Origin of the sequence: Pseudomonas sp. KK18, assembly GCF_037094675.1 — a bacterium.
GTDB lineage: Bacteria > Pseudomonadota > Gammaproteobacteria > Pseudomonadales > Pseudomonadaceae > Aquipseudomonas.
Map to the genome: position 1 here is coordinate 1,711,551 of NZ_CP146605.1, position 56,243 is coordinate 1,767,793.

The 56,243-nt window shown below is 60.1% G+C and carries 54 protein-coding genes and 1 pseudogene (1 of these 55 only partly in view); 32 read left to right on the forward strand and 23 right to left on the reverse strand.

What is annotated here, in order from left to right; all coding sequences use genetic code 11:
* The 3 genes in view from V6607_RS07680 to V6607_RS07690 are tightly spaced (at most 30 nt apart) and all read left to right on the forward strand, a layout consistent with a single transcriptional unit that may run on beyond the window.
* Positions 1-410, forward strand: partial view of an MFS transporter gene (locus V6607_RS07680; RefSeq protein ID WP_338743592.1) — the 3' portion only. It extends 139 nt beyond the left edge of the window; the window shows 410 of its 549 coding nt (coding positions 140-549); its start codon lies beyond the left edge, outside the window; the stop codon is at positions 408-410.
* A gap of 30 nt (positions 411-440) precedes the next feature.
* Positions 441-1,217 (forward strand): class II glutamine amidotransferase, encoded by a 777-nt coding sequence (locus V6607_RS07685; RefSeq protein ID WP_003210683.1) that lies wholly within the window; start codon positions 441-443, stop codon positions 1,215-1,217.
* A gap of 11 nt (positions 1,218-1,228) precedes the next feature.
* The gene (locus V6607_RS07690; protein WP_003210684.1) at positions 1,229-1,771 is read left to right on the forward strand and encodes a DUF2937 family protein; all 543 of its coding nucleotides are present in this window, start codon (positions 1,229-1,231) and stop codon (positions 1,769-1,771) included.
* Positions 1,772-1,881: 110 nt separating this feature from the next.
* On the opposite strand, the gene V6607_RS07695 is transcribed toward V6607_RS07690, so the two are convergent.
* Positions 1,882-2,820, reverse strand: a complete 939-nt coding sequence (locus tag V6607_RS07695) for a LysR family transcriptional regulator (protein WP_008437943.1) — start codon at positions 2,818-2,820, stop codon at positions 1,882-1,884.
* Positions 2,821-2,996: 176 nt separating this feature from the next.
* On the opposite strand from V6607_RS07695, the gene V6607_RS07700 reads away from it, so the two are divergent.
* The 3 genes from V6607_RS07700 to V6607_RS07710 are packed head-to-tail and all read left to right on the forward strand — an operon-like array spanning position 2,997 to position 5,361.
* The gene (locus V6607_RS07700; RefSeq protein WP_008437944.1) at positions 2,997-3,740 is read left to right on the forward strand and encodes a 5-oxoprolinase subunit PxpA; all 744 of its coding nucleotides are present in this window, start codon (positions 2,997-2,999) and stop codon (positions 3,738-3,740) included.
* On the forward strand, positions 3,737-4,441 hold the full coding sequence (gene pxpB, locus V6607_RS07705) for a 5-oxoprolinase subunit PxpB (protein ID WP_134325911.1): 705 nt from the start codon (positions 3,737-3,739) through the stop codon (positions 4,439-4,441). The genes V6607_RS07700 and pxpB overlap by 4 nt, the downstream gene beginning before the upstream one ends.
* A complete protein-coding gene (locus V6607_RS07710; protein WP_003210688.1) occupies positions 4,438-5,361 on the forward strand; it encodes a biotin-dependent carboxyltransferase family protein in 924 nt (307 codons plus the stop codon). Before pxpB ends, V6607_RS07710 begins: the two co-directional genes overlap by 4 nt.
* A 136-nt stretch (positions 5,362-5,497) precedes the next feature.
* Here the strand turns inward: V6607_RS07710 and V6607_RS07715 are convergent, their stop codons facing one another.
* The 3 genes from V6607_RS07715 to V6607_RS07725 form a co-directional block, all read right to left on the reverse strand.
* A complete protein-coding gene (locus V6607_RS07715; protein WP_003210689.1) occupies positions 5,498-6,676 on the reverse strand; it encodes a VWA domain-containing protein in 1,179 nt (392 codons plus the stop codon).
* Between the two features lie 11 nt (positions 6,677-6,687).
* The gene (locus V6607_RS07720; RefSeq protein ID WP_003210690.1) at positions 6,688-7,533 is read right to left on the reverse strand and encodes a MoxR family ATPase; all 846 of its coding nucleotides are present in this window, start codon (positions 7,531-7,533) and stop codon (positions 6,688-6,690) included.
* A 142-nt stretch (positions 7,534-7,675) separates the two neighbouring features.
* Positions 7,676-8,752, reverse strand: coding sequence for a DUF748 domain-containing protein (locus V6607_RS07725; RefSeq protein WP_134325912.1), 1,077 nt, complete (start codon positions 8,750-8,752; stop codon positions 7,676-7,678).
* Positions 8,753-8,875: 123 nt separating this feature from the next.
* Between V6607_RS07725 and cysK the strand changes: the two genes are divergently transcribed.
* From cysK to V6607_RS07740, 3 genes are all read left to right on the forward strand, one after another.
* Positions 8,876-9,850, forward strand: a complete 975-nt coding sequence (gene cysK, locus V6607_RS07730) for a cysteine synthase A (RefSeq protein ID WP_102368330.1) — start codon at positions 8,876-8,878, stop codon at positions 9,848-9,850.
* A 186-nt stretch (positions 9,851-10,036) separates the two neighbouring features.
* Positions 10,037-10,975 (forward strand): aspartyl/asparaginyl beta-hydroxylase domain-containing protein, encoded by a 939-nt coding sequence (locus V6607_RS07735; protein ID WP_003210693.1) that lies wholly within the window; start codon positions 10,037-10,039, stop codon positions 10,973-10,975.
* A 416-nt stretch (positions 10,976-11,391) separates the two neighbouring features.
* Complete coding sequence (locus tag V6607_RS07740) at positions 11,392-12,252, forward strand: DMT family transporter (RefSeq protein WP_134325913.1); 861 nt, start codon at positions 11,392-11,394, stop codon at positions 12,250-12,252.
* Between the two features lie 31 nt (positions 12,253-12,283).
* On the opposite strand, the gene V6607_RS07745 is transcribed toward V6607_RS07740, so the two are convergent.
* Positions 12,284-13,180, reverse strand: a complete 897-nt coding sequence (locus V6607_RS07745; RefSeq protein ID WP_134325914.1) for a DMT family transporter — start codon at positions 13,178-13,180, stop codon at positions 12,284-12,286.
* 72 nt (positions 13,181-13,252) lie between these two features.
* Positions 13,253-14,878 carry a methyl-accepting chemotaxis protein gene (locus V6607_RS07750; RefSeq protein ID WP_023659094.1) on the reverse strand — a complete coding sequence of 542 codons (1,626 nt, stop codon included), beginning with the start codon at positions 14,876-14,878 and terminating at the stop codon, positions 13,253-13,255.
* 411 nt (positions 14,879-15,289) lie between these two features.
* On the opposite strand from V6607_RS07750, the gene aceK reads away from it, so the two are divergent.
* The 6 genes from aceK (at position 15,290) to V6607_RS07780 (ending at position 25,011) form a co-directional block, all read left to right on the forward strand.
* The gene (aceK, locus tag V6607_RS07755) at positions 15,290-17,011 is read left to right on the forward strand and encodes a bifunctional isocitrate dehydrogenase kinase/phosphatase (RefSeq protein WP_102368332.1); all 1,722 of its coding nucleotides are present in this window, start codon (positions 15,290-15,292) and stop codon (positions 17,009-17,011) included.
* A 70-nt stretch (positions 17,012-17,081) separates the two neighbouring features.
* Complete coding sequence (gene hrpA / locus V6607_RS07760) at positions 17,082-20,993, forward strand: ATP-dependent RNA helicase HrpA (protein WP_134325915.1); 3,912 nt, start codon at positions 17,082-17,084, stop codon at positions 20,991-20,993.
* Between the two features lie 355 nt (positions 20,994-21,348).
* Positions 21,349-22,470: a beta-ketoacyl-ACP synthase III gene (locus tag V6607_RS07765; RefSeq protein ID WP_003210699.1), complete on the forward strand. Its 1,122-nt coding sequence runs from the start codon at positions 21,349-21,351 to the stop codon at positions 22,468-22,470.
* A gap of 25 nt (positions 22,471-22,495) precedes the next feature.
* Positions 22,496-23,110 carry an RNA polymerase sigma factor gene (locus tag V6607_RS07770; RefSeq protein WP_008437987.1) on the forward strand — a complete coding sequence of 205 codons (615 nt, stop codon included), beginning with the start codon at positions 22,496-22,498 and terminating at the stop codon, positions 23,108-23,110.
* Positions 23,104-23,337: a zf-HC2 domain-containing protein gene (locus V6607_RS07775; protein ID WP_003210701.1), complete on the forward strand. Its 234-nt coding sequence runs from the start codon at positions 23,104-23,106 to the stop codon at positions 23,335-23,337. The genes V6607_RS07770 and V6607_RS07775 overlap by 7 nt, the downstream gene beginning before the upstream one ends.
* Before the next feature lie 339 nt (positions 23,338-23,676).
* Positions 23,677-25,011: an OprO/OprP family phosphate-selective porin gene (locus tag V6607_RS07780; protein ID WP_003210703.1), complete on the forward strand. Its 1,335-nt coding sequence runs from the start codon at positions 23,677-23,679 to the stop codon at positions 25,009-25,011.
* A 34-nt stretch (positions 25,012-25,045) separates the two neighbouring features.
* Here the strand turns inward: V6607_RS07780 and V6607_RS07785 are convergent, their stop codons facing one another.
* The gene (locus tag V6607_RS07785) at positions 25,046-25,201 is read right to left on the reverse strand and encodes a hypothetical protein (protein ID WP_157222855.1); all 156 of its coding nucleotides are present in this window, start codon (positions 25,199-25,201) and stop codon (positions 25,046-25,048) included.
* A gap of 39 nt (positions 25,202-25,240) precedes the next feature.
* On the opposite strand from V6607_RS07785, the gene V6607_RS07790 reads away from it, so the two are divergent.
* From V6607_RS07790 to V6607_RS07800, 3 genes and pseudogenes are all read left to right on the forward strand, one after another.
* Entirely contained in the window at positions 25,241-26,365 is a 1,125-nt protein-coding gene (locus V6607_RS07790) for a GNAT family N-acetyltransferase (RefSeq protein ID WP_102605385.1), read from the forward strand.
* Positions 26,366-26,444: 79 nt separating this feature from the next.
* Positions 26,445-26,724: pseudogene (locus V6607_RS07795) on the forward strand (BrnT family toxin).
* Positions 26,702-26,950 carry a BrnA antitoxin family protein gene (locus V6607_RS07800; RefSeq protein ID WP_003210705.1) on the forward strand — a complete coding sequence of 83 codons (249 nt, stop codon included), beginning with the start codon at positions 26,702-26,704 and terminating at the stop codon, positions 26,948-26,950. Before V6607_RS07795 ends, V6607_RS07800 begins: the two are co-directional and overlap by 23 nt.
* Before the next feature lie 54 nt (positions 26,951-27,004).
* Here V6607_RS07800 and aqpZ read toward each other — a convergent pair whose 3' ends face one another.
* From aqpZ to V6607_RS07825, 5 genes are all read right to left on the reverse strand, one after another.
* Positions 27,005-27,703 carry an aquaporin Z gene (aqpZ, locus tag V6607_RS07805; RefSeq protein WP_008437990.1) on the reverse strand — a complete coding sequence of 233 codons (699 nt, stop codon included), beginning with the start codon at positions 27,701-27,703 and terminating at the stop codon, positions 27,005-27,007.
* 179 nt (positions 27,704-27,882) lie between these two features.
* Positions 27,883-29,715: an ABC transporter ATP-binding protein gene (locus V6607_RS07810; RefSeq protein ID WP_134325917.1), complete on the reverse strand. Its 1,833-nt coding sequence runs from the start codon at positions 29,713-29,715 to the stop codon at positions 27,883-27,885.
* Positions 29,716-29,798: 83 nt separating this feature from the next.
* A complete protein-coding gene (locus tag V6607_RS07815) occupies positions 29,799-30,362 on the reverse strand; it encodes a peptidylprolyl isomerase A (protein WP_003210708.1) in 564 nt (187 codons plus the stop codon).
* Between the two features lie 3 nt (positions 30,363-30,365).
* Positions 30,366-31,169 (reverse strand): alpha/beta hydrolase, encoded by an 804-nt coding sequence (locus tag V6607_RS07820; protein WP_087692557.1) that lies wholly within the window; start codon positions 31,167-31,169, stop codon positions 30,366-30,368.
* A gap of 13 nt (positions 31,170-31,182) precedes the next feature.
* A complete protein-coding gene (locus V6607_RS07825; protein WP_003210710.1) occupies positions 31,183-32,106 on the reverse strand; it encodes a LysR family transcriptional regulator in 924 nt (307 codons plus the stop codon).
* Between the two features lie 49 nt (positions 32,107-32,155).
* On the opposite strand from V6607_RS07825, the gene V6607_RS07830 reads away from it, so the two are divergent.
* The 3 genes from V6607_RS07830 to V6607_RS07840 all read left to right on the forward strand — a co-directional run bounded on the left by V6607_RS07830 (position 32,156) and on the right by V6607_RS07840 (position 34,306).
* Entirely contained in the window at positions 32,156-32,470 is a 315-nt protein-coding gene (locus V6607_RS07830) for a hypothetical protein (RefSeq protein WP_003210711.1), read from the forward strand.
* 151 nt (positions 32,471-32,621) lie between these two features.
* Positions 32,622-33,221, forward strand: a complete 600-nt coding sequence (locus V6607_RS07835) for an FMN-dependent NADH-azoreductase (RefSeq protein ID WP_003210712.1) — start codon at positions 32,622-32,624, stop codon at positions 33,219-33,221.
* 203 nt (positions 33,222-33,424) lie between these two features.
* Positions 33,425-34,306 carry a carboxylate/amino acid/amine transporter gene (locus V6607_RS07840; RefSeq protein WP_102368336.1) on the forward strand — a complete coding sequence of 294 codons (882 nt, stop codon included), beginning with the start codon at positions 33,425-33,427 and terminating at the stop codon, positions 34,304-34,306.
* Here V6607_RS07840 and V6607_RS07845 read toward each other — a convergent pair.
* Entirely contained in the window at positions 34,251-35,156 is a 906-nt protein-coding gene (locus V6607_RS07845; protein WP_032899700.1) for a LysR family transcriptional regulator, read from the reverse strand. The genes V6607_RS07840 and V6607_RS07845 overlap by 56 nt on opposite strands.
* Before the next feature lie 153 nt (positions 35,157-35,309).
* Here V6607_RS07845 and V6607_RS07850 point away from each other — a divergent pair, with 153 nt between their 5' ends.
* Positions 35,310-35,954 (forward strand): hydrolase, encoded by a 645-nt coding sequence (locus tag V6607_RS07850; RefSeq protein ID WP_003210715.1) that lies wholly within the window; start codon positions 35,310-35,312, stop codon positions 35,952-35,954.
* Between the two features lie 50 nt (positions 35,955-36,004).
* Here the strand turns inward: V6607_RS07850 and V6607_RS07855 are convergent, their stop codons facing one another.
* The gene (locus V6607_RS07855; protein ID WP_003210716.1) at positions 36,005-37,303 is read right to left on the reverse strand and encodes a mechanosensitive ion channel family protein; all 1,299 of its coding nucleotides are present in this window, start codon (positions 37,301-37,303) and stop codon (positions 36,005-36,007) included.
* 193 nt (positions 37,304-37,496) lie between these two features.
* Between V6607_RS07855 and V6607_RS07860 the strand changes: the two genes are divergently transcribed.
* Positions 37,497-38,843, forward strand: coding sequence for a DEAD/DEAH box helicase (locus tag V6607_RS07860; RefSeq protein ID WP_063034035.1), 1,347 nt, complete (start codon positions 37,497-37,499; stop codon positions 38,841-38,843).
* A gap of 46 nt (positions 38,844-38,889) precedes the next feature.
* Here the strand turns inward: V6607_RS07860 and V6607_RS07865 are convergent, their stop codons facing one another.
* Complete coding sequence (locus V6607_RS07865; protein ID WP_102605391.1) at positions 38,890-39,165, reverse strand: hypothetical protein; 276 nt, start codon at positions 39,163-39,165, stop codon at positions 38,890-38,892.
* A 153-nt stretch (positions 39,166-39,318) separates the two neighbouring features.
* On the opposite strand from V6607_RS07865, the gene V6607_RS07870 reads away from it, so the two are divergent.
* A complete protein-coding gene (locus tag V6607_RS07870) occupies positions 39,319-39,708 on the forward strand; it encodes a hypothetical protein (RefSeq protein ID WP_008438132.1) in 390 nt (129 codons plus the stop codon).
* Positions 39,709-39,711: 3 nt separating this feature from the next.
* Here V6607_RS07870 and V6607_RS07875 read toward each other — a convergent pair whose 3' ends face one another.
* From V6607_RS07875 to V6607_RS07885, 3 genes are all read right to left on the reverse strand, one after another.
* Positions 39,712-40,578, reverse strand: coding sequence for a DUF6279 family lipoprotein (locus V6607_RS07875; protein ID WP_003210720.1), 867 nt, complete (start codon positions 40,576-40,578; stop codon positions 39,712-39,714).
* Positions 40,579-40,644: 66 nt separating this feature from the next.
* On the reverse strand, positions 40,645-41,370 hold the full coding sequence (locus V6607_RS07880; RefSeq protein ID WP_003210721.1) for a TorF family putative porin: 726 nt from the start codon (positions 41,368-41,370) through the stop codon (positions 40,645-40,647).
* Positions 41,371-41,578: 208 nt separating this feature from the next.
* Positions 41,579-41,758, reverse strand: a complete 180-nt coding sequence (locus V6607_RS07885) for a hypothetical protein (protein ID WP_003210722.1) — start codon at positions 41,756-41,758, stop codon at positions 41,579-41,581.
* Positions 41,759-42,081: 323 nt separating this feature from the next.
* Between V6607_RS07885 and V6607_RS07890 the strand changes: the two genes are divergently transcribed.
* The 3 genes from V6607_RS07890 to V6607_RS07900 all read left to right on the forward strand — a co-directional run bounded on the left by V6607_RS07890 (position 42,082) and on the right by V6607_RS07900 (position 45,033).
* Entirely contained in the window at positions 42,082-42,918 is an 837-nt protein-coding gene (locus V6607_RS07890; protein ID WP_076014775.1) for a S1-like domain-containing RNA-binding protein, read from the forward strand.
* Positions 42,919-42,971: 53 nt separating this feature from the next.
* The gene (locus tag V6607_RS07895) at positions 42,972-43,379 is read left to right on the forward strand and encodes a DUF2177 family protein (RefSeq protein ID WP_008438163.1); all 408 of its coding nucleotides are present in this window, start codon (positions 42,972-42,974) and stop codon (positions 43,377-43,379) included.
* 211 nt (positions 43,380-43,590) lie between these two features.
* Positions 43,591-45,033 (forward strand): NCS1 family nucleobase:cation symporter-1, encoded by a 1,443-nt coding sequence (locus tag V6607_RS07900; protein WP_087694816.1) that lies wholly within the window; start codon positions 43,591-43,593, stop codon positions 45,031-45,033.
* Here the strand turns inward: V6607_RS07900 and V6607_RS07905 are convergent.
* The gene (locus V6607_RS07905; RefSeq protein ID WP_134325918.1) at positions 44,945-46,153 is read right to left on the reverse strand and encodes an MFS transporter; all 1,209 of its coding nucleotides are present in this window, start codon (positions 46,151-46,153) and stop codon (positions 44,945-44,947) included. The genes V6607_RS07900 and V6607_RS07905 overlap by 89 nt on opposite strands.
* 104 nt (positions 46,154-46,257) lie before the next feature.
* On the opposite strand from V6607_RS07905, the gene V6607_RS07910 reads away from it, so the two are divergent.
* The 3 genes from V6607_RS07910 to V6607_RS07920 all read left to right on the forward strand — a co-directional run bounded on the left by V6607_RS07910 (position 46,258) and on the right by V6607_RS07920 (position 49,952).
* The gene (locus V6607_RS07910) at positions 46,258-47,151 is read left to right on the forward strand and encodes a LysR family transcriptional regulator (protein ID WP_134325919.1); all 894 of its coding nucleotides are present in this window, start codon (positions 46,258-46,260) and stop codon (positions 47,149-47,151) included.
* 137 nt (positions 47,152-47,288) lie between these two features.
* Entirely contained in the window at positions 47,289-47,411 is a 123-nt protein-coding gene (locus V6607_RS07915; RefSeq protein ID WP_003210728.1) for a PA1414 family protein, read from the forward strand.
* A 441-nt stretch (positions 47,412-47,852) separates the two neighbouring features.
* Positions 47,853-49,952: an FAD-dependent oxidoreductase gene (locus V6607_RS07920; protein ID WP_134325920.1), complete on the forward strand. Its 2,100-nt coding sequence runs from the start codon at positions 47,853-47,855 to the stop codon at positions 49,950-49,952.
* 60 nt (positions 49,953-50,012) lie between these two features.
* Here V6607_RS07920 and V6607_RS07925 read toward each other — a convergent pair whose 3' ends face one another.
* The 4 genes from V6607_RS07925 to speB all read right to left on the reverse strand — a co-directional run bounded on the left by V6607_RS07925 (position 50,013) and on the right by speB (position 54,409).
* Complete coding sequence (locus V6607_RS07925; protein WP_003210730.1) at positions 50,013-51,395, reverse strand: sodium:solute symporter; 1,383 nt, start codon at positions 51,393-51,395, stop codon at positions 50,013-50,015.
* A gap of 111 nt (positions 51,396-51,506) precedes the next feature.
* Complete coding sequence (locus tag V6607_RS07930; RefSeq protein ID WP_003210731.1) at positions 51,507-53,012, reverse strand: cytosine permease; 1,506 nt, start codon at positions 53,010-53,012, stop codon at positions 51,507-51,509.
* 21 nt (positions 53,013-53,033) lie between these two features.
* Positions 53,034-53,459, reverse strand: coding sequence for a nuclear transport factor 2 family protein (locus V6607_RS07935; RefSeq protein WP_134325921.1), 426 nt, complete (start codon positions 53,457-53,459; stop codon positions 53,034-53,036).
* Entirely contained in the window at positions 53,459-54,409 is a 951-nt protein-coding gene (gene speB, locus V6607_RS07940; protein WP_003210733.1) for an agmatinase, read from the reverse strand. Before speB ends, V6607_RS07935 begins: the two co-directional genes overlap by 1 nt.
* A gap of 244 nt (positions 54,410-54,653) precedes the next feature.
* Here speB and V6607_RS07945 point away from each other — a divergent pair, with 244 nt between their 5' ends.
* Together V6607_RS07945 and V6607_RS07950 are read left to right on the forward strand one after the other, a co-directional pair.
* Entirely contained in the window at positions 54,654-55,547 is an 894-nt protein-coding gene (locus V6607_RS07945; protein ID WP_003210734.1) for a LysR family transcriptional regulator, read from the forward strand.
* 6 nt (positions 55,548-55,553) lie between these two features.
* Positions 55,554-56,150 (forward strand): DTW domain-containing protein, encoded by a 597-nt coding sequence (locus tag V6607_RS07950; RefSeq protein ID WP_134325922.1) that lies wholly within the window; start codon positions 55,554-55,556, stop codon positions 56,148-56,150.
* Positions 56,151-56,243 lie beyond the last annotated feature (93 nt).

Below are 56,243 nucleotides of genomic sequence, written 5' to 3' on the forward strand. Positions count from 1 at the left end.
TGTTGGTGTGGTTTGCCATGACCCGCTGGATGTGGCGCTGGCTGCGCGAGCCACTGCGGTTGCTGGTGGCGGTGCTGCTGTTCAGCCCGACCATCGTCGATCCGGTGAAGACCCAGTTCGCCCCGGCCGTGGCCATCACCGCCCTGGACCTGGTGCTCAAGGTCGGCAACAACGCCTGGCGGGCGATTTCCGATCTGTTCATGTATTGCATGATCGCGTTCGGCGTGTACCTGGTGTTCGTGCTGATCCGCTGGCCCATCGAGCGTGCCGCCAGGGTTCGTCGTGAGCAGAAGGCCGCCGCTGCGGCAGCCGCTGCTGCCGAGCGGGAGGATGACGACGAACCCTTCGCCGATGAGCGTTACGGTCGCCCGGCACCTGTCAGCGGTATGCGGGTCGAACCGCGCCTTTAACGTTGTACGCCCTGTATCGAGAAGCCTGGCATGTGTGAATTATTGGGCATGAGTGCCAACGTACCGACCGATATCGTCTTCAGCTTCACCGGGCTGATGCAGCGCGGCGGACGTACCGGGCCCCACCGCGACGGTTGGGGCATCGCCTTCTACGAGGGCCGTGGCCTGCGGTTGTTCCAGGACCCGGCGGCCAGCAGCGAATCGGAAGTCGCGCTGCTGGTGCAGCGTTATCCCATCAAGAGTGAAGTGGTGATTGGCCATATCCGCCAGGCCAATGTGGGCAAGGTGTGCCTGTCCAATACCCATCCGTTCGTCCGTGAACTGTGGGGCCGCAACTGGTGCTTTGCCCATAACGGTCAACTGGCGGACTTCAACCCCCGCGCCACGTTCTACCGCCCGGTGGGCGATACCGACAGCGAAGCGGCGTTCTGCGATTTGCTCAACCGAGTCCGTGAAGCGTTCCCGGAACCGGTGGACATCGAACAGGTGCTGCCGGACCTGATCGCCGCCTGCAGCGAATACCGCAGCAAGGGCGTGTTCAACTGCCTGCTCAGCGACGGTGACTGGCTGTTCTGCTATTGCTCGACCAAACTGGCACAGATCACCCGGCGTGCGCCATTTGGCCCTGCACGGTTGAAAGATGTCGACGTGATCGTCGATTTTCAGGCCGAAACCACCCCCAATGACGTGGTGACGGTAATTGCCACCGAACCCCTGACCGAAAACGAGACCTGGACCCGCTACGAACCGGGCCAGTGGAGCCTGTGGCGGCGCGGCGAATGTGTCAGCCAAGGTAAAACGGAATAAGGACGTCGAATATGTTGCTCAGCTATTTGCGACTGGTGTTGTTTGCCGTGGGTCTGTTGGTCGGTGTGCAGGTGCCGGGGTTTATCAGCGACTACGCCAAGCGCGTCGAAGCCCACTTGATCGAAGCCCAGACCGGCTTGCGCGGCTTCGATGCCACGGCGCAACAGTTCTTCAACGGTGACTTGCAGGCGCTGGTGGCCCATTACCGTGCCAGTGACGACCCGGTGTTTCGCAGCGATGCCAACAGCCTGGGCACCTTGCTCGACCGCCAGGTAGCGCTGGATAAGCAGTTCCAGGCGATGCAGGGCCCGTGGTACATCCGCGCGCTGCAAGTGGCGGTGGCCGCCGACCCGGCGATTCGCCAGGAAACCTGGAACGGCTACAGCTACATGCTGTTGCTGACCCCGGAAGCCATGGGCTGGGGCCTGGGCGGGGCGATGTTGTTGTCGTTCGGCATCGAGTGCCTGTTCCGCCTGATCGACTGGGTGGTGTTGGGCGGCAAGCGCCTGCGCCAGAGCCGACCGATTGAAGAGCGGGACCTCAAGGGGCTTTAAAGGCTGACGCGGTCAAATTGTGGGAGCGGGCTTGCTCGCGAATGCGGTGCGTCAGTGACATAGGGGTTGGCTGGCACACCGCATTCGCGCGTAAGCCCGCTCCCACAGTTTTAAATCGGTTCCTTCAGTGGCATGGGTTTGCTCAACACCATCAAGTCCTCGCCCACCTTCTGTGCGTACTGCTGCACCACGCTCTGGCACAGCGCCACAATCTCCTCCACCAACTCCACGCCCACTCGCCACGACACCACCACCTGCAGGTTCGGCGGCCGTTGTTCCATGGGCAGCATGGTCAATTCACCTCGTGCCAGCTCTTCACTGACCAATACGGGCGGGAACGCACCAATCCCGAACCCGTCCCGCAGCAGGCGGGTGATCGCTGACACCGAGTTCACACAGTTCATCCGTGGGGCGGATACGCCGTTAGCCTGCATCAGGCTGAGCACGTCCTGGTGCGGACAGGAGTTTTTCGAGTAGGTGATGATGCGCTCCTGGGCCAGTTCGGCGAGGGACGCGTAGTCGCGGTTGTAGATCGAGTGGCTGGCGACGATCCAGCCCATGGGGTGGCTGGCCAGTTCCAGGCTGCGCAAGGTTTCCTGGCGCAGCAGGTCGGTTTGCAGGATCAGGTCGAGAAAGCCTTTTTGCAACTGATCGCTGAGGTTCAGCGCGGTATCGGCGACCAACTCGATTTCTACCCGCGGAAAGTTGTCCGTCAGTTCTGCCACCAGCGCGCTCAGCCAGGTGTGGATCACCGTGTCCATCACTCCGATGCGGATACGCCCGACCTTGCTGCTGGTGGTTTCCAGGGACTGCTTGAGCCCTTGCATGGTCGCCATCATCTGCTCGGCATAATCGAGCACCTTCAAGCCTTCCGGCGTCAGGCTCACACCTCGGGAATCGCGCAGGAACAGCTTCACCCCCAACTCGCTTTCCAGCACGGCGATGCGGCTGGAGATCGAGGCCTGGGTGGTGAACAGCTTCTCTGCCGTGAGGCGAAAGCTCTTGAGCTTGGCCACCCAGACGAAGGTTTCGAGGAACTTCAAATTCATGGGATCAACTTTTCTTATGCATGGATTGTTTTTTATTAGTTGGACGCAGCGTGCCGCAACCGCCAAAAATCGAGCTGTCTCACGATAAGCGTCGTTGGGGCTCGGGACAACATCGTTGCGAGATCTTGGTAAAAGATCCCACACTACAAAAAAATAAAGCCTACAGGAGCCCTACCGTGAGCCGCCTGCTATTGAACTGCGACATCGGCGAAAGCTTTGGCAACTGGACCTTGGGTCTGGACGCCGAAGTCATGCCGTTCATTGATTGCGCCAACGTAGCCTGCGGTTTCCACGCCGGTGACCCGAGCATCATGCGCAAGACCGTCAGCCTGGCCTTCGAGCATGGCGTTCAGGTGGGCGCGCACCCGGCGTACCAGGACCTGCAGGGTTTCGGCCGCCGCTCCATGGCCTACACCCCGCAGGAAATCCAGGACCTGTTGCACTACCAGGTCGGCGCCCTCGACGGTATTTGCCGGGCCCAGGGCGGGCGGGTCAGCTACGTCAAACCCCATGGCGCGATGTACAACGACATGATGGCCAAGCCTGCGCAATTGCGTGCGGTGATCCAGGCCGTGGCGGCCTACGACGCCAGCCTGCCATTGATGCTGATGGCCACCCGCGACAACAGCGCCGCCCAGGCCCTGGGTGAGGAATATGGCGTGACCCTGTGGTTCGAAGCCTTTGCCGACCGTGCCTACGACAGCGCCGGCCATCTGGTCTCCCGCCAGTTGCCGGGCGCGGTGCATCATGACCCGGAAAAGATCATCCAGCAGGCCTTGATCATCGCCCGGGGAGAACAGTTGGTCGCCAGTGATGGCAGTCCGTTGCACCTGCAAGCCAATACCTTGTGCGTGCATGGCGATAACGCCAGCTCAGTGGCTGCCGTGCAGCGCATCCGCGAGGCGTTGACCCCAGCATGAAGCCACGGATTGAAGTGGTGGCCATCGACTGCCTGATGGTGCGCCTGTTTGAGGTGATCGCCGAAGACAACATGCCCTGGATGCTCGCCGCCACCCGCCGTTTGCGCGAAGGTTTTGGCCCGGCGCTGGTGGACCTGGTGCCGTCCTACACGACCCTGATGGTGCACTACGACCTGCTGGCGCTGGACCCTGGCCAGGCACGGGCGTTGATCGACCAGGCGCTCAAGGAATTGCAGCCCGAACCCAAGGGCAGCGGGCGATGCCATGTGTTGCCGGTCTGGTATGACCTGAGTGTCGGCCCGGAGTTGGCGTTGCTGGCGCAGCGCAGTGGCCTGGCAGTGGAGGAGGTGATTCGCCGTCACAGCCAGCATGAGTACCAGGTATTCGCCTTGGGCTTCGCCCCGGGGTTTGCTTTTATGGGGCTGGTGGATGAACAGCTCGCGACACCGCGGCTCAATACCCCGCGCAAGCGGGTGGCGGCGGGCAGCGTGGGCATCGCCGAGCGGCAGACGGCGGCTTATCCGGTGGTCTCGCCAGGCGGCTGGAACCTGATTGGCCGCACGCCGGCCAAGCTGTTTGACCGTGAACGCGAGGGCTACAGCCTGATGCAGCCTGGGGATACCGTGCGCTACGAAGCGATCAGCCATCGCGAATTCATCAACTTGGGCGGCGATGACACGCCGTTGGAGGCCCAGGCATGAGCCGCTTGTTGATCGAGGCCAGCACCCCGCTCTGCTTGTTGCAGGACGCTGGACGTTTTGGCGTAAGGCATTTGGGCGTGACCCAGGGCGGCGCGCTGGATTGGGTGTCGATGTCGTGGGCCAATTGGTTGCTGGGCAATGCCCTGGATGCGCCGGTGGTGGAAATCACCTTGGGTGGCTTCACCGTGCAGGCCGAGGCCTATTGCCTGCTGGCGCTGGCCGGGGCGGACTTGGGCGCGTATGTCGACGAGCGCGCGATCAGCCCGGGGCGCAGCTTTATTCTGCAAAAGGGCCAGCGCTTGCGTTTTACCCAGCCTTTCAGCGGTGCGCGGGCTTACCTGGCAGCGCCGGGCGGGTTTGATGCGCCGCAGGTGCTGGGCAGCTGCGCCACGGTGGGCCGTGAAGAACTGGGCGGGCTGGATGGCTTTGGCCGGTCACTGGCCGAAGGTGCGCAATTGACCTATTCGGGCGTGGGCGGTGCGATGCAGGTGTTGTCCGCCGGGCAATTGCCGAAGCTGGATTCCAAGGCGCCACTTGAGGTGATCCTCGGGGCGCAGATCGGTCAGTTTGGCGGGCAGAGTCTGTTTGATGTGTTCAACAGCGAGTGGACCCTCGACAGCCGTGCCGACCGCATGGGCATGCGCTTGCTGGGTACGCCGCTGGAATATCAGGGGCCGTCGCTGATCTCGGAAGGCATCCCGCTGGGGGCGATCCAGGTGCCGCCGGACGGGCAGCCGATTGTGTTGCTCAATGACCGGCAGACCATTGGCGGCTACCCACGATTGGGCGCGTTGACGCCATTGGCGTTGGCGCGGCTGGCGCAGTGCTTGCCGGGGGAGAAGGTGAGGTTGGCGCCGGTGGTGCAGGAAACGGCGCATCGCCAGCAAGTGGAGTATTTGCAGTACCTTGCCAGAAACTAAAGATCGCCGCAGGACAAAATGTGGGAGCGGGCTTGCTCGCGAAGGCGGTGTATCAGCCAATATATTCGGTGACTGACACTGCGCTTTCGCGAGCAAGCCCGCTCCCACATTTGATGGTGGTTGTCTGGGGAGCAGGTTACTTCGACAAAAAGCGCATCCCTTCCTCAAGCCCACGCAACGTCAACGGAAACATCTGGTCTTCGATCAAATCCCGCACAATCCCGGTGGACGCCGTATAGCCCCAGGTATCTTTCGGGTACGGATTAATCCAGATCAGCTTCTTGTACTTCTCCATGAACCGCTGCATCCACACATACCCGGGCTCTTCATTCCAGTGCTCGACGCTGCCGCCGGCCTGGGTGATTTCATACGGCGCCATGGCCGCATCGCCGATAAAGATCACTTTGTAGTCGGCACCGTACTTGTGCAGCAAATCCTGGGTCGAGGTGCGTTCCGAGCCCCGGCGCATGTTGTTCTTCCACACCGATTCATAAATGAAATTGTGGAAGTAGAAATACTCCAGGTGCTTGAACTCGGTCTTGCACGCCGAGAACAACTCTTCGCAAGTCTTCACATGGGCATCCATCGAGCCGCCGATGTCGAACAGCAGCAACAGCTTGATGGTGTTACGCCGCTCCGGGCGCATCTGGATATTCAGCAGCCCGGCATCGCGGGCCGTATGGTCGATGGTGCCGTCAATGTCGAGCTCTTCCGCCGCACCCTGGCGTGCGAACTTGCGCAGGCGGCGCAGGGCGATCTTGATGTTGCGGGTGCCCAGTTCCACCGAATCATCGAGGTTCTTGTACTCGCGCTGGTCCCAGACCTTGACCGCCTTGCCCTGGCGCTTGCCGGCATCCCCCACGCGTATGCCTTCGGGGTTGAAGCCGCCGGAGCCGAACGGGCTGGTACCGCCGGTGCCGATCCACTTGTTGCCGCCGGCGTGGCGTTCTTTCTGTTCTTCCAGACGTTTCTTGAATTCTTCGATGAGCTTGTCCAGCCCGCCGAGGGACTGGATCTGTGCGCGCTCTTCGTCGGTCAGCGAGCGTTCGAATTCCTTGCGCAGCCAGTCTTCGGGGATCAGCGCCTGCAGGTGATCGTCGAGTTTTTCCAGGCCATTGAAGTAGGCGCCGAAGGCCCGGTCGAACTTGTCGAAATGCCGTTCGTCCTTCACCAGGATCGCCCGGGCCAGGTAGTAGAACTCGTCCATGTCGGCGAAGGTCACGCGCTGTTTCAGCGCGTTGATCAGGTCCAGCAGCTCACGCACCGACACCGGCACCTTGGCTGCACGCATTTCATTGAACAGGTTGAGCAGCATGGCAATCGCCCTTATCGGTTACCGCGACGGCTCATGAACGCCAGGCGTTCCAGCAACTGCACGTCCTGCTCGTTCTTCACCAGGGCACCGGCCAGGGGCGGGATGGCCTTGGTGGGGTCGCGCTCGCGCAGTACCGCTTCGCCGATGTTGTCGGCCATCAGCAGTTTCAGCCAGTCCACCAGTTCGGAGGTGGACGGTTTTTTCTTCAGGCCCGGTACTTTTCGCACGTCAAAGAATACGTCGAGGGCTTCGCTGACCAGGTCTTTCTTGATGTCCGGGTAGTGCACGTCGACGATCTTTTGCAGGGTGGTGCGGTCCGGGAAGGCGATGTAGTGGAAGAAGCAGCGGCGCAGGAACGCGTCCGGCAGCTCTTTTTCGTTGTTGGAGGTAATGATGATGATCGGGCGCTTCTTGGCCTTGATGGTCTCGTCGATTTCGTAGACGTAGAACTCCATCTTGTCGAGTTCTTGCAGCAGGTCGTTGGGGAACTCGATGTCGGCCTTGTCGATTTCGTCGATCAGCAGGATGACCCGCTCCTCGGACTCGAAGGCTTCCCAGAGCTTGCCCTTTTTCAGGTAGTTGCGTACGTCGTGTACCTTGTCCACGCCCAGTTGCGAGTCTCGCAGGCGGCTCACCGCGTCGTACTCGTACAGGCCCTGGTGCGCCTTGGTGGTGGACTTGATGTGCCAGGTGATCAGCTTGGCGCCAAAGGATTCGGCCAGTTGCTCGGCGAGCATGGTCTTGCCGGTGCCCGGTTCGCCCTTGACCAGCAGTGGCCGCTCCAAGGTGATGGCGGCGTTGACGGCCAGTTTCAGGTCATCGGTGGCAACGTAGGCCTGGGTGCCTTCGAACTTCATCTATCAATCCTCGAACGTGACGCCGAACGGTGCAGGACCGAAGCGGGCGAGTAATCAGCTTGGCCCGACTATACCGCGCAGCCCCGGCGACTGTGAACGCAGACGGGCTATTCAGTCTCTGAATGGGCAGTCACGTTGAAGATCAATCTGTCGAGGGCTTGGGTTGTTCATAGCGGGCGTTGAAGGCCTGGACAAAACCATTGCGCAAAATCTGCAAAAACGCCTGGAACGCGCTGATATCTTGCTGGTGCACGTTGCCGCTGAGCTCCACGCGGGTGGCGAACTGGTTTTTCTGCTGGTTCTTCAGCACGGTTTCGCTGACGCCAACCACCGCCTCCCAGATCGACCGAAAGATGCCCTTGTCCTTGTTCTCGACATCCTGCTGCCAGTTGAACACTTCGACATTGCGCAGCAAAGGCTTGATGTAGCCGGTCAACTGGCCTTTTTCGGCCTGGGCTTCCACCACCAGGTCGCCGGTGCCGGCATTGAAGTCGAACTTGCCGTAGGCCGAGGCGAAGTCATTCATGCGCTTGAGTTCGATATCCCGGGCCCGGAAGCGGAATTCGAAGTTTTCGAAATTGCTCAAGGGGTCGAACGTGGCGGTGGCTTCCAGCGGTGCCTGGCCCAGGAACAGCGCCTTGCCGTCGAAGCGCGCGTCGCGCTGGCCTTTGACATCCACCACGTTGGTCAGGTTGTAGAAGCTGGCGTTGACCTGGGTCGCGTACATATTGACCGGCGGTTTCGAACTGAAGTTATGGAACGCGATCTTGCCGTCGTTGATGCGCACCTCATTGAGGGTGATCGGCAACAGTTTGCTCAGTTGGGCCCGCCAGTCGGTGCCCTGACCGGTCTGGGACGCCTGTTTGTTGGTGCCGCCGTCGACGAAGTTCAGCTCCGGCTTGATGAACTGTGCCTCGGCCACCACTGCGTGGTCGTACCACAGCGAATGCCAGCTCACTGACAGGTCGATCACCGGCGCCTTGACGAACGGTACCGGCACCTTGCCGTCGACCTTGACGATCTGCAGGCCGTTGATCCGATAGGCGCCGCGCCACAGTGCGAGGTCGACATCGGTGACCTGGCCGCGGTAATCGCCCATGTCGGCGAGTTTGTCATTCAGGTAATTGCGCACCAGATAGGGCAGGGCGATATCCAGGACGACCAGCAGTACCACGACCCCGACGAGGGTCCAGAGCGGCCAACTGTAGCGACGTTTCATAGGAAAATTCTCCATCCGTGTAGGCGATTGACTGCTGGCGCCGCCGGACGTTCGCTTGACTGGACGCCTTGCAACACGAGGCATACCCTTGGGGCCTTCCTGAAATTGCCTTAAGGACCCGTCATGAGCCGCATTTTTGCAGACAACGCGCACTCCATCGGTAACACGCCCCTGGTTCAGATCAACCGTATCGCGCCGCGTGGCGTGACTATCCTGGCCAAGATCGAAGGGCGTAACCCTGGGTATTCGGTGAAGTGCCGGATTGGCGCAAACATGATCTGGGACGCCGAAGGCAGCGGCAAACTCAAGCCGGGCATGACCATTGTCGAGCCGACTTCCGGTAACACCGGGATCGGCCTGGCATTTGTTGCCGCCGCCCGTGGTTACAAGCTGTTGCTGACCATGCCCGCCTCCATGAGCATCGAGCGCCGCAAGGTGCTCAAGGCCCTCGGCGCCGAACTGGTGTTGACCGAGCCGGCCAAGGGCATGAAGGGCGCGATTGAAAAAGCCGGCGAAATCCTTGCCAGCGACCCGGCCAGGTACTTTATGCCGGCCCAGTTCGAAAACCCGGCCAACCCGGCGATCCACGAGAAAACCACCGGTCCGGAAATCTGGAATGACACTGATGGCGCGGTCGACGTGCTGGTAGCGGGCGTGGGCACTGGCGGCACCATCACCGGGGTGTCGCGCTATATCAAGAACATCCAGGGCAAGCCGATCCTGTCGGTGGCGGTGGAGCCGATCAGTTCGCCGGTGATTACCCAGGCACTGGCCGGTGAAGAGATCAAGCCCAGCCCCCACAAGATCCAGGGTATCGGCGCCGGTTTTGTGCCGAAGAACCTCGACCTGTCGATGGTCGACCGGGTCGAACTGGTCAGCGACGAAGAATCCAAGGCCATGGCGTTGCGCCTGATGCAGGAGGAGGGGATTCTGTGTGGTATCTCCTGCGGCGCGGCGATGGCCGTGGCGGTGCGACTGGCAGAGAAGCCGGAAATGCAGGGCAAGACCATCGTCGTGGTGCTGCCGGACTCCGGTGAACGCTACCTGTCGAGCATGCTGTTCGCCGATTTGTTCACCGATCAGGAAAACCAGGCTTGATTCAAATCAGCGCGATGGCGTGGCCCTTATGCATAATTGGCCCGTTATCGCGCACCGCTAGATGCTGATTGTTGGAGTGCGCGGGTTTTTCCCGAGGCCCGGAGTGTTTATCATGGCCGGCTGCTACGTCTGGTTTCCCCTTAACGGGAGGCTAATGGCCAGACGCCTATTTCCAGGAGTTGCTGCATGACCTTTTCTTTGGCCGCCAAACTGTCGGTGTTGCTGCTGTTTATCGGCAGCACGCTGTATGTACATTTGCGTGGCAAGGCCCGTTTGCCGATGTTGCGTCAGTTCGTCAACCATTCAGCGCTGTTCGCCCCGTACAACGCCTTGATGTACATCTTCTCCGCCGTGCCGTCCAAGCCGTACCTGGACCGCAGCAAGTTCCCGGAGCTGGACGTGCTCAAGGACAACTGGGAAGTGATTCGCGAAGAGGCCATGCACCTGTTCGACGAGGGCTACATCCGCGCCGCGGAGAAGAACAACGACGCCGGTTTCGGCTCGTTCTTCAAGAAGGGCTGGAAGCGTTTCTACCTCAAGTGGTACGACAAACCGTTGCCGTCGGCTGAACTGCTGTGCCCGAAAACCGTGGCCCTGGTCAGCAGCATTCCCAACGTCAAGGGCGCGATGTTCGCCCTGTTGCCAGGTGGCAGCCACCTCAACCCGCACCGTGACCCGTTTGCCGGTTCCCTGCGTTATCACCTGGGGCTGTCCACGCCGAACTCCGACGACTGCCGTATTTTCGTCGACGGCCAGGTGTACGCCTGGCGCGACGGTGAAGATGTAATGTTCGACGAGACCTACGTGCACTGGGTGAAGAACGAAACCGAGCACACCCGGGTGATCCTGTTCTGCGACATCGAACGCCCGCTGAGCAACCGCCTGATGACCCGCATCAACCGTTGGGTCAGCGCGCAACTGGGGCGCGCCACCGCACCGCAGAACCTGGATGACGAACGCGTTGGCGGGATCAACCAGGCGTATGCCTGGAGCAAGCGCTTCAGCGACAGCTTCAGTGGCGTGGTCAAGCAGTGGAAGCGCAAGCATCCGAAGGCTTATCGCATCCTGCGGCCAGTGCTGGCGGTGGTGGTGCTGACGGCGCTGGGGTATTGGTTGTTTGGTTAAGGCGTTTGCAGGCTCGAAAAAACCGCTCCGATGAGCGGTTTTTTTATACGCTGGATTTGTGCGGGCGAAGTTATTGCAAAGCATGTCCCCAGCTGGTTATAGTCGGCCGCAGGTGTTTCCAGACACCTTGTTCATCCCTTCATAAAAGATCAGCACATGTCAGCTTCCCTGCGCATAGCGGTAGTCGATTCAGCGGTCAACGCTGCGGTCGTGCCGTGCGGGAGCCAGCAGCCTGCGCAGATCAGTCACTACCCCCCACCTGTCAGTAGCACGCCGGTGTACGCAGTCGTATCACCGCCGGGTGTTGGCATTTCGGGCTGATCAGCTGATGGCTGTTCCCCTGTGCCCGCCTGAAAAAACCTACTGAATTTCAGCTGTTGCTGAGTTGGCTTTTTGCCTGATCACAGGTGGTATCCATGTCTGTTCTTTCGAAACAATCCGTGGCCGCGGCGGCCTCGACGAGCCTGTTTGTCTTGCTGTGGAGCAGCGGGGCGATTTTCTCCAAATGGGGCCTGGCCCACGCTTCACCCTTTGCGTTTCTGCTGATCCGTTTCGCCATCGCCCTGGCGGGGTTGGTGATACTGGTACCGATCCTCAAGCTGAAGTTGCCGCGTCCCGGCAAGCCGATGCTTTACGCGGCGGCTACCGGGCTGGTGCTGTTGGGGGCCTACCAGATTTTCTATCTGCTGGCCCTGGACCTCAAAGTCACGCCCGGCATGATGGCAACCATCATGGGCGTGCAGCCGATCCTGACCGTGGTGTTGATGGAGCGCCGGCGCTCCTGGAGCCGGATGTTCGGCCTCGGGCTGGGATTGGCGGGGTTGATCATGGTGGTGTACCAGGGCATCGGGATGTCCGGCATGTCCCTGGCAGGCATGCTTTTTGGCCTGTTGGCCCTGGCCAGCATGACCTTTGGTTCGATCATGCAGAAGCGCATCACCGATAACCCGTTGGGCACGCTGCCTGTGCAATACCTGGCTGGCTTGCTGTTGTGCTCGGTGTTTGTGCCGTTCCAGCCGTTCCACTTTGAACACAACACCGGCTTTTTCGTGCCGGTGCTGTGGATGGGGCTGGTGGTGTCGTTGCTGGCGACGCTGTTGCTGTACCGGCTGATTGCCCAGGGCAACCTGGTGAATGTCACCAGCTTGTTCTATCTGGTGCCCGCGGTGACGGCGGTGATGGATTACCTGATCTTCGGCAACAAGCTGGCAATGTTGAGCTTGCTGGGGATGGGCTTGATCATCGTCGGATTGGCTTTTGTGTTCCGTAAGGGCTGATAAAACCAACGCTGTAGGAGCCAAAAAGCTCCTACAGCTTGCGGGCCAATTTCCCCGGCCGAAGCACCAGCCACAACGCCCCCGCAATCAATAACCCGCCATACAGATGCGCCATGGACAACGGCTCATCCAGCAGCAACGCGCCCCACAACACCCCGAATGGCGGAATCATGAAGGTCACGGTCATCGACTTCACCGGGCCGATGGACGTCAGCAAGCGGAAGTACAGGATGTAGGCAAACGCCGTGCATACCAGCCCCAACCCCAGCAGCGACAACCATACAGGCCAGCCACCCCAGCTGACGGGTGGATGGCTGATGGCACTCCAGGCAAACAGCGGCAGCAGGAACAGCGTGGCCCCGAGCATGCTGCCCAAGGCTGCGAGACGACTGTCCAGCCCGCCCCGTTGATCGAGCCAACGCCGTGCCAAAAAGCCGGCAAAGCCATAGCAGGTGGTCGCCAACAGGCACGCCAGCGCACCCATCAGCAGTTCCATGTCGAAGGCCACCGGCCCGGCGCGGGTCAGGATGCCAACGCCTAACAGGCCCAGGCATACCCCGGCAATTTTCGACGGCGTGAGGCGCTCACTGAAGAACAACCCGCCAATCAGCACGCCCATCAGTGGCGTCGTGGCATTGAAGATCGCCGAGTAACCGGCCGGCAGCACTTGGGCCGCCACTGAATACATGGTCGCGGGAATGCCCGAGTTGATCACCCCGAGCAACAGGACCGTCTTGAACTTGCCCTGGAAATCCCAACTCACCCGCATCATGGCGAGGATCACCAGCAGGCCGGTGGCGGCAATCGACACCCGGAAAAACGCGGTAGGAAGGGTGCCGATTTCCGGCGCGATAATTCGCATGAACAAAAAACTCGCGCCCCAGATAGCGGCCAGCACCAACAGGTGCAGGGTGTCGACAGGTCTCACGGAGGAACTCCAGTTTGATAAGGGCGGAAGTGTTGCCCACCGACCTGTCTGACACAATCGCTAATACATGTTTTACAGCACGAAACGCGTCACCAAGCCATTGAGGTCCACCGCCAGCCGCGACAGTTCCTGGCTGGCCGCCGAGGTCTGGGTGGCACCGGCGGCGGTTTGCGTCGACAGGTCCCGGATGTTCACCAGGCTGCGGTCCACCTCACGGGCCACCAACGCTTGCTGTTCGGCGGCGCTGGCGATCACCAGGTTGCGCTGGCTGATCTGTGAGATTGCCGCCGTGATTTTCTCCAGTGCACTGCCGGCGCTGTTGGCCCGCTGCAAGGTCTGGCCAGCGTGTTCGGCGCTGCTGTTCAGGGCGCCGACGGTGTCCTGGGTGCCTTGCTGGATACCGTTGATCATCTGCTCGATTTCTTCGGTGGAGTCCTGGGTGCGTTGTGCCAGGGAGCGCACTTCGTCAGCCACCACGGCAAAACCACGACCGGCCTCGCCCGCGCGGGCCGCCTCAATCGCCGCGTTGAGTGCCAGCAGGTTGGTCTGCCCGGCAATCCCGCGAATCACTTCAAGCACCTTGCTGATGTCCTGGGCCTGCGCCGCCAGGCCCTCGGCCTTGGTCGAGGCACCGAGGACTTCGTCCACCAGGTTCTGGATCGAGCTGATGGTTTCGCTGATCTGGTAGTGACCGTGCTTGCTGTCTTCGTCGGAGGCCTTGGAGGCTTCGGCGCTGGAAACCGCATTGCCCGCCACTTCATCGACTGCCGCGCTCATCTGCGTCACGGCGGTGGCAGCCTGTTCGATCTCGTCGTTCTGCGCTTGCAGGCCGCGGGTGCTCTGCTCCATTACCGAACTCATCTCCTCCGCCGCCGAGGCCAACTGCTGCGACGATTCGCTGATGCCACGAATGGTTTCCTGCAGGTTGGCCTGCATGGTGGCCAGCGCGGTGAGCAGTTGCGCCGGCTCATCCTTGCCCTCCACGACGATCGGCCGGCTCAGATCGCCGGAGGCGATGGTGCGGGCCACTGTCAGTGCCTGGCCAATGGGCGCGGTGATGCTGCGGGTCAGCAGCCAGGCGAGCAACAAGGTGGCCAGCAGGGCGGTGATGATGATCAGGCCTACGATCCATTGGGCGCTGTAGTACATCTGCGCCGCTGACTCTGCGGCTTCCTGGACGCCTTTCTGGTTGAAGGTGATCAGGTCTTCCAGGCTCTTGTTGAGCACCAGGCCCTGGGGCGCGAGGCGGCTGTTGAGCAGGTCCATGGCCTGCTGCTGTTGATCCTGGTCCACCAGCTGAATCATCTGGCCCATGATGCTCATGTACGTCGATACGGTACTTTTCAGCTGGTTGAGCATCTCGGCGTCCTGCTCGTTGACCACCAGTGTTTCGTATTGCTTGAAGCTTTCCTGCAGGTCTGCCTGTTCCTTGCTGATCAGGCTCTTGCTGTTGTCGCGCACCCTGGATTCGTCGGTGGTCAACAGGCGCAGTGCTTCCAGGCGGATGCTGGCGATAAAGGCCGCGCTGTCGTGGACCGTCTCGATGCTCGGCATCCAGGAATCCTCAATCACGGTGGCGCTTTCCCGCAGCTTGGCCATTTGCCCCAAGCCAAACAGACCCACCACTACCAGCAAGCCGGCCAGTACCGCAAAACTCAGACTGGCGCGCAGGCCGATCCCCATATTCCTCAATGACATCTCAATGCTCCTTTGGCGGTTAGAACCTGTTCCCGGATCGGTCTTCTGACCTTGTTAGGTGGGAGAGGGCGCGCTATATAGCAAAGTGCCACTAGCTAGGGTAGTCAGGGTTTCCCTTACGTTGGATCCAATGGTCGAGAAGCCACCAGTAACGGAGCAGTAGAGCAAAGACTCTTATTTACCCCGGCTCGCACAGGCAGGCCACGTCACACAAGGCCTATAGATGAAACGTTTAATGCGGGGAGCGTGACGCGCGGGTTTTTTGTTGACCAGTTAGTCGAATTAAATAAAGAGTAAATAAATGTACGAAATGAACAATCTTGTACAAGTCTGAATGAAAAATGATCCTTCTCCTGTTCCCGCACACTGGCTAAGCTCAGCTCACTCCAAATGCCCGCAGAGGTTTCCCGAATGCCGCAGCCAACGCCCGCCCTCGACATTGCGCAGATGATCCTCGACGGCTTCGACGACTACCGCGAGCACTTCCGCCAGATCACCGACGGCGCCCGGGAGCGCTTTGAAAAGGCGCAGTGGCAGCAAGGGCAGGCGGCATCGGCTGCGCGCATCAATCTTTACGAAGAGAAGGTCAGCGAAGTCACGGCGCGGCTGCGGGCGGCTTTCGATGAAGCCGTGTTGCTCGACATTGCCGACTGGCCGCTGGTGAAAAGTGCCTACATCAGCCTGATCGACCTGCGGTTTGACGATGAGCTGTCCGAGACCTGGTACAACTCGACGTTTTGCGGGCTGTTCAGCCATGACCTGATCAGCGACGGCTGCATGTTCATTCACACCACCCGGCCGAGCCTACGCCGCGCCCGGGCGGCGCAGACCCGAACCTACAAGCCGGGCGGCAAGCTGGCAGGCATGCTGGAACAGATTTTCGCCGACTACAGTTTCAGCGAACCCTACGCCGACTTGCCCGCCGACCTGCGCCGCCTGGAGGCGCAATTGCGCGAAAACCTGCCGGACTGGGTGTGCAAGGACCCGGACCTCAACGTCGAACTATTCTCCTCGGTGCTGTACCGCAACAAAGGCGCGTACCTCGTCGGGCGCATCTACACCCGCGACGAACAGTGGCCGCTGGTGATCCCGCTGCTGCATCGGGAAGGGCGCGGCATCCAGATCGACGCGCTGATCACCGACGAGGCCGATGTGTCGATCATCTTCTCGTTCACCCGCTCCTATTTCATGGTGGACGTGCCGGTGCCGGCGGAGTTTATCGGCTTCCTCAAGCGCATCCTGCCGGGCAAGCACATCGCCGAGTTGTACACCTCCATCGGCTTCTACAAACACGGCAAATCCGAATTCTACCGGGCGCTGATCAACCACCTTGCCACCACCGATGACCAGTTCATCATGGCGCCGGGCGTGCGCGGCATGGTCATGAGCGTGTTTACCCTGCCGGGCTTCAATACCGTGTTCAAGATCATCAAGGACCGGTTTTCACCGTCGAAAAACGTCAACCGCGCCACCGTGATCGAGAAGTACCGGTTGGTGAAAAGTGTCGACCGGGTAGGGCGCATGGCCGACACCCAGGAGTTCGCCGACTTCCGTTTTCCGTTGAGCAAATTCGAGCCTGAATGCCTGGCCGAACTGCTTGAAGTCGCCGCCGGTACCGTCGAAGTCGAAGGCGATACGGTACTGATCCGCCACTGCTGGACCGAGCGGCGCATGACCCCGCTGAACCTCTACCTGGAAAACGCCAACGAAGCCCAGGTGCGCGAAGCCCTGGAAGACTACGGCCTGGCGATCAAGCAACTGGCGGCGGCGAATATTTTCCCGGGCGACATGCTGCTGAAGAATTTTGGCGTCACCCGCCACGGTCGCGTGGTGTTCTACGACTATGACGAAATCTGTTTCCTGACCGAGGCCAACTTCCGCCACATCCCGGCGCCGCGTACCCCGGAAGATGAAATGGCCTCCGAGCCCTGGTATTCCATCGGTCCGCTGGACGTGTTCCCCGAGGAGTTTCCGCCATTCCTGTTTGCTGATTCCGGCCAGCGCCGCCTGTTCGACGAACTGCACGGCGAGTTGTACAACGCCGACTACTGGAAAGGCCTGCAAGAGGCGATTCGCGCCGGCAAGGTAATCGATGTGTTTCCTTACCGGCGCAAGGGCCTGGACAATGAATGAGGGGAGCGCGCGGCGGCGCTTTTCTGCGACAATCCGCCCCCTGCCTACATAGACGACCTTTGCGTACCTGATGACTGACCAAGCGCCCGCTATCGACCAACTGCTGAAAAACCTCGATCACGCCATGCTCGCCGACCGCCACCGCTTGCGGCGGCAGCTGCTTGAGCTGCGCAAGAAACCCGATGAGGAAAAACTTGCGCAGTGGGTGACGCGGATGCAGGCCTCCTGCGCCCAGGTGACGGCGCGGCGCGCCAGCCTGCCGGTGATTCGCTATGACGACAGCCTGCCGATCGCCGCCAAGCGTGACGAGATCAAGGAAGCGTTGCTCAAGCATCAGGTGCTGATCATTGCCGGTGAGACCGGTTCGGGTAAAACCACCCAGTTGCCGAAAATCTGCCTGGAAATCGGCCGCGGTCAATATGGCCTGATCGGCCACACCCAGCCGCGGCGGATTGCGGCGCGCAGCGTGGCGAGCCGGGTCGCGGAAGAGTTGGCGACGCCGCTGGGTTCCCTGGTGGGTTATCAGGTGCGGTTTGAAGACCAGAGTGATTCCAACACCCTGATCAAGCTGATGACCGACGGCATCCTGCTGGCCGAAACCCAGAACGACCGCTATCTCGAACGCTACGACACGATCATCGTCGACGAAGCCCACGAACGCAGCCTGAACATCGACTTCCTGCTGGGTTATCTGAAAACCCTGCTGCCGCGTCGCCCGGATCTCAAGGTCATCATCACCTCGGCCACCATCGACCTGGAGCGCTTTTCCAAGCACTTCGACGATGCGCCGATTGTCGAGGTGTCGGGCCGCACTTTCCCGGTGGAAACCTGGTACCGCCCGCTGACCCTGGAGCAGGACGAGGAGGGCAACCGCGTCGAGGACGACCTGACCGTCGACCAGGCGATTCTCGCCACTCTCGATGAGATCGCCGCCTTCGAGCGCAGCGAGCGCAAGAGCCCCGGCGATGTGCTGGTGTTCCTGCCCGGCGAGCGCGAGATTCGCGACGCCGCCGACATGCTGCGCAAGGCCCAGCTCAAGCACACTGAAATCCTGCCGCTGTATGCGCGCCTGTCGCCGGCGGAGCAGCAGCGGATCTTCCAGTCGCACCCAGGCCGGCGTGTGGTGCTGGCGACCAACGTCGCGGAAACCTCGCTGACCGTGCCAGGCATTCGTTATGTGATCGACAGCGGCACCGCGCGCATCAGCCGCTACAGCTACCGGGCCAAGGTGCAGCGACTGCCGATCGAGGCGATTTCCCAGGCCAGTGCCAACCAGCGTAAAGGCCGGTGCGGGCGGGTCGAACCCGGTATCTGCGTGCGCTTGTACAGCGAAGAGGATTTTATTGGGCGCCCGGAATTTACCGACCCCGAGATTCTTCGCACAAACCTCGCGGCCGTAATCCTGCAGATGCTGCACCTGCGCCTGGGCGAGATCACCGATTTCCCGTTTATCGAGCCGCCGGACGGCAAGGCCATCAGCGACGGTTTCAACCTGCTGCAAGAGTTGTCCGCCGTTGACCGCAACAGCCAGCTGACACCGATGGGCCGCCAGTTGGCGCGTCTGCCGGTGGACCCACGCATGGGCCGCATGTTGCTGGAGGCAGCCAAGCTTGGCAGCCTGCAGGAAGTGCTGATCGTCGCCAGCGCCATGTCGATCCAGGACCCGCGCGAGCGTCCGCCGGAGCGCCAGCAAGCCGCCGACCAGGCTCACGCACAATGGAAGGACGCGGATTCGGACTTCGCCGGGTTGGTGAACCTGTGGCGGGGTTTTGAAGAGCAGCGCCAGGAATTGACCGCCAGCCCGCTGCGCAATTGGTGCCGCAAGAATTTCCTGAACTACCTGCGCCTGCGGGAATGGCGTGACTCCCACCGCCAGTTGAGCCTGATCTGTCGCGACATGCAGTTGACCGTCAACAAAGAACCGGCGGACTTCCCCAAACTGCACAAGGCGGTGCTGTCCGGCCTGCTCAGCCAGATTGGCCAGAAGACCGAAGAGGGCGATTACCTCGGCGCGCGTCAGCGGCGTTTCTGGATTCACCCGTCGTCGGGTATTGGCAAGAAGCGTCCGCAATGGCTGATGACCGCCGAGCTGGTGGAAACCACCAAGCTGTACGCGCGGATGGTGGCCAAGATCGACGCCGACTGGGTCGAGCCGTTGGCCGGGCACCTGATCAAGAAAAACCACTTCGAACCCCATTGGGAAAAGAAGCGCGGCCAGGTGGTGGCGTTTGAGCAGATCACCCTGTTCGGGTTGATCATCGTCGGGCGCCGGCCGGTGCATTACGGGCCGATTGATCCGGTGACGTCTCGCGAGCTGTTTATCCGCGAAGGCCTGGTGCGCGGCGAGATCCAGTCCCGGGCCCGCTGCCTGACGGCCAACCAGCAATTGCTGGAGCAGCTTGACGAACTGGAAGCCAAGGCCCGCCGGCGCGATATCCTGGCGGACGAGGAAACGCTGTACGCCTTCTACGATGCGCGCCTGCCCGCCGAGATCCACCAGACTGCGACCTTCGACAGTTGGTACAAGGTCAACAGCCAGAAAGACCCGCAGCTGTTGATCATGCGCGAAGAAGACGTGCTGGCCCGCGAGGCCAGTGAAGTCACCGCCGCCCATTACCCCGACACCTTGCACCTGGGCGACCTGGCCCTGGCCTTGAGTTATCACTTCGAACCCAACCATCCACGGGACGGTGTGACCCTGCGCGTACCGGCGCCGTTGTTGCCGGCCTTGCCACCCGAGCGCCTGGAATGGCTGGTGCCGGGTGTGATCGAGGCCAAGTGCATTGCCCTGGTGCGCAACTTGCCCAAGGCCCTGCGCAAGAACTTCGTGCCGGTGCCGGATTTCGTCAAGGCGGCGTTGCAACGTATCGAGTTCGGCCAAGGCTCGTTGCCTCAGGCCTTGGGGCGTGAGCTGCTGCGCATGACCGGGGCACGGGTCAGCGATGAAGCCTGGGCCGAGGCTGCGCAGCAGGTGGAGAGCCACCTGAAGATGAACCTGGAAGTGGTCGACGGCCAGGGCAAGTTCCTCGGTGAAGGCCGCGACCTGGCCGAGTTGACCGCGCGTTTCGCCGAGGCCAGCCAAGCTGCGTTGGCGGTGCCGCAGACTGCGAAGAGCCAGCAGCCGGTGGAGGCCAAGGTGTTTGCGGCGGTGGCCGAGAAAACCCAGCAAAACATCGCCGGGCTTTCGATGACGGTGTATCCGGCCTTGGTCGAAGAAAACGGCACGGTCAAGGAAGGGCGTTTCTCTACCGCTGCCGAGGCTGAGTTCCAGCACCGTCGAGCCTTGCAGCGCCTGCTGCTGCAACAACTGGCCGAGCCGGCAAAGTTCCTGCGGGGCAAATTGCCGGGCCTGACCGAGTTGGGGTTGATGTACCGCGAGCTGGGGCGTATCGAAGCCCTGGTGGAAGACATTCTGTTGGCCAGCCTCGACAGTTGCGTGCTGGAAGGCGAAGCCAGCCTGCCGCGGGACGGCGCCGGCCTGGCCGCCCTGGCCGAGCGCAAGCGTGGCAGTTGGACCGAGCACGCCGAGCGCCAGGCGCGCCTGACCCTCGAAATTTTGAAACTGTGGCATGGCCTGCAAAAACGCTTCAAGGGCAAGATTGACCTGGCCCAGGCGGTGGCGCTGAATGATATCAAGCAGCAACTGAGCAATCTGGTGTACCCCGGCTTCGTACGGGAAACTCCGGCGCAATGGTTCAAGGAACTGCCGCGCTTCCTCAAGGCCATCGAGCTGCGCCTGGAGAAATTGCCAAGCCAGGTGCAGAAGGACCGGGTCTGGAGTACCGAGTTGGGCGGTTTGTGGAGCCAGTATCAGAACCGCCTGAACAAACACGCCCAGGAAGGCAAGCGCGACCCTCAGCTGGAGCTGTATCGCTGGTGGCTGGAGGAATACCGGGTATCGCTGTTTGCCCAGCAGTTGGGCACCAAGGTACCGATTTCCGACAAGCGCCTGAGCAAGCAATGGAGCCTGGTCGAAGCGTGACCGACGTGCGGCAAGCAACTGTGGCGAGCGAGCTTGCTCGCGCTGGGCTGCGAAGCAGCCCCATAAGGTCTCTCTGAAACACCCGGGTCACTTTATTGGGGCCGCTTCGCGACCCAGCGCGAGCAAGCTCGCTCGCCACAGGGAAGGTGTTTGCGCGGGATAGGCGCCAAGTGTCCGATGTTGTGGCAAACTTCGCGGTTATAAATGCCGGGATCGTCGAGTTGGGCTGGTGCAGCCGTGGCGCGATGGAATAAAGCGTTTCCAGTTTGAAGGCCGCTGGGCGGCATAAAACTACTTACGGTTTGGTACGACGGTACCAATACCCTTCTGCCTGAACAGATTTAGAGGAACGACCGTGCATAACGTCGTCATCAGCGGCACAGGCCTGTACACCCCGGCCAACAGCATCTCCAACGAAGAGCTGGTGCAGTCTTTCAATGCTTACGTGCAACAGTTCAACCTGGATAACGCCGCCGCCATTGAACGCGGTGACGTGGAGGCCCTGACCGAATCCAGCGCCGCCTTTATCGAGAAGGCCTCGGGCATCAAGAGCCGCTTTGTCATGGACAAGGCCGGCATTCTCGACCCGCAGCGCATGGCGCCACGCCTGCCCGAGCGCTCCAACGACGAATGGTCGATCCTCTGCCAGATGGCCGTCAGTGCTGCCGAGCAAGCCTTGCAGCGCGCCGGCAAGACCGCCGCCGATATCGACGGTGTGATCGTCGCCTGTTCCAACCTGCAGCGGGCGTACCCGGCGATTGCCATCGAAGTCCAGGAAGCGCTGGGTATCCAGGGTTTTGGCTTTGACATGAACGTGGCGTGTTCCTCGGCGACCTTCGGTATCCAGAACGCCGCCAACAGCATCCAGCTGGGCCAGGCGCGGGCGATCCTGATGGTCAACCCGGAGATCTGCACCGGCCACCTGAACTTCCGCGACCGCGACAGCCATTTCATCTTTGGCGATGCGGCCACCGCCGTGATCCTGGAGCGGGCCGACCTGGCCACTTCCGAGCATCAGTTCGACGTGGTGAGCACGAAGTTGCTGACCAAGTTCTCCAACAACATCCGCAATAACTTCGGCTTCCTCAACCGCGCGGCGGAAGAGGGGATTGGTGCCCCGGACAAGCTGTTCGTGCAGGAAGGCCGCAAGGTCTTCCGTGATGTCTGCCCGATGGTCGCCGAGTTGATCGGCAAGCACCTGTCGGAAAACCAGCTGAATGTCGGCGATGTGAAGCGTTTCTGGCTGCACCAGGCCAACCTCAGCATGAATCACCTGATCGTCAAGAAACTGCTGGGCCGCGAGGCTTCTGTGGAAGAGGCGCCGGTGATCCTCGATACTTACGCCAACACCAGTTCGGCGGGTTCGGTGATTGCGTTCCACACCTACCAGGACGACTTGCCCAAGGGCGCTGTGGCCGTGCTCAGCTCGTTTGGCGCCGGGTATTCGATTGGTAGCGTGATCCTGCGCAAACGCTGATCATGTTTTGAAATCGAGGTCTTGAATGGCAGCAGCGGACGACGCGCACCTGCTTGAACGATTGCTCAAGGGTGAGCAGCGGGCCTACAAGGAGTTGGTCACCACTTACCAGAGCGCTATGCGCGCGGTGGCCTATGCCATTGTTGGCCAGCGCCATGCCGACGAGGTGGTGCAGGACGCCTGGCTCTCGGTGGTGCGCAACCTGGCGAAATTCGAGGGGCGTTCCAGCCTCAAGACCTGGCTGCTGACCATTACTGCCAACTCGGCAAAGGGCCGCTACAAGCAAAACCGCCGGGAAGTACTGCTCGATGACTTGCCGGCGCCCCATGGCACCATCGGTGATGATCGCTTTGTGCCCGACGATGGCCACTGGGCGGTCGCGCCGTTTGCCTGGCATCAGGACACTCCCGAAGCGCTGCTTACCGAAGACGAACTGCGTAATTGCCTGGAGCACACGCTGGCCAGTCTTTCCGAACTGCAAAGCAGCGTACTGCTGCTGCGCGAACGTCAGGGGCTGGAGTTGGAGGAGATTTGTAATCTTCTGACGCTATCGCTCTCCAATGTTCGTGTGCTGTTGCATCGAGCACGGCTTAAAGTCTTCGCCACGGTGGAGCATTTTGAGGAAACCGGCGAATGTTGACCTGTAAGGAACAAGTGGCACGTTCCAGTGACTATCTCGATGGGCAACTGACCTTTCGCGAGCGCCTGCTGGTGCGCCATCACCTGATGTTCTGCCCCAACTGCCGGCGCTTTATCCGGCAGATGCGCTTGATGCAGGCGACGCTGAAGATCCTGCCCGAGCCGCCTATCGCCGATGTTGATGCGTTGGCCGAACGCCTGGCCGCCGAGCGCTCCCGCGACCAATAATATCCATCACTTTTCACACTGAAACGAAGCCCGCATCGACAAAAGATGCGGGCTTTTTTTTGCTCAAAAAACAACCAAGATGAAAAATATTTCATTTTTATCAGGTGTTTTTACATTTTGTATCATCTGCCATTTTCACCAGTTTCCGGGGCTGGAGCCTTGATTTCCGTAGGCTCTGGCTTATTTCGAATGGCTATTAAAAAGTTCCCGAGTAACAAAATCTTTATGTTCCGGCAACCCAGCTGAAATATCCCCTCGCCAAGATCGCCCCCCAACACCAGCGGCTCTAAACCGCGTGTTTTACCAATGCACAAGACCATCAATTAGGGGAATTCTTCGATGATCCGTAAGCACTTCGCCGGTTTCGCGGCCAGCGCCTTGGCCCTGGCCGTTACCGCCCAGGCTTTCGCCGGTACTGTCACTACTGACGGTGCCGATATCGTTGTCAAAACCAAGGGCGGCCTTGAGGTTGCAACCACCGACCAGAATTTCAGCTTCAAGCTGGGTGGTCGTTTGCAGGCCGATTACGGCACGTTTGATGGCTTTTACACCAAGAATGGCAACTCGGCGGACGCCACGTATTTCCGACGCGCCTACCTCGAATTGGGCGGCACGGTGTACAAGGACTGGAAATACCAGATCAACTACGACTTTTCCCACAACTCCGGCAATGCCGATGATGGCTACTTCGACGAAGCGTCCTTCTCGTACGTAGGCTTCAAGCCAGTGGTGATCCGCGCGGGTCGTTTCGACCAGGACTTCGGCCTGGAAAAAGCCACCAGTTCCAAATGGGTGACCGCCATCGAGCGTAACCTCGGTTATGAAGTCGCCGACTGGATCAACTCCCACGAGAACGGCATGGGCCTGCAGGTCAGCGCCGTGGTGGCTGACATGGCCTACCTGTCCTCCAGCGTGTCGTCCAAGGACATCAACGACAAGGACGGCAAAGGCGTGAAGCAGTTCAACGGCCGTGCCGTGTTTGCGCCGATGCACGACAGCGGCAACGTCTTGCACCTGGGTGTGGACGTGGCGGTGCGTGACCTGAAGGACACCTCGTTCGACTCGCGGATCCGTCCTCGCCTGGACGCTCGTGGCGTTGCCACCAACGGCGGTAACGATGCCGGGGCCAACGGCAACCGTGCGACCTTCGGCGGCGGTGTAGGGCTGGACTCCGGCAACCTGACCGCGAACGACGCCTACGACACCGACACGGTGTTCGGCGGCGAATTTGCCTTCGCCCGCGGTCCGCTGTCCCTGCAGGCCGAATACCTGAACCGCAAGATGAAGGCCGACAGCAGCGCTTATCAGGATGTGAAGGCCACGGGTTTCTACGGCCAGGTGGCCTACACGCTGACCGGCGAGTCCCGGGTCTACAAACTCGACGGCGCCAAGTTCGACACCATCAAGCCGCAGAACAAGCAGTTCGGTGCGTGGGAAGTGTTCTACCGCTACGACAACATCAGCGTTGACGACAAAAACGTAGTGCGTAACAGCGCGACCCGTGAAGTGGGTGACGCCAAGGCAAGCCTGAACACCATCGGTGTCAACTGGTACGCCAACGAAGCGGTGAAGGTGTCTGCCAACTACCTCAAGGTCAGCACTGACAAGATCCAGAACGCCAATGGCGACGACAGCGGCGACGCCATCGTGGCCCGCGTGCAATACGTGTTCTAGGCAACCTGTAATACCGCTCCAAAGCGCTCTTTCTTCATCCGTCAAAGCGCTCCTCATTTGGTTTGCCCCGCCGTTTGGCGGGGCTTTTTTTTGCGCCGTGTCCTGTAGGCGCGAGCTTGCTCGCGAAGAACCCGAGATCACCGCGTTCTGTCAGAATGGTCGCGTTGTCGTTAACGATCATCGCGAGCAAGCTCGCTCCTACACAAAGCCGTGACCGTCGGGGAATGGGATGCCGTTACAACGTTTGAATAACCTGTCCGAGATTGCGCCCGATGAATGGAACGCGTTGGTCCCCGTCGATCAGCCGTTTCTGCGCCATGCGTTCCTCAGTGCCCTGGAAGACAGCGCCAGCATCGGCCCGCACTCCGGCTGGCAGCCCGAGCATTTGCTGCATTATGAAGGTGGACGGCTGATTGCCGCGTTGCCCAGCTATCGCAAATGGCATTCCTATGGCGAGTACGTGTTCGACCACGGTTGGGCCGATGCTTGCGAGCGGGCGGGCATCGACTACTACCCGAAATTGCTGACGGCCGTGCCCTTCAGCCCGGTCAGCGGCCCGCGCCTGTTGGCCGCCAGCGCCGAGGACGGTTTCGAATTGCTTAAAAGCCTGCCCGGTTACCTGGAAATCGAAGGCCTTTCCAGCGCCCATATCAACTTTACCGACGCCCTGGCGGACACCGCACTGGCCCGGCAGCCGGGTTGGCTGCAACGCCTGGGCTGCCAGTTTCATTGGCAAAACCGCGGCTACCGCGACTTCCAGGACTTTCTCGACGCGCTGAGTTCGCGCAAGCGCAAACAGATGCGCAAGGAGCGCGAGCAAGTGGCGGGGCAGGGCATCGATTTCGAGTGGCTGCAAGGTCATGAGTTGAGCGAGGCGCAGTGGGATTTTGTCTACGCCTGTTACGCCAATACCTACGCCATACGCCGACAATCGCCGTACCTGACCCGGGCGTTTTTCAGTCTGCTGGCCGAGCGCATGCCCGAGGCGATTCGCGTGGTGCTGGCCAAGCAAGGCTCACGGCCGGTGGCCATGGCCTTCAGCCTGATCGGCGGCAACAGTTTTTATGGGCGTTACTGGGGCTGCCTGGCCGAGTTCGACCGGCTGCATTTCGAGACTTGCTTCTACCAAGGCATGGATTACGCGATTGCCCATGGCCTGCAGCGTTTCGACGCCGGCGCCCAGGGCGAGCACAAGTTGATTCGCGGGTTTGAGCCGGTGATCACGCACTCCTGGCATTACCTGCGACACCCGGGATTGAAGACCGCCGTGGCGGATTTCCTGGAGCGCGAAAGCGTGGGGATCCTGGCATATGCCGAGGAGGCGAGGGCAGCCCTGCCTTATCGGCAGGGCTGAACCACTGATCGGTTGACAGGTGCCGAGGGCGGGAGCACTTCGCTACAGTGTATGTACAAAAGTAAATACAGGATGCAGCATGCGTTTTGAGTGGGATGAATCCAAAAAACCAAATAAACATCCGCAAGCACGGCATAGACTTCAACGACGTATCGGATATTTTTCAACATCCAATATTGTCACAACGTGATCCTCGAACGGATTATGACGAAGAACGCTGGGTCAGCATTGGCTGGATAAAATTACTGGTAGGTGTAGTTGTATACACCGAGAGGCGGGGTGACGTAATTCGCATTATTTCCGCCCGAAAAGCAACCAAACAGGAGGCCAAATACTATGTCGAAAGCATCGAAAACTGACTGGGAGCGCCTGGCTAAGATGGACGATCGGGAGATCGATACCAGCGACATCCCCGAATTAGGAGAAGACTTCTTCCGTCGTGCCGAATTGCGTGTGCCGGTCAAGCAGGCAGTTACTATCCGTCTGGATGCTGACGTTCTTGAGTGGTTCAAGGGGCAAGGGACTGGCTATCAGACGCGCATCAATCAGTTGCTGCGCCAGTATATGCAGGCACATCAAGGCTGATAGAGCACTGGCGAGGGCAGCCCTGCCTTATCGGCAGGGCTGAACCTGTCTGGCTCAGGCGGTTTTTTCCGCGCCCAGCCATCGATAGGTAATGCCGCCGACCACTGCACCGAGGATCGGCGCCAGCCAGAACATCCACAACTGCTGGAGCGCCCAACCGCCGACAATCAGCGCCGGGCCGGTGCTGCGGGCCGGGTTGACCGAGGTGTTGGTGACCGGGATCGAGATCAGGTGGATCAGCGTCAGCGCCAGGCCAATGGCAATGGGCGCGAAGCCCGTCGGCACACGGCGGTCGGTGGCGCCGAGGATGATCAACACGAACATCGCCGTCATCACCAGCTCGCACACAAACCCCGCTGCCATCGAATAACCACCAGGTGAGTGCTCGCCGTAGCCGTTGCTGGCCAGGCCCGAAGCCAGTTCGAACCCCGGCTTGCCGCTGGCTATGAAGTACAACAATGCAGCGGCAACGACGCCGCCGATTACCTGGGACACGATGTACGCCGGTAACTCCCTGGCCGGAAATCTTCCGCCCACTACCAGCCCCACCGACACTGCAGGGTTCAGGTGACAACCGCTGATGTGCCCGATGGCAAATGCCATGGTCAGCACCGTGAGCCCGAACGCCAGGGCCACACCGAGCACACCGATCCCGACCGGGGACGATGCGGCCAGTACCGCACTGCCGCAGCCACCCAACACCAGCCAAAACGTACCCAGTCCTTCCGTAACGGAACGTTTGAACAGTGACATGAACACATCCTTAATAGATTGCTCTATCTGATTAACGGGTCTGTGATGCATCCCTGCTGCCTTAAATCAGGGCCCTCCTGGGGCCTGATTGGAGTACAGCAGGATTGTGTCGCAAGACCAGCGGGATAGAGAAAACTGTCAGAATTGTTCGGAATTGAGGTTGCAGTTAACCAACGGAATCAGTCTATTCCAACGAAGCCACCGGTCTGGTGTTGCCACAATCGCGCATACAAACCGCCGTGTGCGAGCAATTCGGCATGGCTGCCGGTCTCGGCGATCTGGCCTTTTTCCAGCACCACCAGCCTGTCCATTCTGGCAATGGTGGACAGCCGGTGGGCGATGGCGATCACTGTCTTGCCCTGCATCAGGGTTTCCAGGCTTTCCTGGATCGCCGCTTCGACTTCCGAATCCAGCGCCGAGGTGGCTTCGTCCATGATCAGGATTGGCGCATCCTTGAGCAGCACCCGGGCGATGGCGATGCGCTGACGTTGCCCGCCGGAGAGTTTCACCCCGCGTTCACCGACGTGGGCGTCGAGGCCGGTGCGGCCCTCGGCGTCCGACAGCAATGGGATGAACTCGTCGGCGCGGGCCTTGTGCACGGCGGCCCAAAGCTCTTCGTCGGTGGCGTCCGGCTTGCCATACAGCAAGTTGTCGCGGATCGTGCGGTGCAGCAGCGAGGTGTCCTGGGTGATCATGCCGATCTGTTCGCGCAAGGTTTCCTGGGCGACGTCGGCGATGTTCTGGCCGTCGATCAGGATACGGCCGCCTTGCAGGTCGTACAGGCGCAACAGCAGGTTGACCAGGGTGGATTTGCCCGCGCCGGACGGACCGATCAGGCCGATCTTTTCACCCGGTTTAATCGCCAGGTTCAAGCCGCTGATGATCCCGCTCTTCTTGCCGTAGTGGAAATCCACCTGATCGAACCGCACCTCGCCATGGGGCACTTCCAGGCGCGGGGCATTTTCCCGGTCGGTCACTGCCAGCGGCTGGGCGATGGTTTTCAGGCCGTCCTGGACCATGCCGATGTTTTCGAAAATGCCGTTGACCACCCACATGATCCAGCCGGACATGTTGACGATACGAATCACCAGGCCGGTGGCCAGGGCGATGGCGCCCACCGAAATCAGGGATTGGGTCCACAGCCACAGGGCAAGGCCGGTGGTGGTGACAATCAGCAGGCCGTTCATGGTGGTAATCACGATGTCCATGCTGGTCACGACGCGGCTGGCCAACTGGGTTTTCTCGGTCTGCTCGACGATCGCTTCCCTGGCGTAGTTCTGCTCGAAATTGGTATGAGAGAACAGCTTCAAGGTGGTGATGTTGGTGTAGCCGTCGACGATCCGCCCCATCAGTTTTGAGCGTGCCTCGGAGGAGATGACCGAGCGCTCCTTGACCCGTGGCACGAAGTACCGCAGGGCCAGGCTGTAGGCGACGATCCAGGTGATCAGCGGGATCATCAGGCGCCAGTCGGCTTCGGCGAACAGCACCAGGGCGCTGATGGCGTAGATCGCCACGTGCCAGATCGCGTCCACGGCGGCCACTGCGGAGTCGCGCAGGGAGTTGCCGGTTTGCATGATGCGCTGGGCAATGCGCCCGGCGAAATCGTTCTGGAAGAAGTTCAGGCTCTGTTTGAGCACATAGCTGTGGTTTTGCCAGCGGATCAGGCTGGTCATGCCGGGGCTGATGGTCTGGTGCACCAGCAGGTCATGCAGGGCGCCGAAGATCGGGCGCAACAGCAGGGCGACCACGGCCATCCAGATCAGCTCGGTGGCGTGGATCTGGAAGAAGTTGGCGGGCGGCGTGCCCTGGGCCAGGTCGATGATGCGGCTCAGGTAGCTGAACAGCGCCACTTCGATCAGCGCGCCGATCAGGCCCACCACCAGCAAGGCGGCAAAGCTTGGCCATACCTGGCGCAGGTAATAGACGTAGAAGGGTAGGACTTTGTCTGGAGGGGCCGCGCTGGGAGGTTCGCGGAAGATGTCGATCAGTTGTTCAAAACGACGATAGAGCATTAGGTCTGACGCCCGCGCGGCGGGCTCTCCTGTTCAAATGCGCGCGACGCCTTGCGGGCCCCGCGCGAAACTCCCTGTAGCCTTCAGTCGATGCGCTTGGCCGACTTGATCAGGACAGGATCGATTGGCACGTTCTGCATGCCCTGTTTGGTGGTGGTCTGCGAGTTGACGATGATGTCGACCACGTCCATGCCCTTGACCACTTTGGCGAACACCGCGTAACCGGCATCACGGCCCGGGTCGAGGAAGGCATTGTCCGCAACGTTGATGAAGAATTGGCTGGTGGCGGAGTTCGGGTCGTTGGTACGCGCCATCGACAGGGTGCCGCGCACGTTATGCAGGCCGTTGCTGGCTTCGTTCTTGATCGGTGCTTCGGTCGGCTTTTGCGACATTTGCTGGGTAAAACCACCGCCCTGCACCATGAAGCCCGGGATTACCCGGTGAAAAATGGTGTTGGTGTAGAAGCCCTTGTCGACATAGGCCAGGAAGTTCTTGGTACTGATCGGGGCCTTGACCGGGTCCAGTTCGATCTCGATGTCGCCATTGGTGGTGGTGATCAAGACGTGGGGTGCCTTGGCGGGTTCGGCCGCCATCAGGTTGGCAGCGAACAGTACGGAACCGGCAAAGAAGGCGATTTTTTTCAGCATGGGTCAGTGATCCTGGGTTGTGGTTTCGACTGTCTTGAGAAAATCGAGCAGGGTGTTGTTGAAGCGTTCGGGTTGGTCCAGCGGCGTGGCATGGCGGGAATCCTCGATCACCACCAGTCGCGCATCGGGCAGCAGTTTTACATAGATTTCTTTCTGCGCCACGGGGGTGTAGTCGTGGTCGGCGCTGATGACGAGGGTTGGACAGGAGATTTTCGAAAGTTGTTCCTGTACGCCCCAGCCAACAATCGCATCGAAGCTGGCGAGGTAAGCACGTTTGTCGTTTTTTGCCCAGCGTTCGGCCATCTTGCGCCGCAGTTCGGCCTGTTCGGGCTTGGGAAACAGCAGGCTGCCCAGGGCCTTGCCGATAGTGTTCAGGCTGAGGATGCGCGCCAGGCTCCAGCGCTTGGCCCACTGCCAATAGTCGCTGGCGCTGCGAACCTTGACCTGGGGCGCACTGTTGACGATGCACAGGCTCTTGAGCATTTGCGGCTCATCCACTGCCAGTTGAAAGGCGATCATGCCGCCCATGGACAGGCCGACCACGTGGGCCGGCGGCAAATGCAGGTGTTCGATCAAGGCCACCAGGTCGGCGGTGAAGCCGGCGATGCTGTAGCGCTCACGGGGTTTGTCGGAGCGGCCGTGACCGCGCACATCCACCACCACCAGGCGATAGTGTTGTGACAGCACGGGCACTTGCAGTTCCCAGTCCAGGCAACTGGAGCCCAGGCCGTGGATCAGGATCAGCGGCGCGCCGTGGCCATATTCCTCGTAATGCAGGGTGCAACCTTCATGTTCGAAATAGGCCACGTGAACTCCTTGTTCAGGCTTGCTGCGGTGCGGCGAATGGCGCGTCCAGTGGTGCAGTGTCGAAGGTGCGCAGCAACTCGACGAGAATCTGCGTGGCCGGGCCCAGGGGTTTGTCCTTGTTCGAGTAAAGATAGAAGGTCGGGTTGCGGCTGCCACCCCGTTCCAGGGGCAGTAGCTTGAGCAGGCCTTCCTTGAGTTCGCGTTCGATCAGGTGTCGCGGCAGCCAGGCGAAGCCCAGGCCGCTGCTGACGAAGGTGGCGGCGGTGGGCAGGCTGCCGACGGTCCAGCGCTGCTCGGCGCCGAGCCAGCCGACGTCCCGTGGCTGCTGGCGGCCGGAGTCGCGGATCACCACCTGCATGTGGCTTTCCAGATCCTGGAAGCTCAGTTCGCGGTGCAATTGATGCAGCGGATGTTCGGGGTGGGCCACGGCGACAAATTCGACGTCGCTCATTTCCGTACCGAGGTAACCGGGAATGATGAACCCGCTGATGGCGAGGTCGGCCATGCCGTCCATCAACAGCTCTTCGACGCCGGACAACACCTCTTCGCGCAAGCGCACCCGGCAGCCACGGCTTTGCGGCATAAAGGCAGTGAGGGCGCGCACCAGGCGGGCGTTGGGGTAAGCGGCATCGACCACCAGCCGCACCTCGGCTTCCCAGCCTTGTTCCATATGGTGGGCCAGGTCTTCCAGTTGGCTGGCGTTTTTCACCAGTTGCCGGGAGCGGCGCAGCAGCACTTCACCGGCTTCGGTGAGCACGGCCTTGCGCCCGTCAATGCGCAGCAGCGGCACGCCAAGCTGATCCTGCATCCGGGCCACGGTGTAGCTCACCGAGGATTGCGAGCGGTGCAGCGCTTCGGCCGCCTGGGCGAAGCCGCCATGGTCGACCACGGCTTGCAAGGTGCGCCATTGATCAAGGGTAACGCGGGGCGCTTTCAAGATGAGCTCCTCTTGTCCTAAGCTGGCGGTCCTTATTGGAGACTGCCGAATGAGAAAATTCTGTTGTGTGCTGCTGGCGTTGCTGCCGTTGAGTGCGTTTGCATTCAGTACCGATGTGACGAAAGACATTCAGGGCGTGAAGATCGATTACAGCGCGTCGGACGTCGACAGCACTATCAGTTCGATCCAACTCACCAACTACGGCCCCAATGACGCGGAGTGCAAGGTACGCTTTACCAACGGCCCGGAAGCCCCGCGTACGCGCAAGGTCACGGTTGCAGCAGGGAAAACCACCAATACCACGGTCAAATTCAACCGTGCCGTTATCAAGATGCGTATCCAGCTCACCTGCGCACCGAAATAAGGCAAAAGCGGAGGATGCCCACAGCAATACTCCGCTTATAAACAAATTTCTAGATGGGTTATAGCAATTTTTTACGCTTTTTAATCGAACGGGCTCTGATTAACCTTCACTCCATCGCCTTACAGCATTCACCGATGGAGCTTACATAATCATGGCCCGTGTTCTGATCATCGAAAGCAGCGCCCGTCAGCAGGACTCAATCTCCCGCCAACTGACCCAACAATTCATCAGCCAATGGAAAGTCGCCCATCCGGCTGATCAGATCACCGTACGAGACCTCGCCATCAACCCGGTTCCGCACCTGGATGCCAATCTGTTGGGCGGCTGGATGAAACCTGCCGAGCAGCGCAGCACGGTTGAACAGGCCTCCCTGGACCGCTCCAACGAACTGACCGATGAATTGCTGGCCGCCGATGTGTTGGTGATGGCCGCGCCGATGTACAACTTCGCGATTCCCAGCACCCTCAAAGCCTGGCTCGACCATGTGCTGCGTGCCGGTGTGACCTTCAAGTACACCGCCACCGGCCCCCAGGGCCTGCTGACCGACAAGCGCGCCTTTGTGCTGACCGCCCGCGGCGGCATCCACGCCGGTGGCAGCACCGACCACCAGGAACCGTACCTGCGTCAGGTCATGGGCTTTATCGGCATCCATGACGTCACGTTCATTCATGCCGAAGGGGTGAACCTGGGCGGTGATTTCCAGGAGAAGGGTTTGAACCAGGCCAAGGCGTTGTTGGCCCAAGTGGCGTGAGATGTTAATCGTCAGATAATCGCCCGCTGTTTAGATAGCTCCACGCAACCCTTCAAGTACGCGTATCGAACCTCCCTTTGCACTTTTTGCTCCTGAGTGCTCCCGCCCGACTGACGCTTTTAGCGAGGTCGGGTTTTTTTTGCCTTGAGTTTCGTAACGCGCGGAAAACCGCTAATGTCGCGCCCATTCAAAATGAGGCGAGCATGGGCTATCTACTTGTTGTGACGCTGATCCAGGCGTTTTCCTTCAGCTTGATCGGCGAATACCTGGCCGGTCACGTCGACAGTTATTTCGCGGTGCTGGTGCGTGTATTGTTGGCCGGGCTGGTGTTTATCCCGCTGACCCGCTGGCGCTCGGTGGAGCCGGCGTTCATGCGCGGCATGCTGTTGATCGGCGCACTGCAGTTCGGCGTGACCTACGTGTGCCTGTACCTGAGCTTTCGCGTACTGACGGTGCCGGAGGTGTTGCTGTTCACCATCCTGACACCGTTGCACGTGACCTTGATCGAAGACGCCCTGAACCGCCGCTTCAACCCGTGGGCGCTGGTGGCCGCACTGGTGGCGGTGGCGGGGGCAGCGGTGATTCGCTTCGACCAGATCACCCCGAACTTCTTCATGGGCTTCCTGCTGCTGCAACTGGCCAACTTCACCTACGCCGCCGGGCAGGTGCTTTATAAGCATCTGGTGGCCCGTCATCCGAGTGATCTGCCGCATTACCGGCGCTTTGGCTACTTCTACCTCGGCGCGTTGGCGGTGGCGTTGCCGGCGTTCCTGATGTTCGGCAAGGCCAACTACCTGCCGGAAGCGCCGTTGCAGTGGGGCGTTTTGGTGTTCCTCGGTCTGGTCAGCACGGCACTGGGTATGTACTGGTGGAACAAGGGCGCGTGCATGGTCAACGGTGGCACGTTGGCGGTGATGAACAACCTGCATGTGCCGGTGGGGTTGTTGCTGAACTTGCTGATCTGGAATCAGCATGAACCGTTGGGCAGGTTGCTGCTGGGCGGTTTGGTGATTCTCGGGGCGGTGTGGATCAGCCGGCTGGGCCTGCGGTCGTCGGCGCCAATTGCGTCAGCAAAAAATCAATGAATGCGCGGGTCTTTTGCGGCACGCGTCGCGCTGACGAATAAACCGCATTGATGGTGATTGCCGGCGCCTGCCATTCGCAGAGCACCGGCACCAGGCGCCCGGCGCTCAGGGCGTCTTCGACGATAAAGTCCGGCAACAGCGCGATGCCCATCCCGGCCTCTGCCGCCTGGGCCAGCAGGTCGCCGTTGTTGGCGTGCAGAGGGCCGGTAACGTTGACCCGCTGGGTTTCCTGGCCCTTGCTCAATTGCAGGCTGACGCCGCTTTGCAGATACCCATAATTGAGGCACTGGTGCTGGCGCAGGTCTTGCGGGGTCTGCGGTATGCCCGCGCGTGCCAGGTAGGCTGGCGCAGCCACCATGATCCGTGGCGCAGGTGCCAACTGGCGGGCGATCATCGTTGAGTCGGGCATGCTGGCGATGCGGATGGTCACGTCGAAACCACCGCGTACCGGGTCGACCTGTTGGTCGCTGAGCACCAGTTGCAGCTCGATATGCGGATGCTGTTCATGGAACAGCGGAATCAACCGCCCCAGGCGATGCAGCCCGAACGACATCGGCGCATTGACCCGCAACACGCCCCGTAGCTCACCGATACCATCCCGGGCCCGCTGTTCGGCTTCGTCCAGGGCGGCCAGTACTTCACGCGCAGCTTCAAAATACTCGGCCCCGGCCTCCGTCAAATGCAGGCTGCGGGTGGTGCGCTGAAGCAGTTGCACGCCTATGGCTTCTTCCAGCGCCTGAATCTGTTTGCTGACTTTTGAGCGCGGTACGTCCATGGCTCGCGCGGCGGCCGCGAAGCCGTTCTCGCCGACCGTGACGACAAACGCCCGCATGCATTCGATACGATCCATGATTGTCCCTTTTTTAGAATCAATGATTCTCTATTTTAGGTAATTGTCTCGATTTTATCCATCCCATAAAGTTACTTCCAAGCCGCCAGCCAAGCTTCACAGCGGCGCTGAACGCACCCCTTACCGAATCGAAACCATTAAAAGGAAGTCACCATGTCTATTCGCGAATTGCTCAACCCAGCCAACTCCACCCTGATCCTGATCGACCACCAGCCGCAGATGGCCTTTGGCGTGCAGTCGATCGATCGCCAGACCCTGAAGAACAACACGGTGGCGCTGGCCAAGGCCGCCAGGATCTTCAACGTGCCGACCATCCTGACCTCGGTTGAGACCAAGAGCTTCAGCGGCTACATCTGGCCGGAACTGCTGGACGTGTTCCCGGACCAGCAGCCGATCGAGCGCACCTCGATGAACTCCTGGGAAGACAAGGCGCTGGTGGCCGCGGTGAAGGCCACCGGGCGCAAGAAGCTGATCATGGCGGCCCTGTGGACCGAGGTGTGCCTGAACTTCCCGGCCCTGGAAGCCCTGGCCGAAGGCTACGAGGTGTACATCGTCACCGACGCCTCCGGCGGCACCAGCAAAGAAGCGCATGACATGTCGGTGCAACGGATGATTCAGGCGGGCGCGGTACCGGTCACCTGGCAGCAAGTGCTGTTGGAATACCAGCGTGACTGGGCTCACAAGGAAACCTACGACGCGGTGATGGGCCTGGTACAGGAGCACAGCGGCGCTTACGGCATGGGCGTGGATTACGCTTACACCATGGTTCACGGCGCGCCGCAGCGTCAGGTCAAGTAAGGTCCAACGCAAAAAAAACGGCACAACTCGGGTTGTGCCGTTTTTTGTTGTTACATCACTGCCTTTTCCGCCGGGGGCAGGTGACTGGCCCCCAGCACCGCCGGCAACATCCCCGCCCGCAAGTCACCGCCGCTGGGCTGCTGGTACAGACTCAAACCAAATTCCGGCAGCACCGCCAGCAGGTAGTCGAAGATATCGCCCTGGATCCGCTCGTAGTCGGCCCACGCGGTGGTGCGGGTGAAGCAGTAGATCTCCAGCGGAATGCCCTGGGCGGTGGTCTGCATCTGCCGCACCATGCAGGTCATGTTCGGCTGGATCTCCGGATGGCTTTTCAGATAGGCCAAGGCATACGCGCGGAAGGTGCCGATATTGGTCATGCGTCGGCGGTTGGCGGACATCGCCGCGACATTGCCCTGGGCTTCGTTCCAGGCCTTGAGCTCGGCCTTCTTGCGGCTCATGTAGTCGGTCAGCAGGTGTACCTGGGTGAGCTTCAGCTCTTCGTCGTCGCGGATGAAACGCACGCCGCTGGCGTCGATATACAGGCTGCGCTTGATCCGCCGGCCACCGGAGGCCTGCATGCCGCGCCAGTTCTTGAACGACTCGGACATCAGGCGCCAGGTGGGAATCGAGACGATGGTCTTGTCGAAGTTCTGCACTTTGACGGTGTGCAGGGTGATGTCGACCACGTCACCGTCGGCGCCGACCTGGGGCATTTCGATCCAGTCGCCGACCCGCAGCATGTCGTTGCTGGTCAGTTGCACACTGGCGACGAACGACAGCAGGGTGTCCTTGTAGACCAACAGAATCACCGCCGACATTGCACCCAGACCGGAAAGCAGCAGCAGTGGCGAGCGGTCGATCAAGGTGGCGACGATGATGATGGCGCCAAACACGAACAGCACCATCTTCGCCAACTGCACGTAGCCCTTGATCGAGCGGGTGCGGGCGTGTTCGGTGCGGGCATAGATGTCCAGCAGGGCGTTGAGCAGTGCACTGATCGCCAGCACCATGAACAGAATGGTGAACGCCAGGGCGACATTGCCGATGAACAGGGTGGCGGTCTTGCTCAGGTCCGGCACCAGGTACAGGCCGAACTGGATCACCAGTGACGGCGTCATCTGTGCCAGGCGATGGAAGACTTTGTTGTGCCGCAGGTCATTGAGCCAGTGCAGCGCGGGTTGCCGGCCCAGCAGCTTGACGGCGTGCAGGATGAGGTAGCGGGCCACTCGTCCGAGCAGCAATGCCACTACCAGCAACACCATCAGCGCGAGGCTGGAATGCAGCAGCGGGTGTTCGTCGAGGGTGCCCCAAAGGTCTTTGACGTTGAGCCAGAGCTGTTTGATATCCATGGGTAAACGCGATTCTTCTGTAAGACGTGACGGGCCGATTAGAGCATTTAAGTACGTCAAAGTTGTGGTTGTGGACAAATCCCCTGACAAAAAAGCGCCTGATTAACGCAGTTCGCGTAAAGAAACTCGGCCTCGGCGCCCGAAACCGTTACCCTATGCAGCTGTTTTTTTGTATTTCTTCGAGGTAGCACCCGTGTTTTCCCAATTCGCCCTGCACGAACGCCTGCTCAAAGCCGTGGCCGAGCTTAAATTTGTCGAGCCAACGCCTGTGCAAGCAGCGGCCATCCCGCTCGCGCTCGAAGGGCGTGACCTGCGGGTGACGGCTCAAACCGGGAGTGGCAAGACTGCCGCTTTCGTCCTGCCGATCCTTAACCGTCTGATCGGCCCGGCGAAAGTCCGTGTCAGCATCAAGACCCTGATCCTGCTGCCGACCCGCGAACTGGCCCAGCAGACCTTGAAGGAAGTGGAGCGCTTCTCGCAGTTCACTTTCATCAAGTCCGGCCTGATCACCGGCGGCGAAGACTTCAAGGTCCAGGCCGCCATGCTGCGCAAGGTGCCGGACATCCTGATCGGCACCCCGGGCCGGATGATCGAACAACTGAACGCCGGCAACCTGGACCTCAAGGAAGTTGAAGTCCTGGTGCTCGACGAAGCCGACCGCATGCTCGACATGGGCTTTGCCGACGACGTGCAGCGTCTGGTGCAAGAGTGCGTCAACCGCCAGCAGACCATGCTGTTCTCGGCCACCACCGGTGGTTCGACCCTGCGCGACATGGTCGCCAAGGTCCTGAACAACCCTGAGCACCTGCAGGTCAACAACGTCAGCGACCTGAACTCGACCACCCGTCAGCAGATCATCACTGCTGACCACAACGTGCACAAAGAGCAGATCCTCAACTGGTTGCTGGCCAACGAGACCTATCAGAAGGCTATCGTGTTCACCAACACCCGGGCCATGGCCGACCGCATCTACGGTCGCCTGGTGGCTCAGGAGTACAAGGCGTTCGTCCTGCACGGTGAGAAAGACCAGAAGGACCGCAAGCTGGCCATCGACCGCCTCAAGCAAGGCGGCGTGAAGATCCTGGTCGCCACCGACGTTGCCGCCCGTGGCCTGGACGTGGATGGCCTGGACATGGTGATCAACTTTGATATGCCCCGCAGCGGCGACGAATACGTACACCGTATCGGTCGTACCGGGCGTGCCGGCAACGATGGCCTGGCGATCTCGCTGATCTGCCATGGCGACTGGAACCTGATGTCGAGCATCGAGCGCTACTTGAAGCAGTCGTTCGAGCGCCGCACCATCAAGGAAGTCAAAGGCACCTACGGCGGGCCGAAGAAGGTCAAGGCATCGGGCAAGGCCGTTGGCGTGAAGAAGAAAAAGGTCGACGCCAAGGGCGACAAGAAGAAGGCCGGTGCCAAGTCGCCGACCAAGCGCAAGATTGCCAACCGTCCAAAGACCGACAACCTGTCGTTGGTCAGCAAGGACGGCATGGCGCCTCTGAAGCGCCGCAAGCCGGAAGCACCGGCTGCCGAATAACGCTTGAGCCATAAAAAAACCGGACAATGTCCGGTTTTTTTTCGCCTCAGTTTTTAGTTTTGTCGGTCGCCTCATTGAGTTCCGTGAGGCGCTGGTCGATCAGTTGGCACTTGTCGGGCAGGTCTGCGCTGGCGGTTTCCAGCTTCATGTTCTGCAGTTCTTCGTTGATCTCCTTGGCCTTCTCTGGATTCTGCTGGGTGAGCTCGGTCACCTTCTTGGCCAGTTGCTCACGTTTGGCGGTGGCCTCTTCCGGCGTGCAGGCCCAGGCGGGCAGGGCGGCAAGCAGCGTGGCCGCCACGGTCATATTCAGCAGGGTTTTCATAATTCGGACCTCCATGGCGATGATGTTCGGTTGAGGGCCGCGAGCGCTTAAAAGTTCAGCGAAATTGCGCCTGTCCACTAGGCTGAACGGACGATGGCCCGGCATGTCACACCTTTGAAGGGCCTATTTCGTGTGCCTTCAGGAGGAATCAGGATGACGACTTACGATTGGGATTTGATCGAACGATTGCTGCATGAGGTACAGAACGGTGGCGCCAACTTCGCCCCGCGCAAATATGCCGAGGAGGAAGCCGCTGAAAGGGCTAATGCTAGAGAGCCCATCGGTAACCTTGATAAGTTCAAAAAGACCGCAGCGGATTACGAGGCGTTGTTGTTCAAGCACGGCTTTATTGAGTCGAGGTCAGAGGAAGAGTGCGGCAATGGGGAGAATTTCAAATTGACCCCGCGCGGCTCACAGCTGCTGAGCCTGATCGACAGCAGCATCCCCGGCAATAATCACCCCCGGCAGGTGCTGGACGAACAGGCGGATGCGCTGGATCCGGCGACGTTTGATGAAGTGGCTTCGAAAGCACAGATTGCCTGATGTCTACGGGGTGCCAGCCTTCAGGCATTTAAGGGCCTTGAAATCGCTGCGCACCTTGTCGATCTTTTGTGTCAGCTTCTGGCGTTGTTGCACGGTGCTTTCCGCCATCAGGTCGACGATCAGGCTGCGGGCAGCGGCTTCGGTCTGGGCGTAGGCCTGGCGATATTCCGGCGTCCACAGGCTTTCGCGGTTCACCAGCAGTTGCTCGATCTTCTGTGGGAAATCGCTGCTGTGGCGGTCTTTGACGGCTGCGATAAATAGTGTTTGCCAGTGGGCGCGGTTGCCAATCCATTGTTGGTTCTGCTCACCCAAGGCGATCGACCAGGCGGTGACGCGATTCTGCTGGCTGGCACTTAACGGCCCGAGCCACGCATCCAGCCGTTTGTTCATGCGCTCGGCGCGTTCCTTGATCTGCTGCTCGAGGGGCGGTTTCAGGTATTCGTCCTGACGCTTGCGCAGGTCCTTGGCGAACGCTTGCTCCATATCCTGTACTTGCTGGTCGTCCAGCCCCTGCAGTAGCTCGACGGCGGACGGCGTGATCGCCCGGGCGCTCTCGGCAATAGCTTGTTTGGCTTCGGCGGTACGGGTTTGCAGGGCGGCGTCGGTCACCTGGTTGGTGTCGACCATCTGTTGCAGGCGATCGAGCCAGTCCAGGTAGCCCGGCAACTGGGTGGTGCAATGCCAGGCCAGGTGTTCCTTGAGTGTGTCGTTGAACCAGCTCTTCTGCCCGGCGTTCATTTCCAGGTAGTCGCTGAGGGTCCAGGGGATGATCACATCCAGATTGCGATAGGCCAGGCCCACCCGATTGCAGCCGGCAAGCACCAGGCTGAGGGTCAGCAACATCACCAGAAATTTTAACCGACGCAGCATGAGCGAGTCCTTGCGCAGACGAGAGTATTGCATCTGAACCCGTCAGGGCAGCGACAGTTCAGCTCATCAATAAAACGCTCGCTCGGCCTTCAGGGTCAACAGCCCGTCGCATTGCGAGTTGTGTCCGGAGTAGGCCGAGCAATCGCCGCCGCTGAGGCTGGAGTCGCTGTAGATCAGGTTCAGGTCGACGCCCATCCATGGCCTGGAAAATTGTACCGACCAGTCGCTGAAGCTGCGGATCGAGCTGCCATCGGCCACCGAGACCGGGGTGCCGAGCTGGTGGGTGGTGTACTTCATGCTGACGCCGATGCCGAATGGCTTGGTGCCGCCGAGGTCGGCGAACAGGGTGCTGTCCTGCCGGTCCGGGTCGTTGCTGAAGGAGGCGCCGAAGCGATTGCCCAGCAAGGTCAGGCCGCCGTAGAACTCCTGGCTGTCGAGGGGGCTCAGCTTGGGATAGCTGTAGTGAATCATCCCCAGTTCATAACCCAGGGTCTGGTCGAAGGGGCGTTTGAAACCCAGGTAGGAGTCGACTTCCAGGTTGCTGGTAGGGGAAATGCCCATGCTCGGTGAGAATTGGCCGAGGTACAGGCCGCTGCCGTGGCTCAGGTCCAGGCCGCCATGGAACGAGTCGCTCCCGGGTGCCGTGGGCTTTACCAGGCCTTGAGCCATGCTTCGGCTGGGTGTCGTGCCCAATTTCAGGTCGAAATCACCCAATTCACGCTGGAAAACCTGCGCTTCGGCGAGGGGGCTGGCCAACAGGGCACCGGCCAGGAATATGCAGGATTTGAGCATGCTTCACTCCATGAAAAGCGAGGAGCAGTAACGGGAAATATCAGGCAAATGCCCGATCTAGACGTGTGCAAGCATACCGGCGATGGTTCGCAGATGAGGCCCGTTCGTCGATTGGCGTAATAAAGGGGTGTATCAGAGGGTAGTGCGGGCTCTAGTCCTAGCGCCTTGAAAGGCAAAGCGCATAGGGACCAGGTGTAATGCGCGAGTCTTACTTTTTACCCAGGGTGATCTGCTTGGACGGGCCGAAAGTCTGGCCGCTTACGCCTTTGGCAATCTGCTGGATTTCGCCGCCCTGCTTGAGGAATGCAGCAATTTGGCTGTTGATCGATTCGCTGGTTTCAACGGCGGGAGCTGGCTTTGCTTTGCTGTTGGATGCTTTTACGCGCATGGCGGCCACTAACCTGTAGAGAATTAACTTGGCCATGCATCGTACATGAAATGCTTGACAATTGCTTGGCAAATATCCCCCTGAAATATACGCAGGGTTTATGATTCGCCTGGATTATTAAGTGAAATACTCACCTAACTTGCTGTTTTAACTCGAATCCCTCGAGGAAATCCGGCCGTGGGTACTGGCCGGATTCAGCCCGATGACCTGACGAGCGGGGCGCTTCTCGGCAAACCCATGATTTTTCAGGCCTGTACGCCGGTACGCGGGACCGCCGTCGTCAACTCGGGTAGAATGCCGCCCACGCAATGAGGGTATTTGAGATGGCTTTAGTCGGGCGCTACAACAGCTTGCAAGTGGTTAAACACACTAACTTTGGTTTGTACCTGGATGGTGATCAAGAGGGCGAAATCCTCTTGCCCAACCGATATATCCCCAAAGATATTCCCAGTGAAGATGAAGACTGGCTCAACGTTTTCATTTATCTGGACAGCGATGACAAACTTATCGCGACCACCGAAAAACCAAAAGTACAGGTGGGTGAATTTGCCAGTCTGAAAGTGGTTGAAGTCAACAGTATCGGTGTATTCCTCGATTGGGGCCTGCCCAAGGACCTGCTGCTGCCTTACTCCGAAGAAAAGCGCCAGCTGACCGCCGGTGAGTATTGCGTGGTACACGTCTACCTCGACAAACACACCAAGCGCATCACCGCCACCGCGCGCCTTGACCGCTACCTGGACAAGACCCCGGCCACCTACAAGGTCGGCCAGGAAGTTGACTTGCTGGTGGCCGAAGCCACCGACATGGGCTTCAAGGCCATTATCAACAACAAGCACTGGGGCCTGATCCACAAGAACGAAGTGTTCAAGTTCCTGCGCCCGGGTAAGGAAGAGAAAGGCTTCATCAAGGAAATCCGCGCCGACGGCAATATCAGTCTGAGCCTGCAGCCTGTGGGTGAAGAAGCGGCCTCCAGCCTGAACTCGAAGATCCTCGCCAAGTTGCGCGACAACAACGGCACCTTGCCGGTCAGCGATAAAAGCGACCCGGCACTGATCAGCAGTTTGTTCGGTGTCAGCAAAGGCAACTTCAAGAAGGCCATCGGCGCCCTCTACAAGCAGGGTCACATCGTGATCCACGCGGATCGCATTGAACTAAGCTGATCGCGGTTTGCTCTTCTGTAGGAGCACGCTTGCTCCTGCAGAAGGCCGCCTCAATGTCCAGAAAAACGCTTTTCGCCTACCTCGGTACGTTGCTTGCCTTTCTGATGCTTGACGGCCTGTGGCTCGGTGTCCTCATGGGCCCGACCTACAAAGCGCTGCTCGGCCCGTTGATGCTTGACCAGCCGCGCCTGTTCCCAGCCGTGGCGTTCTATCTCCTCTATGTATTCGGTTGTGTGGTGCTTGTCGTCCTGCCTGCGTTGGCGAGCGGCGGCTGGCAGCGTGCCGCGCGGCTTGGTGCACTCCTGGGATTGGTAGCCTACGGCACCTATGACCTGAGCAATTGGGCAACCCTGCAGGGCTGGTCCGCCGGTTTGGCCTTCATGGACATCGCCTGGGGCACCTTCCTGACTGCCGTTTGCTGCACCGTGGGCTATCAATGTGCGCGCAGGGTGCACAATTGATTGTGTACAGGATTGCCCTGCACCATCCCTGAGCGAATCACCACCGTTCAATCGTCTCTTCGCCTCCTGAAGAGCCAAGCTCCACGGGGGATTGTGCCGAGTTTTATTGCATTGGCACGCATTCTGCTCATCAACTCGTATACAAACCATGCCGCCTCCCGTACGCACTCCCGTCGCGGGTGGCAGGCCGGTATTTACGAGGAGCCCTGCGATGACCGAACAATTGCCCAAAGGCTACAGCCCGCGCCTGTACAACCAGGACCTGGGACCGCTGCCGCAAAAATGGAACTGGTACAACATCTTCGCCTTCTGGATGAGCGACGTGCACAGCGTCGGCGGCTACGTATTCGCCGCCAGCCTGTTCGCCCTGGGGCTGGCCAGTTGGCAGGTATTGATCGCCTTGCTCGCCGGGATTTGCATTGTGCAATTGATCGCCAACCTGGTGGCCAAGCCGAGCCAGCAGGCGGCAGTGCCGTACCCGGTAATCTGCCGGTTGGCCTTTGGGGTATTCGGGGCGAATATCCCGGCGGTGATTCGTGGGTTGATCGCAGTGGCCTGGTACGGGATCCAGACATACCTGGCGTCCAGTGCATTGATCATCGTGGTGCTGCGCTTTTTCCCACAGATGGCGGTATACGCAGAGCCGCACTTTGCCGGCCTGTCGTACCTGGGCTGGTTCGGTTTCCTCAGCCTGTGGACGCTCCAGGCGCTGGTGTTCTGGGCGGGCATGGAGTCCATCCGTCGTTTCATCGACTGGGCGGGGCCTGTGGTCTATGCGGTGATGTTTGCCCTGGCAGGCTGGATCGTCTGGAAGGCTGGCTGGGCCAATATCAGCTTCACCCTGGCGGAAAAATCCCTCTCAGGCTGGCAGGCATTTGGCCAAATCATCGTGGCAACCGCGTTGGTGGTGTCGTACTTTTCCGGGCCGACCTTGAACTTCGGTGATTTCAGCCGCTACTGCCGCACGATGAAAGACGTGCGTCGCGGAAATTTCTGGGGCTTGCCGGTAAATTTCCTGGCGTTCTCCCTGGTCACCGTGGTGATCGTCTCGGGCACCTTGCCGGTGTTCGGCGAAATGCTCCACGACCCGATTGCCACCGTTTCGCGCATCGACAATGACATGGCTGTGTTGCTGGGGGCGTTCGCCTTTGTCACCGCGACTATCGGCATCAACATCGTGGCCAACTTCGTCTCGCCGGCCTTTGACTTCGCCAACGTGGCACCGAGCAAAATCAGCTGGCGTGCCGGTGGAATGATTGCGGCGGTGGCCTCGATCTTCATCACCCCATGGAACCTGTTCAACAACCCGCTGATGATCCACTACACCCTCGATATCCTCGCCGCGTTTATCGGGCCGTTGTTCGGGATTCTGCTGGTGGATTTCTACCTGATCAAAAAACAGAAGATCGACGTGGATGCGCTGTTCGATGACAGCCCGAGCGGGCGCTACTACTTTGACGGCGGCGTGAACTGGACGGCGGTCAAGGCGCTGGTGCCCGCGACGCTGGTGGGCGTCGCGATTACCTTCACCCCGGTGCTGCAGGGCATGGCCAATTTCGCCTGGTTTACCGGCTGCTTCCTGGGTGGGCTGTTTTTCCTGGTGTTGGCGCGGCGTGAACAGGTTCGCGCGCCTGTGTCGATGGTTGCCGGCTGACCAGCACCGATCCGGCCACCAACAAACCGGCGCCTGCTACCACCAGCGCCGGTTGCAGGCCACCACTGAGGTGGCTGCTCACCGACGCCAGCAACGGACCGCTCAATTGGCCGATCGCAAAGCTGGCGGTCAGCAACCCGGTGCTGCGCTGGTAGCCGTGGGGGGCGACCTCACGCAAGCGCGCCATCACCAGTTGCATGCACGCCAGGAATGGCCCACCGCACAGCAACACCCCCAGCGCCAGCCCCCAACCGTTGCCCAGCAGGCAGGCAAACACGCCTGCCGCTTGCAGCCAAAGGGTTGTCATCAGCCAGCGACGGGTGGTGTCCGGGTCCTTGCGGCGCAAACTTGCCGCCACCACGCCAATCGCGGCAGCCAGGCCAAAGCAGGGCCAGAACAGGTCTGCTTGCCATGCGCCCTTGAATTGCGCGCTGGCCATCTGTGACAGGAATGTCGCCGGGATGATGTAGCCAAGGCCATACAACACGTAGATCCAGCACAGGTGTGTGATGCTGCCGTTGCTGGCCACGTCGGTGTGGCTGGCAGCGGGTGAGTCGGCAGCGGAAGGCTTGGGCAGGAACGGCAGGATTGCCAGCAGCATGACCAGGGCGACTACCCCATACACCAGCCACAAGGTTGCAGAGTCTTGCCCCAACAGGTTGGAGCCCAGCGCCAGCAACCCGGTCAACAGAATTCCCAGCCCCGGCCCGGCAAATACCAGCGCACCCAGGCGTGCGCGCCCGGCCGCAATGGCCAGCGGCTGGCTCAGGCTGGTAATCATCACCAGCGCCCAGGCACTGGCTACACCGGTACCAAAGCGCAACAACAGATGCGGCCAGAACCCGTGGGCCCAGTACGACGCCAGGGTCAGCAGCACACACAGCCACAGCCCACCGTACAAACGCCCGCGTACATGATGATGGCTGCGGGCAAAGATCGAATCCACCGCACCGACGAAATAACCCAGGTAGTTGGCCGCCGCAATCAGGCCGGCGCCGGTCAGGTCGATCTGCCCTTCACTGAGCAAATGCGGCATTTGCGGGGTGAGCGCGAATCGACCTATGCCCATGGCCATCATCAGGGCGATAAAGCTGGCGAGTAAGCGGATCAGCGGTGACATGGTGGTTTTTCCTGGGAGCAGCGAGTGACCATCAGGCTAAAGCGGATTGACTTTCTTTAAAAATGAATAATAGTGAGTAACTTGTTCAGTTATGGAGAATGGTGATGGAGTTCAGTCAATTGCGGATTTTCCAGGCCGTGGCCGAGGAAGGCTCCATCACCCGTGCCGCTGAGCGCTTGCACCGGGTGCCGTCCAACCTGTCGACCCGGCTTAAACAGATGGAAGAACAACTGGGCGTCGAACTGTTCGTGCGCGAGCGCCAGCGCTTGCAGCTTTCTCCTACAGGCAAAGTGCTGCTGGACTACAGTGCGCGCCTGCTGGCCCTGCATGACGAAGCCCATGGCGCGGTGCAGGGCGGGCAACCGGCTGGAGACTTTGTGCTCGGCAGCATGTACAGCACGGCGGCGATTCATTTGCCCAAGCTGCTGGCGCGTTACCACAAGGCGTATCCGATGGTGAACCTGCAGGTGCAGTCAGCTCCCAGCGGTGAACTGCTGGAAGGCTTGATCACCGGGCGCCTGGACGCCGCATTGGTGGATGGACCGTTGACCCTGGCCACCCTCGACGGCGTGCCGCTGTGCGAAGAGCGCCTGCTGCTGATCTGCGAGGCGGATCATCCGCCGGTGCGTGGGCCGCAGGATGTTGCCGGCCGTTCGGTGTTCACTTTCCGACGCAGTTGTTCTTATCGGGCGCGCCTGGAAGCCTGGTTTTCCCACGATCGCGTGGCCATGGGCCGGGCCATCGAGATCGAGTCCTACCAGGGCATGCTGGCCTGTGTAATCGCCGGTTCCGGCGTGGCGTTGATGTCGGAATCGATGCTCGACAGCCTGCCGGGCAAGGACAGCGTGTCCATTCATCCGCTGGCCGAGCCTTTTGCCAGCGCCACCACCTGGTTGATGTGGCGCAAGGGCATGCTCGGCGCTAACCTCAATGCGTGGATTGACCTGCAGCAGGAGGGCAAGGTGCTACCGGAAACCGAAACCCGAGCGATTGCTTGAACGATCCGTCAGGATTTTGATCAATTCAGTAATAGTTCGTTGTGGTTTCGTTCAAGCAATACGTAAGACTTAAGACTACTATCTGTAGGAAGCGGCCACAGAATTCCAGCCGCTCGGCATTACCCCAAGGGGGCACCATGAAAGAGAAACTGCAAAACTGGCTGCACGACCTCGGCGTCGCACTCGGCTTGATCGAGCCACCGTTGCAACCGGTGCCAATCCGCACCGATGACGAGCAGCGTCGCCCGCGTCGCAGGTAAGTCCTGGAAAGCGCTCAAGCATGTTTGTTTGGGCGCGGCCAGGAGGTTTGCCTATGTATTGGAGTCATGATTGATCATGACCCGTTGCTGTGTACTTCAATTCTTCGTCTGGCTTTGGCCGGACGTTTTCATTTCCGGGGTTTGGTGATTTTCTCAAGACGCCTGCTTTCGGAATAATCCTTCAAATATTTAATTTAATAACGCCACGGTCATACCGATTGGTAGTCCGGACGTGTGCGCGTCAGTCGAGTTTAGCCATTAAGTATCGGAATTGGACTACCTGTTTGTCAGAGTCGACGGGCTTATTTGATTATTAGGATAGGCGTAGGTTGAGTTTCATCACGAAAAGATTTGTAGCGTTTGCAGTTCTTGCAAGCCCCCAACTTCATTGAGTTGCGCTCTCCGGAGTATGAGCCAGTCAGAACTGTTGGAGACAAAACCATGATGTTCTCTTCCGTTCCGCCAGTCGCCGCGTCACTTATTGCCACCACCGAAAACATCTTGCATATCGCCCCTGCATCGCGTGGCTGGAAAGCTGATGCACCCAGCAACGTGGTGTTTTTCCCGCCGACGTTAACCAAGCAGGCTCTGCTTATACAGATTGCACTGCTGCGCCCATCAACGATCATTGTCGCAGACCAGGTTATTGATGCCGACGTCATCAACCAATGGCGTATATCCCACCCATTTGGCGAACTCTGTTTGGTCCGCAGAGGTACAAGTCTGGATAAGATCCGATTGGATCTGTGCGAGCGCAACAATGTTCGAGTGATTAACACGCCAGGGGTCAATGCGCCGCATGTTGCTGCCTATATTGCGCACTGGCTGACGCTGGCCGATGGCTCCTTGCCCCATGACATCTGTGTACTGGGATACGGCAATGTAGGGAAAGAGCTTGTTAAGTTGTTGCTTGCTCGAGATCCGGATGTTCGGATTAAGGTGTTGGATCGACGCGATCGAGTGTCGGACAGTTTCGGGAAAGCCTCTTCCGATTGTAGGGTTTCATTGGTTGACGACTGGCTTGAGGCGCTCGAGGGGGCCAATGCAGTCGCCCTATGCTTATCCCTGAATGATGAATCCATTTATCGCATTGATCGGACCCTCATTCAGTGCCTGCACAGAAAGGCTCGCCTTGTCTGTGTCGCCAAGCCGGATGTCTTTAGCGACGATGCGTTGCAGACCCTGGCAGTCTCCGAAGACATCCAGCTCATATTGGACTACGGCCCCAGGACACTGGATGCGTTTCGGGTGCGCACACAAGCGCTCGGCTGCAGTGTCTCCACATGGTACAAGCCGGCGACGCTGACCACACAGGCGGCCACCACCGAAGCCTGCCATTGCGACCTCGACTATGCGGTCTCGGTGCAACTGAGCTTGATGGCCTTGCGCGGCCTTGTCCGGCGCAAGCTTGCACACTCATTGGCGATCCCCTCTCGGCAAGCCGATGCCGGTGCGCCGCGTGTGTCGATCATCGGCAGAGGTATCAACGGGCTGCTCCAAGCCGTGATGTTCCGCCTGGCAAATTATCAGGTCACGGTTTACGGAGGAAATCAGCAGCGCGATGGTGCCAGTCACAAGCAGGTGAACATGCGTCATCTGTCAGCAACGGAGACGACTGCAAAACCGCTGCCTAACGATTACCTGACTCCCGCAAATCAGTACCTGGCCATTGAGTGCAATCGCGCAGGCATCGAGCTGTTTGAAAAATTCCTGGCCGACAACCCATCGCTGGCACGATTTGCACGGTCGCGAATTGTACGAGCCTATGTGGACGACTCCAGTGGCACGGAGGCCGCGATCCGCGAGCAACGGGATATCGAAAACAGGCCTTGGCCGAGTGGCAAGCCGGGGCGTGAGCTTGCAGAGATCAGTCAGCTGCAATTCCAGGCAATGTATGGAGTTCCCGAGGTCGGGCGGGCGATTGAGGTGTCGGGCTACGATCTGGAATTTATCCATTTAATGGATGAGATGGTGACGCTTTTGCAGCGCTCAGGGGTTGAGTTCCTGCCACGGCACCTGAGTCCGGTCCAAATTGCCGATCTGAGTAGAGAGCACTTTGTCGTCACGGCCATGGGGGTGGACGAGCCAGAGGTCATCCCGATCATTGGCTGGTTTTTCAAGCTGCGCGCCGTTGATGATGAAGGTGTCGACATGCGCGGACTCAAGCTGCAGTACGACCTGCCAATCGGCGTCATGAATTGCCGCCTGGACGGGAACTGCATCCTTGTCTCCGCCGGGCAGGTGCCGCCCGATTCGACGCCGCAGTACAAGGAGCAGATACGGGCGGCGTGCCTGGCTGCCGTTTCTCGACACTTTCCAAAGTCCTGCAGCCGTGCGATCGAACGTGGCGACTTGCAACAAATCGAATGTGCCAGGCCCGGCACCGCAGATGGACTTTCAATCGTGCATTGGTCCGCCTACAACCGCATTGTCGCGGGGGCAACTTATGCCGGGGGCACCACGCAGGGATTGGTATGGGCTTCTTTGGTCCAGGAAGTCATCCAGGCCAGAGCGCCGGGGGTTTCGGCAGTGTGGGAATAAAAAAACGGGTGCGACATCCGACGTCGCACCCGCTGAAGAAAGCTACTTTCAACTATTCGTTCAGATCGCCCGAGCCGCAACAGCCTCCGGACGACGGGACAGCAAACTCACCAGCACAAAACTCACCAGGCCCACACCCAGGCTGTAGTAGATCGGCGTATTGGCGTCCAAACCATCCTTGATCATGAACACCAGCGCGGTCACAAAACCCAGGGTCATGGAGGTGATCGCCCCGGAAGTTGTCGCACGCTTCCAGAAAATCGCCCCGATCAGCGGGATCAACATGCCGCCCACCAACAGGTTGTATGCCAGGGTCAGTGCGCTGATCACATCACTCACCACCAGCGCGATACCCAACACGGCGATACCGGTCAGCAAGGTAAACAGACGGTTGATCTTCAAGCTCGACTGCTTGCCACCACGCAGGCGCGGCAGCAGGTCTTCGGTCAATACGGTGGAAGCGGCGAGCAAGCCGGCGCTGGCGGTGGACATCATCGCGGCCAGTGCAGCGGCGATCACCAGGCCGCGGATACCGTCGGGCAGCGAGACTTTGACGATGGCGGCGAACGCATTGTTGACGTTGTCCAGGTCCGGGATCAGTACGTGGGCGGCCATGCCGATCAGCGCACAGGCCAGGCCGTAGAGGATGCAGTAGAAACCGGCGAAGGTGCCTGCGTACTGGGCGACCTTTTCGTCGCGGGCGGTGAACACCCGTTGCCAGATGTCCTGGCCGATCAGGATGCCGAAGAAGTAGATCATGAAGTAGGTGATGATGGTGTCCCAGCCGATTTCAGTGAAGCTGAAATTCGACGCGGGCAGTTTGGCCACCAATTCATCCCAACCGCCGACGCGGTACAGGCAGATTGGTAGCAGGATAAACATCAGGCCGACCGTCTTGATCACGAACTGCACGATGTCGGTCAGGGTCAGCGACCACATGCCGCCAATGGTCGAGTACACCACCACCACGCCACCGCCTACCAATACCGACATCCAGAACGGCAGGTCGAACAACACTTGCAGCACGGTGCCGATGGCCAGGATCGAGGTCACGCCGATCATCAGCGCGTAGGCCAGCATGATCACCGCACTGGCCTGGCGGGCCATGGGGTTGTAGCGTTTCTCCAGGACCTGGGTCACGGTGAAGATTTTCAGTTTCAGCAGCGGCTTGGCCAGGAACAGGTTCAGCGCAATGATCCCCGCGCCCAGCGCGGCGCACAGCCAGAAACCGGAAATACCATGTACATAGCCCAGGCGCACGGTGCCGACGGTGGACGCACCGCCCAGCACCGTGGCAGCCATGGTGCCCATGTACAGCGTCGGGCCGAGGTTGCGGCCGGCCACCAGGTAGTCTTCATGGGTCTTGGCGCGGCGCATGCCGTAGTAGCCGAGCACCAGCATGCCGGCGGCGTAGATGAGGACGACGAATAGATCTAAGGCCATGACGGCGAGTCTCCGATTATCTTTTTTATGTGGGGCTAAAGGGGGCTGTGTGGCGAGGGAGCGTGCTCCCGCTGGGCTGCATTGCAGCCCCAATCCATTCCACGCAATTCATCAGGCAGCCTCGCGACTGCTGCGCAGTCGAACGGGAGCAGGCTCCCTCGCCACAGTCGGTCCGTAGACGGCAGCCGGTTCAGGGAACACGCGAAGCAGTGTCAGGTACACCAGCGAGGCCAGGCCCAGGGTCACCGGCAAGCTGATGTCGATGCCGTCGGCGAGGTTGCCCAGCGGCCCGACAAACTGCCCCGGCAGGTTGACGAAGCACAGGCCCACCAGCGCACTCGGGATCCAGGCCCCCAGGCCGCGCCAGTTCCAGCCATGGCTGAACCAGTAGCGCCCGCCGGTTTCGCCGCGAGTGAACACTTGCAGGTCATCCGGGCAGTAGTAACCCCGGCGCACGATTAGGCCGATGATCATCATCACCATCCACGGCGTGGTGCAGGTGATGATCAGCACGGCGAAGGTCGACACGCTCTGCACCAGGTTGGCGGCGAAACGTCCGATAAAGATGAAGGCAATCGACATCACCCCGATCAGCAGCGTTGCCTTGACCCGGGACAGCAGGCGCGGGAATACGCTGGACATGTCCAGGCCGGTGCCATACAGCGAGGTGGTGCCGGTGGACATGCCGCCGATCACCGCGATCAGGCACACTGGCAGGAAGAACCAGCTCGGTGCCACCGCCAGCAGGCCGCCGACATAGTTGTTGGCCGCGATATAGTCCGGTGCCTTGACTGCCACGATGGTCGCGGTGGCCAGGCCGAACAGGAACGGGATCAACGTGGCGATCTGCGCAAACACCACCGCCAGCATGATCCGCATCTTCGAGGTTTCCCGCGGGATGTAGCGCGACCAGTCACCGAGGAACGCGCCGAAGGAAATCGGGTTGCTCATGGCCACCAGTGCTGCACCGATAAACGCCGCCCAGAAGCCGGTCTGGCCGAGGGCAACGGTGCCGGCGAAGTGGCTGTCGAAGGCCGGCGCGAAGGCGAAGATCCCCAGCAGGAACAGCAGGCTCGCCGCCCACACTGCGATGCGGTTGACCCACAGCATGAAGCGAAAGCCGTAGATGCACACCGTCAGCACGAGAATGGCGAAGACGCCGTAGGCCAGGCCCAGGGTCAGGTCGGTTTCCGGCAAGCCCACCAGACGTTTCGCACCGCCCACCAGCGCATCGCCTGAACTCCACACCGACAGTGAGAAGAACGCAATAGCGGTCAGCAGCGACAGGAACGAGCCGACAATCCGCCCGTGCACACCAAAGTGCGCACCGGAAGACACGGCGTTGTTGGTGCCATTGATCGGACCGAACAGACCCATGGGGGCGAGGATCACCGCACCCACCAGCACGCCCAGCACAATCGCCCAGACGCCGGCCTGGAACGACAAGCCAAACAGCACCGGAAAGCTCCCCAGCACGGCGGTGGCGAAGGTGTTGGCACCGCCGAAAATCAGGCGAAACAAATCCTTCGGCCCGGCGGTACGTTCGTGGTCCGGGATCTGTTCGACGCCGTTGGTTTCTATGTTGCGAATACTGTTTTCGTTGTTTTTATTATTCATGATCTGCTCCGATCACATTGGCTAATGGGGCGGCAGCCCTTCCGGCATAGCGGACAAATGTTCGTGACAGGCCAGCCACAGGCCTTCTTTTTGTTGTGTGCGATCCCCTTGCCGCTTGAAGACAATGGTCTCGCGTTCCTGGCTAAAGAATTGCTCCCCGTTCATGCGCAGCTCGGTGGCCACGTCATGCACAAATACCGCGACGTCACCGTGCAGGCTGACGAAAGCGTTGCTTGAGGTGCAGGAAAGCACCTCAAATCCCTCGTCCCGGCGCCAGCTGTCCCACAACACCTGGTAGGCATCGCGACTCAGCAGCGGCTGGGGGAGGGTGTAGAACACGAAGCTGGCATCGGCACTGAACGAACCGAAGTAGGCGTCGCGGTCATTGCGGGCGAAGGCCGACACCAGGTCGGCCGCGGCTTTTAATACCTCGGCCTGGGCGCTCATCAGCGGTGCGCCACGCCCGGCAATACGCAGAGCATTTCGTACAGCAGGTTGGCGCCCAGCAGCGAGGTGTTGCCGGTGGTGTCGTACGGCGGCGAAACTTCTACCAGGTCGCAACCAATCAGATCCAGGCCTTGGCAGCCGCGGATGATTTCAATCGCCTGGATCGTGGTCAAGCCACCGATTTCCGGGGTGCCGGTGCCGGGCGCCCAGGCTGGGTCGATGCCGTCGATGTCGAAGCTCAGGTACACCGGGCCACCGCCGACTTTCTCGCGCACTTCAGCCATCAGGGGCGCCAGCGAGTGATGCCAGCATTCTTCGGCCTGGACCACACGGAAGCCCTGTTTGCGGCTCCAGTTGAAGTCTTCGGCGGTGTAGCCCTGGGCGCGCAGGCCGATTTGCACCACGCGGTCGCAATCCAGCAAGCCTTCTTCCACCGCGCGGCGGAAGGTGGTGCCGTGGGCGATTTTCTCGCCGAACATGTGGTCGTTGACGTCAGCGTGGGCATCGATGTGCACCAGCCCGACCTTGCCGTGTTTCTTGTGGATCGCCCGCAGGATCGGCAGGGTGATGGTGTGGTCACCGCCCAGGGTCATCGGGATCACATTGTGTTCGAGGATCTCGTCGTAGGCTTCTTCGATGATGCGCACAGCGTCCAGCAGGTTGAAGGTGTTGATCGCCACGTCGCCGATGTCGGCAACCGACAGCGAGTCAAACGGCGCGGCGCCGGTGGCCATGTTGTAAGGGCGGATCATCACCGATTCGGCGCGAATTTCCCGCGGCCCGAAACGGGTGCCGGCACGCAGGGAGGTGCCGATGTCCAGGGGCACGCCGACGAAGGCGGCATCCAGGCCCTTGGCCGATTGCAGATGGGGAAGACGCATCATGGTGGCGATGCCGGCGAAGCGCGGCATTTCGTTGCCGCCCAGTGGTTGGTGGAAAATCTTGTCCACGGGATTGCCTCATCGTTTTGTTTATTAGAAGCCGATTCTGCGAAATGCATGGGAAGGGAAGAATCGGCAGGGGCAAATACTTAGTTCAGATTTTTCTAAACTAATGCCTGAGGTAAACTCGGTTCAAATGTGGGAGCGGGCTTGCTCGCGAATACGGTGTGTCAGTCACGGAGGGTTCGATTGATCCACCGCATTCGCGAGCAAGCCCGCTCCCACAGGTTTTATGTTTGCCTCTGGAGAGCCCATGGCCAACGCCTTGCCCGACCTGAAACTCCTGCGCATCTTCGTCAGCGTCGTGCGGCACCAGGGTTTCGCCAATGCCCAGCACGAACTCAACCTGTCGACCTCGGCCATCAGCACTTACATGAGCCAGCTGGAAGCCGCGTTGGGCCTGGTGCTGTGCCATCGCGGGCGGGGCGGGTTCAGCCTCACCAGCAAGGGCGAGTTGTTCCATCAGGAAACCCTGCGCCTGCTGGGCGAGCTGGAAGGCTTCGAGCAATACGCCGCCGCGCTCAAAGGCGAACTGCGCGGCACCCTGAAACTCGGCGTACTCGACTCCACCGTCAGCGACAAGGCCTTGCCGTTTGCCGAAGTGATCGGCGCCTACAGTCAGGAACACCCGGCGGTGCATTTGCACCTGTCGGTGATGAGTCCTTACGAGTTGCAACTCGGCGTCCAGGATAATCGCCTGGACCTGGCCATCGGTGCGTTTTCCAACCGGATGAGCGGGCTGATCTATATGCCGCTGTACCGCGAACAGCACTGGCTGTATTGCAGCACCCGTCACCCATTGTTCAACGAGCGGCGCATTCCCGAACAAGTCATCACCCAGCAACGCATGGTCGGTCGTGGTTACTGGAGCCAGGCCGAACTGGCGCGTCACGGCTTCAAGCACAGCGCCGCCACGGTGGAAAGTATGGAGGCGCAATTGATCCTGGTGCTGTCCGGCGCCTACATCGGCTACCTCCCGGAACACTACGCCCAGGCCTGGGCCGACAAAGGGGATTTGCGGGTACTGCTGCCGGCGACCTTTGGTTACCAGGCGCCGTTCTCGATGATCATGCGCCGGGGCCGCAGCCGCGAACCCCTGATCCAGACCTTCCGCGATTTACTCAAAGCCCAGCTCAACCAGGCCTGAAAACCCATGTCCAGACCCCAATGCTCCCGCTGCCTGCGGCCCACCACCCATTGCCTGTGCGCGCTGATTCCCCGGCTGGATAGCCGAACCCGGGTGTTGCTGTTGCAGCATCCGAGTGAGGTCAATCACGCCTTGAATACCGCGCGGTTGGCGGCGCTTGGCTTGGTGAATGCGCAGTTGGTGGTGGGGGAGGTGTTTGAGGATTTGCAGGCGTTGTTGAATCCGCCGGGTTATCAGGCGCGTCTGTTGTTTCCGGACGAAAATGCCCAACCCTTGCAGGCCTATACGCCATCCGACGAACCGTTGCTGCTGGTGGTGCCGGACGGTACCTGGCGCAAGGCGCGCAAGTTGCTGCACCTCAATCCTTTATTGGCGGCGCTGCCTCGGGTGACGCTGGCGGAAGGCGCCGTGTCCCGTTATCGGCTGCGCAAGGCACCGGGGCCCGGAGCGTTGTCGACGGTGGAGGCCATCGTGCAGGCGTTGCAGGTGCTTGAAGCGCCCACCTCATTTGAGCCGCTGCTGAAACCGTTCGAGGCATTGATCGAAGGACAGATTGTTGCGATGGGCGATGAAGTGTTCCAGAGAAACCACGGCCCCGCCTGACTTATTCCATTAAGCGATAAGCACCACACTTTGCGTGATATGGCCCGCCAGCCTTTCCCGGTATGATAGTCGCCCCCGCAGTCTGGATTGCGA

What these genes read in the sequence shown, in the direction of transcription:
- V6607_RS07685 (WP_003210683.1), top strand. Translation starts at nt 441, where the DNA reads ATGTGTGAATTATTGGGCATGAGTGCCAACGTACCGACCGATATCGTC.
- V6607_RS07690 (WP_003210684.1), top strand. Translation starts at nt 1,229, where the DNA reads ATGTTGCTCAGCTATTTGCGACTGGTGTTGTTTGCCGTGGGTCTGTTG.
- V6607_RS07695 (WP_008437943.1), bottom strand. Translation starts at nt 2,820, where the DNA reads ATGAATTTGAAGTTCCTCGAAACCTTCGTCTGGGTGGCCAAGCTCAAG.
- pxpB (WP_134325911.1), top strand. Translation starts at nt 3,737, where the DNA reads ATGAAGCCACGGATTGAAGTGGTGGCCATCGACTGCCTGATGGTGCGC.
- V6607_RS07710 (WP_003210688.1), top strand. Translation starts at nt 4,438, where the DNA reads ATGAGCCGCTTGTTGATCGAGGCCAGCACCCCGCTCTGCTTGTTGCAG.
- V6607_RS07715 (WP_003210689.1), bottom strand. Translation starts at nt 6,676, where the DNA reads ATGCTGCTCAACCTGTTCAATGAAATGCGTGCAGCCAAGGTGCCGGTG.
- V6607_RS07720 (WP_003210690.1), bottom strand. Translation starts at nt 7,533, where the DNA reads ATGAAGTTCGAAGGCACCCAGGCCTACGTTGCCACCGATGACCTGAAA.
- V6607_RS07725 (WP_134325912.1), bottom strand. Translation starts at nt 8,752, where the DNA reads ATGAAACGTCGCTACAGTTGGCCGCTCTGGACCCTCGTCGGGGTCGTG.
- cysK (WP_102368330.1), top strand. Translation starts at nt 8,876, where the DNA reads ATGAGCCGCATTTTTGCAGACAACGCGCACTCCATCGGTAACACGCCC.
- V6607_RS07735 (WP_003210693.1), top strand. Translation starts at nt 10,037, where the DNA reads ATGACCTTTTCTTTGGCCGCCAAACTGTCGGTGTTGCTGCTGTTTATC.
- V6607_RS07740 (WP_134325913.1), top strand. Translation starts at nt 11,392, where the DNA reads ATGTCTGTTCTTTCGAAACAATCCGTGGCCGCGGCGGCCTCGACGAGC.
- V6607_RS07750 (WP_023659094.1), bottom strand. Translation starts at nt 14,878, where the DNA reads ATGTCATTGAGGAATATGGGGATCGGCCTGCGCGCCAGTCTGAGTTTT.
- aceK (WP_102368332.1), top strand. Translation starts at nt 15,290, where the DNA reads ATGCCGCAGCCAACGCCCGCCCTCGACATTGCGCAGATGATCCTCGAC.
- hrpA (WP_134325915.1), top strand. Translation starts at nt 17,082, where the DNA reads ATGACTGACCAAGCGCCCGCTATCGACCAACTGCTGAAAAACCTCGAT.
- V6607_RS07770 (WP_008437987.1), top strand. Translation starts at nt 22,496, where the DNA reads ATGGCAGCAGCGGACGACGCGCACCTGCTTGAACGATTGCTCAAGGGT.
- V6607_RS07775 (WP_003210701.1), top strand. Translation starts at nt 23,104, where the DNA reads ATGTTGACCTGTAAGGAACAAGTGGCACGTTCCAGTGACTATCTCGAT.
- V6607_RS07780 (WP_003210703.1), top strand. Translation starts at nt 23,677, where the DNA reads ATGATCCGTAAGCACTTCGCCGGTTTCGCGGCCAGCGCCTTGGCCCTG.
- V6607_RS07790 (WP_102605385.1), top strand. Translation starts at nt 25,241, where the DNA reads ATGCCGTTACAACGTTTGAATAACCTGTCCGAGATTGCGCCCGATGAA.
- V6607_RS07800 (WP_003210705.1), top strand. Translation starts at nt 26,702, where the DNA reads ATGTCGAAAGCATCGAAAACTGACTGGGAGCGCCTGGCTAAGATGGAC.
- aqpZ (WP_008437990.1), bottom strand. Translation starts at nt 27,703, where the DNA reads ATGTCACTGTTCAAACGTTCCGTTACGGAAGGACTGGGTACGTTTTGG.
- V6607_RS07810 (WP_134325917.1), bottom strand. Translation starts at nt 29,715, where the DNA reads ATGCTCTATCGTCGTTTTGAACAACTGATCGACATCTTCCGCGAACCT.
- V6607_RS07815 (WP_003210708.1), bottom strand. Translation starts at nt 30,362, where the DNA reads ATGCTGAAAAAAATCGCCTTCTTTGCCGGTTCCGTACTGTTCGCTGCC.
- V6607_RS07830 (WP_003210711.1), top strand. Translation starts at nt 32,156, where the DNA reads ATGAGAAAATTCTGTTGTGTGCTGCTGGCGTTGCTGCCGTTGAGTGCG.
- V6607_RS07835 (WP_003210712.1), top strand. Translation starts at nt 32,622, where the DNA reads ATGGCCCGTGTTCTGATCATCGAAAGCAGCGCCCGTCAGCAGGACTCA.
- V6607_RS07840 (WP_102368336.1), top strand. Translation starts at nt 33,425, where the DNA reads ATGGGCTATCTACTTGTTGTGACGCTGATCCAGGCGTTTTCCTTCAGC.
- V6607_RS07845 (WP_032899700.1), bottom strand. Translation starts at nt 35,156, where the DNA reads ATGGATCGTATCGAATGCATGCGGGCGTTTGTCGTCACGGTCGGCGAG.
- V6607_RS07850 (WP_003210715.1), top strand. Translation starts at nt 35,310, where the DNA reads ATGTCTATTCGCGAATTGCTCAACCCAGCCAACTCCACCCTGATCCTG.
- V6607_RS07855 (WP_003210716.1), bottom strand. Translation starts at nt 37,303, where the DNA reads ATGGATATCAAACAGCTCTGGCTCAACGTCAAAGACCTTTGGGGCACC.
- V6607_RS07865 (WP_102605391.1), bottom strand. Translation starts at nt 39,165, where the DNA reads ATGAAAACCCTGCTGAATATGACCGTGGCGGCCACGCTGCTTGCCGCC.
- V6607_RS07870 (WP_008438132.1), top strand. Translation starts at nt 39,319, where the DNA reads ATGACGACTTACGATTGGGATTTGATCGAACGATTGCTGCATGAGGTA.
- V6607_RS07875 (WP_003210720.1), bottom strand. Translation starts at nt 40,578, where the DNA reads ATGCTGCGTCGGTTAAAATTTCTGGTGATGTTGCTGACCCTCAGCCTG.
- V6607_RS07880 (WP_003210721.1), bottom strand. Translation starts at nt 41,370, where the DNA reads ATGCTCAAATCCTGCATATTCCTGGCCGGTGCCCTGTTGGCCAGCCCC.
- V6607_RS07885 (WP_003210722.1), bottom strand. Translation starts at nt 41,758, where the DNA reads ATGCGCGTAAAAGCATCCAACAGCAAAGCAAAGCCAGCTCCCGCCGTT.
- V6607_RS07890 (WP_076014775.1), top strand. Translation starts at nt 42,082, where the DNA reads ATGGCTTTAGTCGGGCGCTACAACAGCTTGCAAGTGGTTAAACACACT.
- V6607_RS07895 (WP_008438163.1), top strand. Translation starts at nt 42,972, where the DNA reads ATGTCCAGAAAAACGCTTTTCGCCTACCTCGGTACGTTGCTTGCCTTT.
- V6607_RS07900 (WP_087694816.1), top strand. Translation starts at nt 43,591, where the DNA reads ATGACCGAACAATTGCCCAAAGGCTACAGCCCGCGCCTGTACAACCAG.
- V6607_RS07905 (WP_134325918.1), bottom strand. Translation starts at nt 46,153, where the DNA reads ATGTCACCGCTGATCCGCTTACTCGCCAGCTTTATCGCCCTGATGATG.
- V6607_RS07910 (WP_134325919.1), top strand. Translation starts at nt 46,258, where the DNA reads ATGGAGTTCAGTCAATTGCGGATTTTCCAGGCCGTGGCCGAGGAAGGC.
- V6607_RS07915 (WP_003210728.1), top strand. Translation starts at nt 47,289, where the DNA reads ATGAAAGAGAAACTGCAAAACTGGCTGCACGACCTCGGCGTCGCACTC.
- V6607_RS07920 (WP_134325920.1), top strand. Translation starts at nt 47,853, where the DNA reads ATGATGTTCTCTTCCGTTCCGCCAGTCGCCGCGTCACTTATTGCCACC.
- V6607_RS07925 (WP_003210730.1), bottom strand. Translation starts at nt 51,395, where the DNA reads ATGGCCTTAGATCTATTCGTCGTCCTCATCTACGCCGCCGGCATGCTG.
- V6607_RS07930 (WP_003210731.1), bottom strand. Translation starts at nt 53,012, where the DNA reads ATGAATAATAAAAACAACGAAAACAGTATTCGCAACATAGAAACCAAC.
- V6607_RS07935 (WP_134325921.1), bottom strand. Translation starts at nt 53,459, where the DNA reads ATGAGCGCCCAGGCCGAGGTATTAAAAGCCGCGGCCGACCTGGTGTCG.
- V6607_RS07945 (WP_003210734.1), top strand. Translation starts at nt 54,654, where the DNA reads ATGGCCAACGCCTTGCCCGACCTGAAACTCCTGCGCATCTTCGTCAGC.
- V6607_RS07950 (WP_134325922.1), top strand. Translation starts at nt 55,554, where the DNA reads ATGTCCAGACCCCAATGCTCCCGCTGCCTGCGGCCCACCACCCATTGC.